General features: G+C 37.9%; 53 protein-coding genes (1 of these 53 cut by a window edge). 27 read left to right on the top strand and 26 right to left on the bottom strand.

The genetic code is table 11. The features are described from left to right. Positions 1-30: 30 nt before the first annotated feature. The 10 genes from BLR60_RS18910 to BLR60_RS18865 all read right to left on the bottom strand — a co-directional run bounded on the left by BLR60_RS18910 (position 31) and on the right by BLR60_RS18865 (position 9,458). Positions 31-1,053 (bottom strand): IS110 family RNA-guided transposase, encoded by a 1,023-nt coding sequence (locus BLR60_RS18910; protein ID WP_090502675.1) that lies wholly within the window; start codon positions 1,051-1,053, stop codon positions 31-33. 407 nt (positions 1,054-1,460) lie between these two features. After that, positions 1,461-2,330 carry a pirin family protein gene (locus BLR60_RS18905; RefSeq protein ID WP_090502673.1) on the bottom strand — a complete coding sequence of 290 codons (870 nt, stop codon included), beginning with the start codon at positions 2,328-2,330 and terminating at the stop codon, positions 1,461-1,463. Positions 2,331-2,404: 74 nt separating this feature from the next. After that, the gene (locus BLR60_RS18900) at positions 2,405-2,935 is read right to left on the bottom strand and encodes a YceI family protein (RefSeq protein WP_090502671.1); all 531 of its coding nucleotides are present in this window, start codon (positions 2,933-2,935) and stop codon (positions 2,405-2,407) included. 197 nt (positions 2,936-3,132) lie between these two features. After that, on the bottom strand, positions 3,133-3,720 hold the full coding sequence (locus BLR60_RS18895; RefSeq protein ID WP_090502669.1) for a Crp/Fnr family transcriptional regulator: 588 nt from the start codon (positions 3,718-3,720) through the stop codon (positions 3,133-3,135). A gap of 13 nt (positions 3,721-3,733) precedes the next feature. Then, positions 3,734-3,892: a FeoB-associated Cys-rich membrane protein gene (locus BLR60_RS18890; RefSeq protein WP_084153161.1), complete on the bottom strand. Its 159-nt coding sequence runs from the start codon at positions 3,890-3,892 to the stop codon at positions 3,734-3,736. Positions 3,893-4,127: 235 nt separating this feature from the next. Next, entirely contained in the window at positions 4,128-5,315 is a 1,188-nt protein-coding gene (locus BLR60_RS18885; RefSeq protein ID WP_090502667.1) for an ATP-grasp domain-containing protein, read from the bottom strand. 196 nt (positions 5,316-5,511) lie between these two features. Further along, positions 5,512-6,354, bottom strand: coding sequence for a type 1 glutamine amidotransferase (locus BLR60_RS18880; RefSeq protein WP_090502665.1), 843 nt, complete (start codon positions 6,352-6,354; stop codon positions 5,512-5,514). Positions 6,355-6,362: 8 nt separating this feature from the next. After that, positions 6,363-7,463 carry a carboxylate-amine ligase gene (locus tag BLR60_RS18875; protein ID WP_090502663.1) on the bottom strand — a complete coding sequence of 367 codons (1,101 nt, stop codon included), beginning with the start codon at positions 7,461-7,463 and terminating at the stop codon, positions 6,363-6,365. 29 nt (positions 7,464-7,492) lie between these two features. After that, positions 7,493-8,572, bottom strand: coding sequence for an ATP-grasp domain-containing protein (locus BLR60_RS18870; RefSeq protein ID WP_090502661.1), 1,080 nt, complete (start codon positions 8,570-8,572; stop codon positions 7,493-7,495). Between the two features lie 178 nt (positions 8,573-8,750). Then, positions 8,751-9,458, bottom strand: a complete 708-nt coding sequence (locus BLR60_RS18865; protein ID WP_090502659.1) for an esterase family protein — start codon at positions 9,456-9,458, stop codon at positions 8,751-8,753. 181 nt (positions 9,459-9,639) lie between these two features. Between BLR60_RS18865 and BLR60_RS18860 the strand changes: the two genes are divergently transcribed. Beyond that, positions 9,640-10,452, top strand: coding sequence for an alpha/beta hydrolase (locus tag BLR60_RS18860; RefSeq protein ID WP_090502657.1), 813 nt, complete (start codon positions 9,640-9,642; stop codon positions 10,450-10,452). Between the two features lie 101 nt (positions 10,453-10,553). Here BLR60_RS18860 and BLR60_RS18855 read toward each other — a convergent pair whose 3' ends face one another. Then, complete coding sequence (locus BLR60_RS18855) at positions 10,554-11,231, bottom strand: TIGR02117 family protein (protein WP_090502655.1); 678 nt, start codon at positions 11,229-11,231, stop codon at positions 10,554-10,556. A 114-nt stretch (positions 11,232-11,345) separates the two neighbouring features. On the opposite strand from BLR60_RS18855, the gene BLR60_RS18850 reads away from it, so the two are divergent. Then, a complete protein-coding gene (locus BLR60_RS18850; RefSeq protein WP_244155702.1) occupies positions 11,346-11,525 on the top strand; it encodes a hypothetical protein in 180 nt (59 codons plus the stop codon). A gap of 83 nt (positions 11,526-11,608) precedes the next feature. Here BLR60_RS18850 and BLR60_RS18845 read toward each other — a convergent pair whose 3' ends face one another. Beyond that, entirely contained in the window at positions 11,609-11,956 is a 348-nt protein-coding gene (locus BLR60_RS18845) for a hypothetical protein (RefSeq protein ID WP_090502653.1), read from the bottom strand. 279 nt (positions 11,957-12,235) lie between these two features. Here BLR60_RS18845 and typA point away from each other — a divergent pair, with 279 nt between their 5' ends. The 5 genes from typA (at position 12,236) to BLR60_RS18820 (ending at position 18,657) form a co-directional block, all read left to right on the top strand. Next, complete coding sequence (gene typA / locus BLR60_RS18840) at positions 12,236-14,041, top strand: translational GTPase TypA (RefSeq protein WP_090502651.1); 1,806 nt, start codon at positions 12,236-12,238, stop codon at positions 14,039-14,041. Positions 14,042-14,307: 266 nt separating this feature from the next. Then, positions 14,308-15,234, top strand: coding sequence for a lysophospholipid acyltransferase family protein (locus BLR60_RS18835; RefSeq protein ID WP_090502649.1), 927 nt, complete (start codon positions 14,308-14,310; stop codon positions 15,232-15,234). A 90-nt stretch (positions 15,235-15,324) separates the two neighbouring features. Beyond that, the gene (locus BLR60_RS18830) at positions 15,325-16,200 is read left to right on the top strand and encodes a lysophospholipid acyltransferase family protein (RefSeq protein ID WP_090502647.1); all 876 of its coding nucleotides are present in this window, start codon (positions 15,325-15,327) and stop codon (positions 16,198-16,200) included. 77 nt (positions 16,201-16,277) lie between these two features. After that, positions 16,278-17,468 (top strand): serine hydrolase domain-containing protein, encoded by a 1,191-nt coding sequence (locus BLR60_RS18825; RefSeq protein ID WP_090502645.1) that lies wholly within the window; start codon positions 16,278-16,280, stop codon positions 17,466-17,468. Positions 17,469-17,613: 145 nt separating this feature from the next. Beyond that, on the top strand, positions 17,614-18,657 hold the full coding sequence (locus tag BLR60_RS18820; RefSeq protein ID WP_090502643.1) for a hypothetical protein: 1,044 nt from the start codon (positions 17,614-17,616) through the stop codon (positions 18,655-18,657). A 151-nt stretch (positions 18,658-18,808) separates the two neighbouring features. Here BLR60_RS18820 and BLR60_RS18815 read toward each other — a convergent pair whose 3' ends face one another. The 4 genes from BLR60_RS18815 to BLR60_RS18800 form a co-directional block, all read right to left on the bottom strand. Then, positions 18,809-19,369 carry a type 1 glutamine amidotransferase domain-containing protein gene (locus BLR60_RS18815; RefSeq protein ID WP_090502641.1) on the bottom strand — a complete coding sequence of 187 codons (561 nt, stop codon included), beginning with the start codon at positions 19,367-19,369 and terminating at the stop codon, positions 18,809-18,811. Positions 19,370-19,594: 225 nt separating this feature from the next. Next, on the bottom strand, positions 19,595-20,341 hold the full coding sequence (locus BLR60_RS18810; protein ID WP_090502640.1) for a glycosyltransferase family 2 protein: 747 nt from the start codon (positions 20,339-20,341) through the stop codon (positions 19,595-19,597). A 2-nt stretch (positions 20,342-20,343) separates the two neighbouring features. After that, positions 20,344-21,489 carry a PDDEXK nuclease domain-containing protein gene (locus BLR60_RS18805; RefSeq protein ID WP_090502638.1) on the bottom strand — a complete coding sequence of 382 codons (1,146 nt, stop codon included), beginning with the start codon at positions 21,487-21,489 and terminating at the stop codon, positions 20,344-20,346. A gap of 62 nt (positions 21,490-21,551) precedes the next feature. Beyond that, entirely contained in the window at positions 21,552-22,832 is a 1,281-nt protein-coding gene (locus BLR60_RS18800) for a glycosyltransferase (protein ID WP_090502636.1), read from the bottom strand. A 126-nt stretch (positions 22,833-22,958) separates the two neighbouring features. Here BLR60_RS18800 and BLR60_RS18795 point away from each other — a divergent pair, with 126 nt between their 5' ends. The 3 genes from BLR60_RS18795 to BLR60_RS18785 all read left to right on the top strand — a co-directional run bounded on the left by BLR60_RS18795 (position 22,959) and on the right by BLR60_RS18785 (position 28,616). Next, positions 22,959-26,153: a S41 family peptidase gene (locus BLR60_RS18795; RefSeq protein ID WP_090502634.1), complete on the top strand. Its 3,195-nt coding sequence runs from the start codon at positions 22,959-22,961 to the stop codon at positions 26,151-26,153. A gap of 180 nt (positions 26,154-26,333) precedes the next feature. Then, the gene (locus BLR60_RS18790; protein WP_090502632.1) at positions 26,334-27,083 is read left to right on the top strand and encodes a class I SAM-dependent methyltransferase; all 750 of its coding nucleotides are present in this window, start codon (positions 26,334-26,336) and stop codon (positions 27,081-27,083) included. Between the two features lie 6 nt (positions 27,084-27,089). Continuing rightward, the gene (locus BLR60_RS18785; RefSeq protein ID WP_090502630.1) at positions 27,090-28,616 is read left to right on the top strand and encodes a rhomboid family intramembrane serine protease; all 1,527 of its coding nucleotides are present in this window, start codon (positions 27,090-27,092) and stop codon (positions 28,614-28,616) included. Between the two features lie 6 nt (positions 28,617-28,622). Here the strand turns inward: BLR60_RS18785 and BLR60_RS18780 are convergent, their stop codons facing one another. After that, complete coding sequence (locus BLR60_RS18780; protein ID WP_090502628.1) at positions 28,623-30,074, bottom strand: alpha-L-fucosidase; 1,452 nt, start codon at positions 30,072-30,074, stop codon at positions 28,623-28,625. Between the two features lie 165 nt (positions 30,075-30,239). Between BLR60_RS18780 and BLR60_RS18775 the strand changes: the two genes are divergently transcribed. Next, positions 30,240-30,914, top strand: a complete 675-nt coding sequence (locus BLR60_RS18775; protein ID WP_090502626.1) for a hypothetical protein — start codon at positions 30,240-30,242, stop codon at positions 30,912-30,914. A gap of 67 nt (positions 30,915-30,981) precedes the next feature. Here the strand turns inward: BLR60_RS18775 and BLR60_RS18770 are convergent, their stop codons facing one another. The 5 genes from BLR60_RS18770 to BLR60_RS18750 form a co-directional block, all read right to left on the bottom strand. Then, entirely contained in the window at positions 30,982-31,749 is a 768-nt protein-coding gene (locus BLR60_RS18770) for a ThuA domain-containing protein (protein ID WP_090502688.1), read from the bottom strand. A 44-nt stretch (positions 31,750-31,793) separates the two neighbouring features. Then, the gene (locus tag BLR60_RS18765) at positions 31,794-32,228 is read right to left on the bottom strand and encodes a low molecular weight protein-tyrosine-phosphatase (RefSeq protein ID WP_090502624.1); all 435 of its coding nucleotides are present in this window, start codon (positions 32,226-32,228) and stop codon (positions 31,794-31,796) included. Between the two features lie 2 nt (positions 32,229-32,230). Beyond that, positions 32,231-32,653: a hypothetical protein gene (locus BLR60_RS18760; protein WP_090502622.1), complete on the bottom strand. Its 423-nt coding sequence runs from the start codon at positions 32,651-32,653 to the stop codon at positions 32,231-32,233. 120 nt (positions 32,654-32,773) lie between these two features. Next, positions 32,774-33,580, bottom strand: coding sequence for a S1/P1 nuclease (locus tag BLR60_RS18755; protein ID WP_090502620.1), 807 nt, complete (start codon positions 33,578-33,580; stop codon positions 32,774-32,776). A gap of 2 nt (positions 33,581-33,582) precedes the next feature. Next, positions 33,583-34,098 carry a fumarate hydratase gene (locus tag BLR60_RS18750; RefSeq protein WP_090502618.1) on the bottom strand — a complete coding sequence of 172 codons (516 nt, stop codon included), beginning with the start codon at positions 34,096-34,098 and terminating at the stop codon, positions 33,583-33,585. A 242-nt stretch (positions 34,099-34,340) separates the two neighbouring features. On the opposite strand from BLR60_RS18750, the gene BLR60_RS18740 reads away from it, so the two are divergent. Further along, entirely contained in the window at positions 34,341-34,538 is a 198-nt protein-coding gene (locus BLR60_RS18740; protein WP_090502614.1) for a hypothetical protein, read from the top strand. Positions 34,539-34,574: 36 nt separating this feature from the next. Here the strand turns inward: BLR60_RS18740 and fumC are convergent, their stop codons facing one another. Continuing rightward, complete coding sequence (gene fumC, locus BLR60_RS18735) at positions 34,575-35,972, bottom strand: class II fumarate hydratase (RefSeq protein WP_057931668.1); 1,398 nt, start codon at positions 35,970-35,972, stop codon at positions 34,575-34,577. A 198-nt stretch (positions 35,973-36,170) separates the two neighbouring features. Between fumC and rsgA the strand changes: the two genes are divergently transcribed. The 13 genes from rsgA to BLR60_RS18670 all read left to right on the top strand — a co-directional run bounded on the left by rsgA (position 36,171) and on the right by BLR60_RS18670 (position 50,907). After that, positions 36,171-37,091, top strand: a complete 921-nt coding sequence (rsgA, locus tag BLR60_RS18730; RefSeq protein ID WP_090502612.1) for a ribosome small subunit-dependent GTPase A — start codon at positions 36,171-36,173, stop codon at positions 37,089-37,091. Positions 37,092-37,192: 101 nt separating this feature from the next. Next, a complete protein-coding gene (locus tag BLR60_RS18725; protein WP_090502687.1) occupies positions 37,193-38,146 on the top strand; it encodes a Smr/MutS family protein in 954 nt (317 codons plus the stop codon). A gap of 189 nt (positions 38,147-38,335) precedes the next feature. Further along, positions 38,336-38,635 (top strand): hypothetical protein, encoded by a 300-nt coding sequence (locus BLR60_RS18720; RefSeq protein ID WP_090502610.1) that lies wholly within the window; start codon positions 38,336-38,338, stop codon positions 38,633-38,635. Positions 38,636-38,770: 135 nt separating this feature from the next. Then, positions 38,771-42,247 carry a preprotein translocase subunit SecA gene (locus BLR60_RS18715; protein WP_090502608.1) on the top strand — a complete coding sequence of 1,159 codons (3,477 nt, stop codon included), beginning with the start codon at positions 38,771-38,773 and terminating at the stop codon, positions 42,245-42,247. Positions 42,248-42,473: 226 nt separating this feature from the next. Continuing rightward, complete coding sequence (locus tag BLR60_RS18710) at positions 42,474-42,851, top strand: PEGA domain-containing protein (protein ID WP_143009109.1); 378 nt, start codon at positions 42,474-42,476, stop codon at positions 42,849-42,851. A gap of 112 nt (positions 42,852-42,963) precedes the next feature. Further along, complete coding sequence (locus BLR60_RS18705; RefSeq protein ID WP_090502604.1) at positions 42,964-43,176, top strand: hypothetical protein; 213 nt, start codon at positions 42,964-42,966, stop codon at positions 43,174-43,176. 370 nt (positions 43,177-43,546) lie between these two features. Next, positions 43,547-43,990, top strand: coding sequence for an SPOR domain-containing protein (locus BLR60_RS18700; protein WP_090502602.1), 444 nt, complete (start codon positions 43,547-43,549; stop codon positions 43,988-43,990). Continuing rightward, positions 43,977-45,161 carry a M20 metallopeptidase family protein gene (locus BLR60_RS18695; RefSeq protein ID WP_090502600.1) on the top strand — a complete coding sequence of 395 codons (1,185 nt, stop codon included), beginning with the start codon at positions 43,977-43,979 and terminating at the stop codon, positions 45,159-45,161. The genes BLR60_RS18700 and BLR60_RS18695 overlap by 14 nt, the downstream gene beginning before the upstream one ends. Positions 45,162-45,279: 118 nt before the next feature. Then, positions 45,280-46,221 carry a hypothetical protein gene (locus tag BLR60_RS18690; protein ID WP_090502598.1) on the top strand — a complete coding sequence of 314 codons (942 nt, stop codon included), beginning with the start codon at positions 45,280-45,282 and terminating at the stop codon, positions 46,219-46,221. A 221-nt stretch (positions 46,222-46,442) separates the two neighbouring features. Further along, positions 46,443-47,105, top strand: coding sequence for an SGNH/GDSL hydrolase family protein (locus BLR60_RS18685; protein ID WP_244155700.1), 663 nt, complete (start codon positions 46,443-46,445; stop codon positions 47,103-47,105). Positions 47,106-47,264: 159 nt separating this feature from the next. Next, complete coding sequence (gene dnaG / locus BLR60_RS18680) at positions 47,265-49,244, top strand: DNA primase (protein WP_090502593.1); 1,980 nt, start codon at positions 47,265-47,267, stop codon at positions 49,242-49,244. A 237-nt stretch (positions 49,245-49,481) separates the two neighbouring features. Further along, a complete protein-coding gene (locus BLR60_RS18675; protein WP_090502591.1) occupies positions 49,482-49,847 on the top strand; it encodes a YraN family protein in 366 nt (121 codons plus the stop codon). After that, positions 49,825-50,907 carry a glutaminyl-peptide cyclotransferase gene (locus BLR60_RS18670; RefSeq protein ID WP_090502589.1) on the top strand — a complete coding sequence of 361 codons (1,083 nt, stop codon included), beginning with the start codon at positions 49,825-49,827 and terminating at the stop codon, positions 50,905-50,907. Before BLR60_RS18675 ends, BLR60_RS18670 begins: the two co-directional genes overlap by 23 nt. 216 nt (positions 50,908-51,123) lie before the next feature. Here BLR60_RS18670 and BLR60_RS18665 read toward each other — a convergent pair whose 3' ends face one another. The 3 genes from BLR60_RS18665 to BLR60_RS18655 all read right to left on the bottom strand — a co-directional run bounded on the left by BLR60_RS18665 (position 51,124) and on the right by BLR60_RS18655 (position 52,802). Next, positions 51,124-51,654, bottom strand: a complete 531-nt coding sequence (locus BLR60_RS18665) for a DUF4251 domain-containing protein (RefSeq protein WP_090502587.1) — start codon at positions 51,652-51,654, stop codon at positions 51,124-51,126. Positions 51,655-51,761: 107 nt separating this feature from the next. After that, complete coding sequence (locus BLR60_RS18660) at positions 51,762-52,382, bottom strand: carboxypeptidase regulatory-like domain-containing protein (protein ID WP_090502586.1); 621 nt, start codon at positions 52,380-52,382, stop codon at positions 51,762-51,764. Between the two features lie 78 nt (positions 52,383-52,460). Beyond that, positions 52,461-52,802 carry a TfoX/Sxy family protein gene (locus tag BLR60_RS18655; RefSeq protein WP_090502584.1) on the bottom strand — a complete coding sequence of 114 codons (342 nt, stop codon included), beginning with the start codon at positions 52,800-52,802 and terminating at the stop codon, positions 52,461-52,463. Between the two features lie 86 nt (positions 52,803-52,888). Here BLR60_RS18655 and BLR60_RS18650 point away from each other — a divergent pair, with 86 nt between their 5' ends. After that, positions 52,889-53,497 (top strand): ribonuclease HII, encoded by a 609-nt coding sequence (locus tag BLR60_RS18650; RefSeq protein ID WP_090502583.1) that lies wholly within the window; start codon positions 52,889-52,891, stop codon positions 53,495-53,497. A 22-nt stretch (positions 53,498-53,519) separates the two neighbouring features. Continuing rightward, a protein-coding gene (locus tag BLR60_RS18645) for a glycosyltransferase family 4 protein (protein WP_090502581.1) crosses the window boundary here: on the top strand, positions 53,520-53,775 show its 5' portion. The gene runs 947 nt beyond the window's last position; only the first 256 of its 1,203 coding nucleotides appear in the window; the start codon lies at positions 53,520-53,522; the stop codon falls past the right edge of the window.

The following is a 53,775-nucleotide window of genomic DNA, read 5'->3' as shown; positions in this document are numbered from 1 at the left end:
TCGAAATGATTGTTATGATAAAAACAAATTTTAAGCAGCTATTTTATAGTTATTTTTATAGCTGGCTTGATTTTTTATAACTGCAGCAACCCTTAACGCTATCTTGTTTCTGACTGCATTAATTATGCTCATGCTGTGCTTCCCTTCATCCTTTTTTCTGTTATAATATGCTTTGAATTCCTGATTATGTTGAATTAGAGATAATGCACACATATGCAACAATCTTTTAAGTTCTTTATTCGCCATCCGGTGTACCCTGGTTTTACCTTTGATACTTATACCGCTGCTGTGTTCAAATGGCGCTACCCCTGCATAACAGGCCAGTTCTTTCCCGCTGGGCTGTCCTGCAAAATTTGCCGTGCAGCCAATCAGGTACACTGCGGTAACATGCCCTATCCCGGGGATACTGATCAATAGTTTATAGTTACGCTTGAAATCCTGGTTTTCTGAAATAATCTTTTTGATCTGATCCTCAATATTCTTAATGGATTTCGAGATCCCATCAAGTGCATTTTTCATTGCCTTTTCAATCAGTTTCTGATGTGATTTATCATTGACATTCTCAAGTTCTTTAATCGATACACCAAGGCTGGATTTCTGTTTAAGCAATTTAGTTCTGGCTGATACAAAATCTTTCAGATGCAACAACTGTGCATTTAATACTGGGGTGGCCTTTAGATCATCCGCTTCTTTAAATGCATAGTTACATAAACGTATACTATCTACCTTATCATTTTTACCCCTTGCTATCCCAAAACTCCATTTAATATGTGCTGCATTGCCAATATGGATGGGCAGATTTCTGTTGCTGCAGAAAGTCCATATTAAACGGTGATAGATCCCGGTATTTTCCATAACAACCAAGGAGTCCTCATTGAATGTGGTTTTCTGTGATTTCAACCACTTCTCTAAAAGCTTTATCCCTGGAGCGGTGTTGTCAAACCGTGCGGTTATGATCTCCTGTTTTACATGGTTCACAACGGCCATCAATGCAATATCGAAGTGTGGTTTGGAAACATCGATCCCGATAAAAAATTTTGTTGTGGCAATCATCCTGTTATTTTTTATGTTTGTAGTGGTTACCTAAGTTTTACCCCATCGATCCTAGTCCTTAATAATGGGTATTGCCCTAATTGTTATCTGGTCACTAAGGGAAAAAACGGTAGCGGATTGCATCATTTCATAGGCATAAAAACCTTGACGAACTCTTAATGTGCCGCTACCGTTTTAGGTAATCTGATTTATAATTTAAGATAAAGTAAATGGTTTATTAACCTTAAATAAAATATCAAAACAAATCTAAATGACGACCGACTATTTAAATCTGTCATTGGTAACTTGCTTCAGTATTTATTTAGTTCTGTTTAGCAACTGAATGTCCTGAAATATAAAGCCACAAAAAAAACCGGCAATTTTATAAAAAAAAGTACCGGTTTTAACTCGTTTTAAAACAATAGGGTTTATTCTTCTAAATAACCAAATCTACCTTGATTGTAATCTTCAATGGCCTGATGAATCTCGGCTTCAGTATTCATTAAAAATGGACCATATTGTGCAATCGGTTCATCGATTGGTTCTCCGCTCAACACTAAAATCACACTATTTTCTAAGGCTTCAATTTTAATCGCTGTGCCTTTGTTGCTGAAATAGATAAAATGATCTGCAACTGCGGTTTCTGATTCATTTATATTAATTGAACCTTCAATCACCATCAATCCGGTGTTAAAATGTTCAGGAAAGTTAAAAGTGGCCTGGCCCCCCTTATTAAGCCGGGCATTATAGAGCTCTATCGGGCTAAACGTCTTGGCATTACCTTTTATGCCTTCATAATTGCCTGCTATAATTTCGATTTTTCCTCCGTTTTCAGGGATATCAAAACGGGCCATATCCGCTTGTTGCATAGCTTGATAGGCTGGTTTACCCATTTTATATTTGGCAGGTAAATTAACCCATAACTGTACCATTTGAAAAGGGCCTCCAGCTAAACTGTAGTTCGCTTCATGATACTCTTTATGCAGTATCCCACTTGCTGCCGTCATCCATTGTACATCACCCGGGTAAATCACTCCACTGTTTCCAGAGCTATCGTGATGTGCAACCGCACCATGATAGGCAATTGTTACCGTTTCAAAACCACGATGTGGATGGATGCCAACACCCCGTGGTTCTTTCCTTGCAGAAAATTCAATCTTTGAGCCATAATCCATCAGGAAAAAAGGACTCATATTAATTGGATAACCGCTTGGAAAAAAATTATGTACCCTAAACCCGTCGCCAACCATATGTGGCGCCGGAGCTTTAAGTACTTTTTCTATTTGTTTTGTTTCCATTACCTTCAAAATTTAAGGCATGGTGCATAGCGCAAGGAGCATTAACTGCCCCATGCACTTTGCTCTATGCTAGATTATGCTTGTTTCACAAACTGTAATTCGCCTAAAATGCGGACTTCTTCACTTACCATTACACCGCCAGTTTCTAGTGCCGCATTCCAGTTTAAACCGAAATCAGAACGGTTAATTTTTCCACTTAAGGTAAAACCAGCTTTAGTATTGCCCCATGGATCAGTAGCAATGCCACCAAATTCTGCGGTTAATTTTACTGGTTTAGTTTCGCCCTTAATAGTTAAATCACCTTTAACGATATAATCGCTACCATCTTTTTCTACTGAATTAGATTTAAATTCGATGTGAGCAAATTTTTCAGCATCGAAAAAATCGCCACTTTTTAAATGGTTGTCGCGGTCAGTATTTCCGGTATCGAGAGAAGCGATATCACCTTTGAAAGAAATCTCTGCATTTTCGAACTCATCACCTTCAGACAATAATTCTGCTGAAAAAGATTTTAAACTACCGGTTACAGTAGTAATCATTAAGTGTTTTACTTTAAATTGTAATTCGCTGTGGGTTGGATCTAATGTCCATTTCTGTTGTGCCATATCTTTTGTTTTTTGAGCTTTTTTAAATTAACAACACAAAAGTACAGCGCAGGTTTTTACTACCTATTGATGTATGGTAAGTAATTGGAAATGATTGAATGATAGATGGATTGGATGAGAGAATATTAAAATATTAGCGGTTGAAAAGTTGAAATGTTAGATTGAAGCATTCACTCATTCAAGATTCACTTATTCAATTAAGGTCTGAAGTGTTTGTTCGCCAGTTCTTTCCTTACGCGGCTTAACGATTCGGGCGTAATGCCAAGATAAGAAGCAATCATCCACTGTGGCACGCGAAGGGTGAGGTTAGGGTAAAGTTTAATAAAATCAAGATATCTTTCTTCCGCAGTTGCACTTAATAACATGTTAATTCTTTTCTGCATGAAGCGAATCGAATTGTTGAGCAGTTTAATTTGCATGGGCTGTAAACATGGTACTTTCCTGGCTGCTTCTTCCATAAAATTGTTAGGCATTAATACAGCTTCAGTTGCTTCTATCGCATCGATAAAGAATATTGAAGGCTCATTATTCATGTTATTACGGTCAGAAACCAACCAGTTTTCGGGGGCGAACTGAAGGATGTGTTCTTTGCCTTTTGCATCAATTGAATAGGCACGTAATAAACCTTTGCCTACAAAATACCCATGTTTAAAATTATCACCTGTATATTGAACAATTTCGTTTTTATCGAATTTTTTAATTTTTAAAACAGACGATATACTTTCGAACTGTTCATCAGTTATCTCTATTTTTTCCTGTAAGTATTTTTGAAACTGATGAATCATAAAAGGTGGAGTATTATTTTTTTATGGGCTTAATATCGGAAAAATCTACGCCACATTTACAATTGCCACCACATCCATCTTTTTTTACCTGTAAAGATTTAAAAACCAAACGGCCAACATATACCAGTGCTACCGCAAAAAGTAAAAAGACTAAAATCGTTTGAATATCCATAATACAAATATAAGTGGTTTTAAGAGGAAGGTGTTCAGTTTAATGTAAATATGTTGAGCACAAATCTTGTTTTACCACAGTGAAAAACGGAGCTTTACACAGAGGGCATAGCGCATGTGTTATTGGATCAGTTCATATATAAAAGGACTTTTAGTTTATTATAGAACTACGGAGTGTATGTCCTTGTCCCGCTGTGTCTTATCCTTAATGATCTCTGTAGTTAAGGAAACATAGTTTATTTCTCCATAAAACCTACTGTACCTCCAACCCAATCGAAATCGGCATTGTACCGTACGCCGATCATTTTACCACGGCTTAGCCGGGCAAGATTAATGCACAGTTGGGGTTCACCTCCGTCTGGCCATAAATACATCATCCTGATTTCGGCTTTTACACCACCATCGGGCGACTGTACTGCAGCTTCATAATTTACTTTCCGTTGTAAAATCCAGTTTTCAGGATCCTTTATATCGGTAATATCTTCTTCACTCACATCAATAATAACCCCCATTCCGGCGAAAGAAAATAAGGGTTTAAGCACATAGTTTTCTAAATCGGCGGGAAGTTTTTCTATCTCGTTTAAAAAACGTGTTTCAGGTACAAATTCACTTTTCAGAAAAGGCATGGTAAACTTACTGATCCGATAAAACCAGTTGGGATGTGTGACCCATTCCACGTCCAGTTCTTCACGCGGATCGAAACTGTTTTTAAAGATTTCGGTGTTATTAGCCACCTCATCAAAGATCAGGCGGTTATAAATTCTTTTAAGTTGAACCTTTCTACCATTTTCTTCGTAAAACAATTGGTTGCCTGCTTTTTTAATCTCTTCCAATGCCAAAATTTTAATACCCAGCATTTTTTTGGTTACAAAAAAATCAATGGCCGTTTTCTGATTTGGGGCATCCACATCCATCAAGGCCACTTCTTCAGGTTCATGTTGGCCGATAATAACTTCTTTAAGCAGCTTAATGTACGTTTCTTCGGTAAAGCTGTTCAAGAAATAATTCACCGAATCATCTATATCAAAACTGCTTTTAAAAGTTTTACCCAGATGATGTTGAAAGCCATATAAGGAAGGAAATCCCTGCATTTCGATTAACATCGGGCTAAGTTCTCCGGCTTGATTTCTACATATACCGAAATCGAAAGTTAAAAAGTGTGGCTGCCCGTTCTCATTAGGCACGTTCCAATCTGAAGGAATTGCTTTTTGGGTGAGTGCCTTAAAATTAGGTTGCTTAATCAGGTTTATAATTTCTTCTCCTGCTGCAACTAATTTTTCTTTTAAAGATTTGGGAACAAAAATAGGTGTTTCTGCAACACGAAAAGGGATCTCTGAATAACCGCTTTGCAGTTGATTAAGGAAGTTTTGGTACTTCTCTTCCGTAAATTGTTGGTTATATTTTTGGCGTTGAGCAGGTATCATAGGTTTTTGTATCTTATTTCTGTTGCCGAATACTTCATTACAAAAGAGTAATCGTCATTTCGACCGTAGTACCTGCCCTTACAGGTGGGGAGAAATCTATAGAAGGTATTTATACTTCTCCATTCCGCTGCGCTCCTGTCGAAATGACGGATATATGCGAGAAAGATTGCTTCACGCGTTCGCTCAATCCACTTCTTCAGTTCGCAATGACGACTGTTTTTTGCAAATTCCTAATTGCTTTTTGTAAGAAATTAGGTAAAATAACACTTTGTGTTAATACAATCCTTGCCGGATCATCTAAACTGTTAAGCATATCAAGGTACTTTTGTTCGCCATGCATGTCAACGATTGCTTTTTTCTTTTCTTCTTGAAGCAGGTACATTTTCATGCCAACCGGATCAGCTTCTGGGTGGAATTGCGTACCGATGATTTCGTCAGAAAAGCGGATCGACATCATGCAGCGTTCTAAATCTACATGTTTACGTTCTTTTTCAATGGCTAATAATTTTGCACCTTTTTTTTCAAAAGCAGCAAAATCTGGTTCTATAACCTGCCAGTCTCTGCTATCGACTGAAAAGAAGGGGTTCGTAATGCCATTAAAAATTTCGTCATTTTCTCCATCTTCAGTTAAGGTTATTGGGAAAATGCCAAAGGCATTCGAACGTCTTTCAGTTATATTACCCAGATCATATTTTCTACAAGCCAGTTGAAAGGAATGGCAGATCAGAAAAGCATACTTTTTTCTTTCTTTGTTTTGATGGTTAAAATCTTCTATCTGATCTAAAAGGTTAAAGAAATCATTTTCCCATTGTTCGCCTTTACTTTCAATTGGGCTGCCCGGGCCGCCGCTTGAAATATAAGCATCGTAATCAATGCCTGGTATTTCGCCTTTTTGCCTTAAATCAAAAATATCAAAACTTAAATCGATATGGTTTTCGTTTTTAAAACGGGATAAAATTTCCTGAATTCCCCGCATGCCCTGGTTAGGTGCGCCATTATTCATGTCAATAACAGCTACCTTTAAACTTCTTTTATCCATTTCTAAAATTACTTTGCGCCTATAAGTGTTTGATTAGTAATGTAATCTACCACCGCCTCAAAGTTACCAGTTTGTTGGTAAACGGCCAACTGCCGGTCTGCACCGGTACCATGTTCCAATATTTTATGCACGTAATTGATATCGTCGCGGCAACCCAAATCATCCACTACATCATCAACAAAATCCAATAACTCTAAAACCAGGTTACGGCAGTTTACTTCCATTTCTTTCCCAAAATCAATCAGGTTTCCATCAATTCCGTAACGTGCGGCGCGCCATTTGTTCTCGTTAATCAATGCTCTGGAATAACTGATAAACTCCATGTTCTGTAAACGCAATTTGTACAGTTTGGCACACAAAGATTGGAATAAGGCTGTCAGCGCCATGGTTTCATCAATCAGCATCGGACAATCACAAATGCGGAATTCTACGGTATCAAAAAATGGATGCACGCGGATATCCCACCAGATTTTTTTGGCGTTATCCATGCAATTGGTTTTGATGAGCAGTTTTACATAATTGTCATAATCTTCAATGCTGTTAAAAATATCTGGAATTCCCGTACGAGGAAATTTGTCGAAAATTTTGGTGCGGAAAGATTTGTAACCGGTATTGCGCGATTCCCAGAATGGAGAATTGGTTGATAAGGCAAAAACATGTGGTAAAAAATACCTTACCTGATTGGCGATGTGGATGGCCAGTTCGCGCGATTGAAAACCTACATGTACGTGCAGGCCAAAAATAAGATTAGAACGTGCGGCCTCCTGTAGCTCGTTTACAATTTCGTTATAACGCGGATGTTCGGTAATCAGCTGCTTCTCCCAGTGAGAAAACGGGTGTGTACCTGCAGCACCAATTCTTAAGCCCTGTTCTCCGGCCAGTTGAGAGACCGTATAACGCAATTGAGCAATTTCCTGACGGGCTTCGGTAGTCGTGCGGCAGATACCTGTACCCACCTCTACTACGGCCTGGTGCATTTCTGCCTTAACCTGGTCTTTGTGTATTTTTTGTGCGGCCTCTACAATTTTTTGATCGTGAGAAGTAAGTTCTCTGGTAACGGGATCAATTACCATGTATTCTTCTTCTATGCCCAGCGTAAACTCGTTCATCCTTTTATTGATTTAAAATTAAATCCCCATTATTTTTTTGCTGCAGCTTTTTTAGGTTTTGCAGGTGTTTTTTCTGTTGTTGCCGCTTTAGGTTTGTCGGTCGCATTAATTTTCTTCGGCGCGGCTGTTTTAGTAACTGTTGATCCAGCCTTAACGATTAAAGGTTTGCCCCCAACTGACGATTTAATGTATTCACCCCAGGTTAAATTATCTTGTCCGTCTTTTTGCGCGCGAGCTCTTTCTATGGCATAATTTGCAGTGGTTTCTACTACCCATTCAAAATTCTCCTGACCAACACTTTTAATGTCGGCATCAGGGGCAGGGTTACAGAAATCGATAGCAATAGGAACTCCATTACGCACAGCAAATTCAACCGTATTAAAATCGTATCCTAAATAATTGCATAGTCTTAAAGTGTACTCTTCTACTGTTTTAAGTAATTTTGGATCTGGAGCTTTACCTTCTGTTGCATAGCGTAAATGGTGTGGATTGCGTGGGTCGTACTGCATAATACGTACATGTTTGCCACCTATACAATAACACCTGAAATATTCTTCGAAAATAATTTCTTCCTGCAAAAGCATTACGAGCTGTTGGGTGCCGCTGTGTTTATCAAAAAAATCTTCTTTATCATGAAGTTTATAAACATCTCTCCAGCCCCCACCATCGTAAGGTTTCATATAGGCCGGAAAACCCACATACTCAAAAATAGCATCCCAATTTAATGGCATTTCGAGATTAGAAAATGATTCTGATGTTGTTCCTTTTGGGTGTTCTCTGGAAGGAATCAAGGCTGTTTTGGGAACGGGAACACCAATTTGCTCGGCCAGGGCATTGTTAAAAAACTTCTCGTCGGCACTCCACCAAAATGGATTATTGATTACGGCAGTTCCGGTAATGGCAGCGTTTTTTAAGGAGGCGCGGTAGAAGGGTACATCTTGCGAAATCCGGTCGATGATTACGGAATAACCTAATGGCACATTCTGAAATATTTTATCAATTTTCACAGCTTCGGCAGTAATGCCTTTTTCTGCTTTTTGGTTAATTCTTTCAATTACGGCTTCAGGAAAAGAGCGTTCCTGTCCAAATAAAATCCCTATTTTTTTCATAGTTTAATTGTCTTTCAAAGGTGATGAAGCGATCATGAGCCTTTTTGTTGGTTATGCTTGTTTGCTCATGATGGTTATATTGGTAATTTTGTTTAATTGTTAACTGGTTAATCGGCTAATTGTTTGATGCTTGTAACTAAATCAGCTAAAGACTTTGGACTCGAGACTAAGGACTAATCTATAACTGTGCAATATAATCCGGGAACATTTCTCTCCAGATTGGCCAATCATGATCTGCGTTTTGTCTGATATCCAGCCAGTGGTTGATGCCCTTCTTGTTTAAAATGTTTGATAAATTCTCGTTATCTGTCCTGCACATATCCCGGTCTGTGGTGCCTAGTACAATTTTCATATGATGCAGCTCAGGATTGCTGTTGTTCAACACGAAATCGACCGGGTTATTGAAGTAAACATCGTCGTTGTAAAAACCCTCTAGCTGACCTGAGATATCGAAAGCGCCACTCATACTGAACATATGGCTAACTAACCAGGGATGCCTGAAAGCGAAATTTGCAGCATGATAACCACCAAAACTGCAGCCGGCAGTAATAATTTTACTGTGTCCGGTTTCTTGTCTGGCCAGCGGGACCACCTCTTCTAATAAATACTTATCGTACCAGATGTGGTTTTTAACCCTGTCGGCTGGATGAATGCTTTTGTTGTACCAGCTTTGTTTGTCAACGCTATCTGGGCAATAAATTTTTATTTTTCCTTCATTGATAAATCCCTCAACAGAATCAATCAATTTGAAATCCTTATTCTCAAAATATCGACCCATACTTGTTGGGAACAGTAGGATAGGGATACCACCGTGACCAAAGATGAGCATGTCGATTTCGCCGCTTAAATTCGGGCTGTACCATTTCTTATGTTCTTCTTTAACCATAATACAAATTGAATGATTAAGGTATAAATTAAAATTTATAATAAGAATAGTATAAATGGTAAAAATGAATCAAATGAGGAGGATTTTGTAAAAATTAACCTATGATAATTAATAGTTTATGGAGATTTGTAACTTTGCACCCTAATTCTGAGGCGATAGCCATGTGATAGGGATCTTGATTATGAAGTACACCACAATTTTATCGGTAAAAGTTAATACCAGCAGCTTTACAATATCTTCAAATTATTTAAAGCGTGAGGTAGAGATAGATATTTATACACCTGAAGGCATTTTAGGAAATGAGAAAATAGAACTTCTTTTATTAAATGATGGGCAAGATGTGGCTAAAATGGATTTTAGCCGGATTTTGGAAGATGCCCACCATGCCAAAAGAAACCATAGGTTAATTGTTGTAGCCATTAAGGCTTCGGCAGACCGTTTAATGGAATACGGTGTTGCAGGTGCGCCCGATTTTAAAGGACGTGGGGCAAAAGCTAACCTATACACCGATTTTGTGATCAAAGAGCTTTTGCCTTTTGTTAAAAAGAAAATTGCAATGCCGATTACCGGCAAGGTGGGTTTTGCCGGATTTTCTCTCGGAGGTCTATCTGCTTTTGATATTGCCTGGAATAATCCTGCTACTTTTGATGTAGTTGGTGTTTTTTCAGGTGCATTTTGGTGGAGAAAAACAGATTTGAATGATGGCTATACCGATGCCGACCGCATTATGCATCAGCAATTGGAAAATACTTCTGGCAAGCCGGATATGAAATTCTGGTTGATGACCGGAACGGAAGATGAAAAGGCTGATCGCAATAAAAATTTGATTATCGATTCTATAGATGATACCATTGATGTGGTTAAGATCCTTCTGAATAAAGGTTATAAACGGCCTGATCATGTTTTTTACTATGAAAAAGTTGGTGGCAAACATGACGTGCCAACCTGGGAAGGTGTAATGCCTGCTTTTTTAAATTGGGCATTTGAGGTTTAGTTAGAGCTTCGTCAAATCCCAAGAGGTCGTCATTTCGAGCGGAGTGAAACGGGCATTCCACGCGTTTCAGTCAAGATGACGCGCGTTATAAAAAAAGTTATTTACTTATACTTCAAAAAAATACCGGTATCAAATATTGTCCACAAACAACTACGTTGTCCACAGCTTTTTAAAGCGGCATTAGCCCAGGTATTGCAGGTTTTCAAAATACTATAACTGCCCCTGGCTTCGTAAAAAGCATCGCCAATATCATAATGAATGTTTGATTTAACAGGGATTACATGTCCGCTCTCATCTCTTTGAAAACTGTTTAAAATATAATGCAACAGCTGCTGGTATTGTGTTTTGCTGACCATGACTTTTATACAGTTTGCATCTTCCCTTATATTTTTATAATACGTAGTGTGCATAGCCGATGTGCTCAGACCAGAGATTGCCCGAAGTCCGTTACTCAGTTTAAGGTCTGAAAATTCCGGGGTTTCCAGATAGAATTTTTTATCTCCCCAGCCCACCGCCAGGTATTGATAACTAGTGTCTGCTTCTAAAGTGTTCTGATAACGGATTTCTTTTGTCCAGTTTATTTCTTCGCTAAATGCTGGGACCACAATATCAGTGTGCACGCCATTCGTCATAATATATATGGCAACTTCTTTAGCATTTGTTGGGTTGGCATTGATTGTAATTCGCGAGCAGCAAAATGCAGTAAGGAAGTAAATTCCGATTAATGCAATAAAAACAATTAAAAATCTGCCTGTATACTTTAGAATTTTTTTGTTCATTCCATCTGTATTGTTTCCCTTAATACATCAACTGCAATTATGGTAACCCAATTTACAGAATAATGATGTTAATCGATTTTATTGATATTGATATCAAAAAACATGATTTTTTGCGTGTACAAGTTATCTCTACCTTGTCGTGAACCCATGGTTTTTGCCTGGATGCCTGCTGTGGCTATTTATTTTAATGATCCTGATGGACATGCACTGGAATTTATTGCCATTTTGGAAGGAGAGGCGAGACCAGAATTCGGCGTGATTTCTTATCAGTATTGGTTAAAGGTAAACTTATAATCGGCACTTATGAATGCTATATTAATGCCTTAATGGTTCTAATTAACTGGTGTAATTTTTGTAAAGTTTTAATAATTAATATTTTAAGTAATTTCTTTATCTTCAATCATAATGCTGCCACCTTCACAATGAATCAACACGGTACAATCATCCCGTCTATCTTTTACCAAAACTTTGGTATTGATTTTACAGAGGTTTTCTGCCAGTTCATCCTGAATTTCAGCCCACTCCTGGCTAAGGGTTTCCAGTTCCTGTTCTTTGCGTTCCCTTTCTATACAGGCAATAAGGTGTTCGTCGGCCTGTGGGGCGGTAATGTACTCTTCCTTTGATAAATCTGGTACTTCAGCCGCATCCATAGCCCTTTTTGCTGCTTCTACTTCAAGCGACTTTTCTTCATACTGATCAAATAATTCTTGTATTGATTTTTCCATTTACATAATACCCTCAAACTAATCATTTGTTTTGTTCATTTGAACTTGAAAGATTTTTTTAAACAGGCTTTGGTTTGTAAACCTGATGGAAACGGCAGCCCCGATTTTTTTATGAGGGCTAATTGTACAGCAGGGCCGATTAAACCGAAACGCTACTGCAATTGCTTTTCTAACTAAAAATGAGACCATTGCAACGTTATTAAAGCATTAAATAGTGAGCGATATAGTAGAAAATCCATTTCTAAACACTATCTTTGCGCCAAATTTGAGGCGCATTTTATGCAAAAGATTAGAAATATAGCTATTATAGCACACGTTGACCACGGTAAAACCACGTTGGTTGATAAGATTTTACACTCTTGTTCTATTTTTCGTGACAACGAACAAACAGGAGAGTTGATATTGGATAATAACGATTTAGAGCGTGAGCGTGGTATCACAATCGTATCTAAAAACGTATCAGTTCAATACAAAGATGTAAAAATTAACATTATCGATACACCTGGTCACGCGGATTTTGGCGGTGAAGTAGAGCGTGTTTTGAAAATGGCCGATGGGGTACTTTTACTTTGTGATGCTTTTGAAGGTGCAATGCCTCAAACGCGTTTCGTAACACAAAAAGCTTTGGCACTTGGTTTAAAACCAATTGTGGTAGTGAACAAAGTAGATAAAGAAAACTGTCGCCCTGAAGAGGTTTATGAGCAAATTTTCGAATTGTTCTTTAACCTTGAAGCTACTGAAGAGCAATTGGATTTTCCGGTTATTTACGGTTCATCTAAACAAGGATGGATGAGTACTGACTGGCAGAAACCAACTACTGATATTTTTGCTTTATTGGATGCTGTTGTGGCTAACATTCCACCAGCACCAATTAACGATGGTACTTTGCAGATGCAGATTACCTCTTTAGATTATTCATCTTTCGTAGGTCGTATCGCAATTGGCCGTGTTCACCGTGGTACCATTAAAGAAAACCAACCCGTTACTTTAATTAAACGCGATGGCAAAATTGTTAAAACAAGAGTTAAAGAACTTTATACTTTCGAAGGTTTAGGAAAAATCCGTACTCAAGAAGTAGGTTCTGGTGATATTTGTGCGGTTGTAGGTATTGATGGTTTTGATATTGGTGATACCATCGCTGATTTCGAGGCACCAGAGCAATTACCGGTAATTAGCATTGATGAGCCAACAATGAACATGTTGTTCACCATCAATAACTCGCCATTCTTCGGTAAAGAAGGTAAATTGGTTACTTCTCAACGGATCAAAGACCGTTTGATGAAGGAAATGGAGAAAAACTTAGCATTAAAAGTTGTTGAAACTCAGGGTGCAGATTCATGGTTGGTTTATGGCCGTGGTATTCTTCACTTATCTGTTTTGATCGAAACAATGCGTCGTGAAGGTTATGAATTGCAAGTTGGTCAGCCACAGGTAATTGTTAAGGAAATTGACGGTAAAAAACATGAGCCAATTGAAACTTTAATTGTAGATGTACCTGCTGAAGTTTCTGGTAAAGTAATCGAATTGGTAACCCAGCGTAAAGGTGAGTTATTGATTATGGAACCAAAAGGTGATTTACAACACTTAGAATTCGAAATCCCATCTCGTGGTATTATCGGTTTACGTAATAACGTTTTAACAGCTACTGCTGGTGAGGCAATTATGGCACACCGTTTCAAAGCTTATGAGCCTTGGAAAGGCACTATCCCTGGTCGTTTAAATGGCGTATTAATTTCGATGGATAAAGGTACTACTACTGCATATTCGATCGATAAATTACAGGATAGAGGCCGTTTCTTTGTAGATCCGGGAGTTGATATTTACGAAGGACAAATTTTAGGAGAGCATATCCGTGATAATGATTTAGTAATCAATATCGTAAAAGGTAAAGCTTTAACTAACATGCGTGCATCAGGTACTGATGATAATGCACGTATTGCACCGGCAATTAAATTTTCATTGGAAGAGGCTATGGAATACATCCAGGCTGATGAGTACATCGAAGTTACCCCGGTAAGCATGCGTTTACGTAAAATCTTCTTAACGGAGCAAGAACGTAAAGTTAAAGGAAAGCAATTCGCTTAAACCTTAAATCCCTGAAAAGGGAATAAAATATAGATCAAAAGCCTCGATATAAATCGGGGCTTTTTTGTGTAAAAACGGTTTTGGTGTTAAGCAGTTGGATAGTAAATGGAATTGCAATTAATTATTGCTTTCAATCAATAAGGCTATTTTCTGTCAGCTATTTTTCATAAAACCTGGGGGAATAAAAAGTTAACAATCGGATGGCAATCAGATTTCGGAGTACTTTTAATTTTGTGCTTTATCAAATAAACTAATTGTCCCTAATCGTGATTAATAAAGGATTATCTAAGGGGGGTATATTTTTATTGAATATGCTCTCTCAATTGCCACTATTTGTATTGTACAGGTTGGCAGATGCTTTTTATGTCATAATCTTTTATGTTTTCGGTTACCGAAGAAAAGTGGTTAAAGAAAACTTGCTCAACGCTTTTCCGGAAAAAGCCTCCGGTGAAATTGATACCATAGAAAAACGGTTCTACAAATTTTTGGCTTCACTTTTTATCGAAGTGATCAAAATGAAAAGCATTTCTCAAAAAGAATTAAACAAGCGGGTAAAATTTAAAAATACTGATCTTGTAGAAGCCTATCTAAAAAATAATGAAAGCGTGCTTTTCTGCTCATCACATTATGGTAATTATGAATGGGTGTGTATGGCTATTGGTTTAAACTTTTCGGGCGCACATTTTCCAATTTATAAACCTTTAAGCAGCGAAACTTTCGATAACTGGTTTCTAACGATGAGAAGCAAATTCGGCAATCATATGGTATCGATGCGTCAAACTTTAAGGGCCATACAGGCCAATAAACATCAGCCAACCATGTTTACCTTTGGCAGCGATCAGGCACCTTCAAAAGATGAATCGAATTATTGGACAACTTTTTTAAATCAGGAATCTTCTATACAGTTAGGGGTGGAAAAAATTGCGAGGAAAACCAACCGTCCGGTTTTTTATCTTAAAATCAATTATTTGAAAAGAGGATATTATGAAGTTGACTGTGTTCCGATCTGTTTAAATCCATCCGAAACAGCCGAGTTTGAAATTACCGAAATGCATACCCGTTTTTTAGAGGATATGATTAAAGAAGCACCTGCTTACTGGTTATGGAGCCATAGGAGGTGGAAATATAAACCAGAACCAAAGGTTTCAGCTATTGTTGAAAAAGATTATAATTTGATAGATGAACCGGCTTAACCAGATCATTACAGAATTATTAAATCTAACATTTTCGTGGCATAATTTTATAACCTGCTGTTTAAATTAGCATTTCAACTAATTCCGAATGTGATTATAACGTGGATTTCCCGTTTGGGAATATTTCTTTTAAGCGTATTATCCCTGCTTCCACTATCTATATTGTACATATTGGCTGATGGAACATATCTGTTACTGTATTTTGTATTTCGGTACCGTAGGAAAGTGGTGAGGGAGAATCTGTTAAATGCGCTTCCCGATAGGGCATTACAAGAGATTTTAGTTATCGAAAAGCGATTTTACCGTTATCTGGCCTCGCTGATTTTTGAAGTTGTTAAAATGAGTAGTATTTCCAAACAGGAAATCGAAAGACGTTTTGTTTTTAAAAACAAAGCGCGTGTGCAGGAATACTTAGACCAGGGTCAAAGTATATTATTCTGTTCAGCACATTATGGCAACTGGGAGTGGGGTACTTTGGGTTTAGGACTTAACTTCTCTGCAGATCATTACCCCATTTACAAACCCTTAAGCAATCCAACATTTGATCATTGGTTTAAAAAAGTACGAAGTAAATTTGGTAATAAATTAGTTGCCATGCGGCAAACTATGCGTGCGTTGCAGGTTAGTAAAGGTAAGCCAAGCATGTTTAGTTTCGGTAATGACCAGGCACCCGCTAAAGACGAATCGCATTATTGGACTAATTTTATGCACCAGCCCAGTTCTATACAGTTAGGGATTGAAAAAATAGCCAAGCGTACCAATCGGCCTATATTTTATCTCAAAGTGAAAGTGCTAAGACGCGGTTTTTATGAAGTGGATTGTGTGCCGCTTTGTTTAAAACCGGCTGAAACCGTTACGTATGAAATTACTGAAATGCATACCCGCTTCTTGGAAGAAATTATCAATGCACAGCCTGAATATTGGCTTTGGAGCCATAAACGATGGAAGTATAAACCTCAACATTAACTACTTGTTTGAAAGGGATAAGCGAAAGCAGGTATAATTTCTTAAATATTTTATATTTGCTATTACAACGCCTACCCATGAGAACCTTCAAAAAGATACTATTAATCCTGATTTATTCGTTTTTTTTATCGTTGCTGGCCTTATTCCTTTGGAAACCATATTTGTTGAATGTGTTAAAATACAGAACACCGAATGCCGAAACCTATAAAATTTTTCCACAGGAAGTTTCGAATAAGAGTGATTCGGTTTTTCATTTTATAAGATCAGTAAAACAACGAAACGACTTAGATACCTTACATGTATTAGATGAAAATAACCGATCCATTCCCTTAAAAGACTATTTAAAAAATGGACAAATAAATGTTTTTATCGTGATCAGGAATGATAGTGTTTTATATGAGCGATATAATAAGGGTTATAGTGATAGTACCTTGACCAGTATATTTTCGGGTGCTAAAACCATGATTTCTATTGTAGTTGGTCAGGCGTTGGCAGACCGTAGCATTAAAAGCTTAGATGATAAATTGACAAAGTATATTCCTGAATTAAAATCGAACCCTGCCTTTGCCCAAATTACTTTAAAAAACCTCCTGGATATGAAATCGGGACTTGAGTTTCAGGATGCGTTCGGCGGAGTAATAAAAGCATTTTTTTCTGATGAGGCTAAATATTATTATACCAATGATATGAAAGCGCAACTGATGAAAGTTAAACTGGTAAATAAGCCAGGAACGGTTTGGGTATACAAAAGCATTGATCCGATTTTATTGGGCTGGGTTTTAAAAAAAGCCGCCGGAAAATCTGTAGCTCAGTATTTCGAAGCGAATGTGTGGAAGCAGATAGGTACGGAATATCACGCCACCTGGGGCCTGGACCAAGTTAATGGCCTTACAAACACCGCAAGCCGTTTTCAGGTGACAGCCATTGATTTTGCAAAAATCGGCCGGTTATATTTAAATCAAGGTAAGTACAATGGAAAGCAAGTCGTTCCGGAAAGCTGGGTAAATCAATCCACCCATATCGGCACGGAAAAGCCTGCATCCGCAAAAGGCTGGCAAAAATCGGCACATCATTATCTCTGGTGGATCCCGCAAGAAGGAGATCATGGCGATTATGCGGCAGAAGGTATGCTTGGCCAAAGGTTATATGTTGATCCAAAAACAAATACCATCATTGTGCAGTTTGCCGATCACGGCGCAGGGAATTATCCTTACCGGAAAATCAGCAGGTATCTCGCTGGATTGCCGTTTAGTTATCCGAAGTCTTAACCGCAAAGAACGCTATGTTTACGCCAAGTGCGCTAAGAAATTTCACTTTGCATTCCTTTGCGTAAAACTTTGTGGCCTTTGCGGTAAAAAAAGATAGGAGCATGTTCTTTGTGGTTAAGTTTTTAAAACTGTACATTGCCTCTGCATGGAAAACAACGACGTAAAAATTTCGAAAAAGAAGCCGATTTTTCCGGTTACGCCTGCTTTGCAGAAATATTTGCGTACTTACCAGCGTGAAGCGAAATTGCCCATTGGTTATAACGATCTGATGCAGTTTAACGAGGCTTTTCCTTTAATGGATAAGTTTGGTAAAGATTCGCTTTGGGAGGGGCCAATATATGCCCAGGATTTAATAGAAAGATTGCATGATGGTTTAAAGGAAATTTATGCCAATCTTAAAGCCTCAGGTAACCTGCGTATCGTTGAGCATAAGTATATCGATAAAATAGAGTATTGTACCTTCGGCAATACCCATCCTTTCCGTATCCGAATTGTGAACCGTTTAAATGATGTATATGATTACTTCTATATTAAAAAGGCTGATGCTTCGCGTATTTATGGCCTCGAAATGGAGGAAATACTTTCTCCAAATCAGGTAAATTACCTGGTAGATGGCAATACCTTGGTAGAAGAACACATTGCCGGGATTCCGGGTGATGTTTTTACAAAAGGACAGTTGTATACACCCGAATTTAATCCTACCCGTATAGCAAAAGAGTTTGTAAAGTTTAATGAGCGTTGTTTGATTATGCTTTTGGGCGATATGCGTGCGTACAATTTTGTGGTTCAGATTACACCCGATTTTGATGATATTCAGTTTCGCATCCGGGCGATAGATTTTGATCAACAGTTTTATGAAGGCAATTTAAAGGTCTACCTACCTCAGTTTTTTAAAGAGAATTTGCCTTATGTAAAAATGAGTATGGAGCAATTGACAGAGAAAACTGTATTGCAATATCAGCAGGAAGAGCGCTCGTCTATTGTACACCGGGTGAGGAGTGAGCGTCATCGATTAACTGATCTCCGCGACGTTTCGAACAAAGAAGAACTCACCACGCCAGAAAATATCGCTTTGCTTAAACAGGGCATGAGTGATTATTTTAAAGATTCAAATTATCTGCGGTGCAAAACCATGACCGATATTATTGAACTGAATATTAAAAATATTATCAGGCAGGTTAAGCTTTAAGGGGTGTTGGATGTTATCATCCTACAATGAGAATAAATAAATTATCTGTCAGATGGTAACATCTGACGGCTTAAAAGAACAGGTTAAAATAAAAACGGCCGACAATTTGCCGACCGTTTTTGAGTGAATCTAGAAAGAGCGTCCAAAGTTTTTAGGCGTGTTGCCCTTCATGCACCCCTTCAGCAAATTCCTCTACAATTTTATCGTTAAAAGCTGGTAAATCTTCAGGAGTACGGCTCGTAACCAAACCTTGGTCTACTACCACTTCTTCATCAGACCAGATGGCTCCAGCATTAATTAAATCTTTTGAAATATTTTTTACTGAAGTTAATTTTCTGCCTTGTACTACATCTGCATTAATCAAAGTTTGCGGACCATGGCAAATGGCTGCAACTGGTTTCCCATCGGCAAAGAAAGATTTTACAAAAGCTAATGCATCCTCATTCACACGTAACTGATCCGGATTAATTACACCGCCTGGTAAAAGTAATCCGTTGTAATCCTCAGCATTTGCTTCTGAAATGGTTTTATCTACATCAACTTCTATCGACCAATGGTCTTGGTTCCAAGCTTTTATTTTTCCGCCTTTTGAGGAGATGATGTGAACGGTTGCGCCCTCTTCTTTTAACCTTTTAACTGGTTCGGTTAATTCTACTTCTTCAAATCCGCTTTCTGAAAGTACAGCAATGGTGCGGTTACTTAATTGTCCCATAATCTTTTAATTTTTAATAGGTGATATATTAAAAGACAGTTGGGAAAAATTATTGTTTTTAGAAATTTAAGATTAGGGAATGCCGTAACCTAGTCCACTCGTTATGCTGAACTTGTTTCAGCATCTTTTTTTAGTAATAATTATTGATTTTTAAAATGTATATATAATTAGTAATCAATTAGATGTGTTCAAAATAAGTTCAGCATGACGATCTCAAAAGAAGGGTTAGTCATTGGTTCTGCGGTGTTTAATAAAGTATAAGGCTAAATTGCCAGCGATAACAATATGATTGAAAATATTGGGGATCAAACCATAATATTTGGTGAAGATTTCAAATCTTTCTTTTAAGCTTTCGCGGTGTTTTTTCTTGCTCATGCCACCAACGAGGTATTTGGCTACATAACGGTGTACGTTTACGATATTTGAGGCTTTTTTTGCGGCTTTGATAATCCAGTCGATATCGGCACTGTACTTATATGTTAAATCGTAAGGGGTGATGATGCTACGGCGGATATAAATGGCCTGATGGCTAATGTTCATGCCATATTTAAAACTTGTCCAGTCGAACTCATCTGGCGCTTCGTGCCTTCTGCGGCCTAAATTTTCCCAGTTATCATTATACATTTCGGTTTCGCCGTAATAAATATCGGCACCTGGAGCAGTTGCAAATACATCTTCTACCGTATGGTTGTCATAAATCTCATCCCCAGAGTTCATAAATAAAATATAATCGCCTGTTGCCAATGCCAAACCTTTATTCATAGCATCATAAATACCTTTGTCGGGTTCTGATACAATTTTCGAAATTTGATTTTTATATTGTTCCACTATTTGCAGCGTCCCATCAGATGAGGCGCCATCAATTACGATATATTCAACGTTTTGATGAGTCTGATTTAAAACAGATTTTATCGTACGTTCAATATCGCGAACGTTATTGTACACAATGGTGATAACAGTTAATTTGGGCATGGTTAGTCCATTAATTTTTTAAAGGTTTCGGCATCGGGGATTAAACCTTTAAATGCTTTTGGTAATGTTGTGCTGGTTTTGTAGGTAGAAACACCCATCGCTTTATTGAAATCACGAAATGAAAACTCTACAATTTTGTTTTTCTTTTCTTTGCAAAGTATTATTCCTATTGAAGGTTGTTCGTGTGGCTGTTTAACATATTCATCAAGAGCGGATAGATAGAAATTCATTTTGCCCAGATACTCGGGTTTGAATTTTCCTGTTTTTAGTTCGAAAACCACCAAACATTGTAAACGGCGGTTAAAAAATAAAAGATCTATAAAGTATTCTTCATCTTCAACAATCAATCGGTACTGGTTACTAATAAAGGCAAAATCAGTCCCTAATGACATTAAAAACTTCTTAATGTTGTTTACGATTCCACTTTCTAAAACCCGTTCATCTTGCTCATCAGCGTCTTCCAGATTAATAAAATCCAGCAGGTATTCATCTTTAAAAGACTGCAACGCTTTGTCCCTTAATTCTTCATTAGAAATTGTTTTCGAAAAATTATTTTGTAAACTGCCAGAGTTGCTATACAACTTATTTTTGAGGTGATGTTTTAAAGTTGTTAAACTCCAAAATTCTGTAGCTGTTTTCTGAATATAATATATCTTTTCAGCTAGCGTTTCCGTAGCGAGAATGAGTTCAATATGATGCGAAAAACTTAACTTGAAAAAATAACGTCCTATTTGGTCCAACACTGTTGGACTAAATTCAATGTCCTCTACGTCAATAAGTTGTATTTGGTCCAACACTGTTGGACTAATTGTGATTTCGTCAGTATAGATGACAGATAGCTGCTCTGTTACTGACGGTTTAATATAAATATGTTCTTCCCAGGATTCAAAAAAAAATCTCATCCTTTTAATTCCTGTTGCTGAAAAGCCTCTTAAACCAGGTAATTCTGCCTGCAAATCCGAAGAAAGATTATCAATAACTTTTGCACCCCATTTTTCCTTTTTTATCTTTTCGGAAATGAATTTACCTACCGTAAAATATAGCAACAAAAGCTCTTTGTTTACAAAAGTAGCTGCTTTATACCTGCTTGATAAAATAGCCGATTTTAATGCTTTAATACTTTCGGTATAGTTTGCAATGTTTTCCATTTAACAGTTTCAGTCGGTATAAATTTAATAAAGATTGACCAAATTTTAATTAAAATATAGCATTATTTCGGCTGTAAATCAATTAAGGTTTCGTAAAGATGGATGTGTTCTGCAGCAATAACTTCTTCCGAAAAATCGGTTAAAATACTTAATCTTGCTGCTTTTTGGATTTCTTCTTTATTAGGGCGGTGATATAACCATTCAATACCGTTTGCTAAATCTTTCGCATTTTGATATTCGGCCAGGTAGCCGTTTTGCATATGCTTAACCATATCCGGGATCCCGCCAGTGGTAAAAGCAATAACAGGTGTGGCACATGATAAACTTTCCATCACCGTATTGGGCAGGTTGTCCTCTAACGAAGGCGTAATAAATGCATCAGCGGCAGAATAACACTTTGCTAAATGATCATCTTTATTAATGGTGCCCAGGAATGTGGTTTTGAAAGGAAATTCTGGCATTTCTGCATTCTCTTTATTGCCAAAAATAACCAATTCAATGTTATCATTTTGAATTCCACTCCTGCGCGAAAGGATTTCCAAAGCTTCAATTAAATAGGGGGTTCCTTTATGTTTGTCGTTTTTTGAGGGCATAAACCCGCTCATCAATACAAATTTATCTGGATGAATTTTCAGGACTTTCTTAGCTTCCGATTTAACATAAGGCTTAAAAATCTTTGTTTCGATCGTATTCGGAATAATGGTAGTTTTCCTTGTGCCCAACAAACTGCTAAATTTTATCGAAGCAGCCATCCATCGGCTTGGTGCTACAATATGGAAATTCAATTCCGTATAAGCTTTTTGTTTGCGCACCCAGGTTTTGTGCGAAATATCGTTTTTATCACTAATTTTCAGGATGGGGCAATTGCCACATTGCTGGTGAAAATGTTCACAGCCATAACGTACATGGCAGCCACCGGTAAAAGCATTGCTATCATGAAAAGTCCATACAATTGGTTTTTCCAGCTCATCTAGCTGCGCCAGGAACTTAGGATTGAGAAAACCATGGTTTACCCAATGTAAATGAATAATATCTGCATTTTTAACGTCAGGATGGTTGATAACCGACCGGCCGAACCATTGCAAACTGAAAGGTGTTTTTACTGATTTGCTTAACCACTTGGCGAAATATCTCTCTGACAAGATGTTATAGATGGCTTTAGCCTTCTGTAAAGGTGACTTGCTGAAAGTGTCTATTTCAGGGTTTTGACCAAATTTATAATAAACCAATACTTTTGAATCGATTCCACTAGCCTTTAAAGCATCGCTTAAGCGCAAACAGGCTCTCCCTGCTCCGCCATTCCCGTCATAGGTATTTAGATGTACTACTTTCAAATCAATCAAAAATACATTTTATTGTTTACGAATATAAAATCTGTTGCGTAATTTCATCCATAAATTTTATCGTTCTTAAGGTTAAGCTGTTTTTGTGAGAAAAAACTGCCTTTCCGGAGCCAAACTAACTTAATTATGATCAAGTCTTTAATAAAATCACTTGTGGCACTGGCTTTTTTATGGCCGGTACATTCATTTGCCCAAAATCAAACTTATTTTGCTGCATATCCAGCTTTAACGCCTGATGCACAAACAATAGTATTTAGCTACGATGGCGATATTTGGAAAGTTCCGGTAAAAGGTGGCGTAGCATCGCGCATTACGGCTATGCAAGGTGAAGAAATTAACCCTAAAATATCGCCTGACGGGAAGTGGATGGCTTTTTCATCTAACCAGTTTGGTAATTATGATATTTATGTAATGCCTTTAGCTGGTGGTGATATTAAACAGTTAACATTTAACGATGCCAGTGATGAAGTAGATAACTGGAGCTGGGATTCTAAAACTATTTATTTTACCTCGGGCCGTTATAATTCTTTTTCGAGTTATAAAGTAAATGTAAACGGAGGTACAGCGGTGCGTTTATTTAATAATTATTTTAATACCACGCACCATATTGCAGAATCGCCAACCGGAGAATTGTTTTTTAACGATACCTGGGAAAGTATGCGCTTTGCCAACCGTAAACATTATAAAGGGGCCTATAACCCTGATATCCAATCATACAATCCAAAAACAAAAAGCTATAAACGTTATACCGATTATATCGGGAAAGATTTCTGGACGAGTGTTGATCAAAAAGGCAATATCTTTTTTGTATCTGATGAAAGCAACGATGAATACAACCTTTATACTTTTATCAATGGTAAAAAAACTGGTTTAACCAATTTCGATACTTCTATTAAACGTCCGTTCGTTTCGGCCGATGGAACTACGGTTGTATTTGAGAAAGATTATCAATTGTACACTTATGACGTAGCTTCGAAGAAAACGGAGAAAATCAATATTAGTACCTCGCGCAATCAGGTATTAAGCAAAGAACAGGAGTATGATGTGCGTGGAAATATTTCTGCATTTGATGTTTCAACAGATGGGAAAAAAATGGCCTTTAGTTCGCGTGGTGAGGTGTTTGTGAGCGATGCAGATGGAAAGTTTATCCGGCAAATTACGAACAGTGGCGATCGTGCCCTGGAATGTAAATGGCTGGCTGATAATAAAACTATTCTGTTCAGTCAAACCACTAACGGTTACCAAAACTGGTTTACGATTACAGGTGATGGAAAGGGTACCGTAAAACAGCTTACAAAAGATAAAGCAAACGTCCGCGATATCACTTTGAACAAAAGTAAAACCATGGCCGTGTATTTAAGCGGCAGAAATGAGCTTAAACTGATGGACCTAAAAACTTTTGATGCCAAAACTTTGGTAACTGACGAATTTTGGGCGATACAGAACGCAACACCAAGTTTTTCGCCAAATGACGAATATGTACTGTTTACCGTTTATCGGAATTTTGAACAAGATATTATGGTGCATCACATCAAAAACAATAAAACCATTAACTTAACCAACACGGGCGTTAGCGAAACCAGTCCGGCGTGGTCTCCAGATGGCAAGTATATTTTTTTCACCAGTGCCCGTACCAAGCCGTCTTATCCGACAGGGATGCAAAATGCACACATTTACCGCATGGCTTTAAATAACTACGATGAGCCTTATCGTGCTGATAAATTCGATGATCTGTTTAAAGAAAGCAAGCCGGCACCAACGGATGTTAGGCCTGTACCCGAAAATAAAAATGATAAAAAGGCCAAAACCGATACAGCTAAGAAGAAAACTGAAGTTAAACCTACACCTAAGCCTGCCAGTGTCATTACTATTAATACTGAAGACCTACTGGATAGAATAGAATTGGTTGGTCCTTCGTTTGGCGGCCAGTACGGAACAGATGTTTATGCCAAGGGCGATAAAACTTATGTTTTTTATTCATCTAATCACGAAGGCGGTGCTCCGAGCCTGTATCGTACTACTATCGAACCCTTTGAAGCCAATAAAACGGAAAAAGTTGCCGATGGTGGCGATTACTCCATTATTTCGGCAGGGGATAAATTTTTCGTTTTATCGAAAGGTGCAATCAATAAGTATAGCTTAGAAGGTAATAAACTCGATCGGGTAGATCATGGTTATAAATTTACCAGAAACCTAAATGCCGAGTTTAACCAGATGTTTTATGAAACCTGGGTAGGTTTAGATGAAAATTTTTACGATGAAAAATTTCATGGCGTAGATTGGGATAAAATGAGAACACGTTATGCCGCATATTTGCCTTATGTAAATAACCGTAGTGACCTAAGGATTTTATTAAATGATATGTTGGGCGAATTGAATTCCTCTCATATGGGCTTTAATAGTGCAGGGGCAGAGGAACGCAAAAATCTGAATTACATTACCAATGAAACAGGAATCATCTTCGATAATGAAAATCCTTTAAAGGTAGAACGTATTGCCGCTAAAAGTAATGCTGCCCGTACTGGAAACAATATTTTAGCCGGCGATATCTTAACAGAAGTAAACGGGGTTAAAGTAGATGAGAAAATAGACCGCGATTATTATTTCAGTAAGCCATCATTAGATCGGGAAATGACATTAACCTTTAAACGCAATGGCAAGGATGTTTATGTTAATATACATCCCGAAAGTTCAGGTACATTGCGCGGGAATCTTTATGATGAATGGATTAGCCAAAACCACAAAAATGTAGACAAGTGGAGCAACAACCGCATTGCCTATTCTTACATGAAAAATATGGGTGGCAGCGAGTTGGAAACTTTTCTTTTGGACATGGTTGCACAAGAAGAAAACAAGGAGGCCATTATTCTGGATCTACGTTATAATACCGGTGGGAACGTACATGATGATGTGCTGAAATTCCTTTCACAGCGTCCTTACCTGAAATGGAAATACCGCGGAGGTAAAATGGCTCCACAAAGTAATTTTGGTCCGGCGGCGAAGCCTATCGTATTGCTCATTAACGAGCAATCTTTAAGTGATGCTGAAATGACAGCTGCAGGTTTTAAGCAATTAAAACTGGGTAAGATTATAGGCACAGAAACCTACCGTTGGATTATTTTTACGTCGGCTAAAAGTTTGGTAGATGGTTCTTCTTACCGTTTACCATCGTGGGGTTGTTATACTATGGATGGTAAGAACATTGAAAAGGAAGGTGTTAAACCAGATATCTTCGTTAAAAATACTTTTGAAGACCGCCTGGCAAATAAAGATCCTCAACTCGAAAAAGCAGTAGCGGAGATTTTGAAAGACCTAAAATAGGGTTAGTCTTAAAAGATTGTTTTATTGTCGGATTGTTATATTGCTGGCAACCGACAATAAAATATTTAAGCTGGGTTGAATTAGCAATAAAGCAATCTAACAATCCAGCAATATAAGCCATTCAATTTTTAAACAATTACCCATTTTTTCCGTTTCTTTGAACCTGGAATTATTTAAAACATGGCAAATTTATTAACCGACAGGGCTTTTTGGGTAAATTATTGGGAAAGTAAAAAAGGACTGGCCGTTCAGTTACCTGCTAACTATTTATTTCACAAACAACTAGCCGATGTTATTCATAAAGATAAAGTCAAAACCGCTATCGAATTAGGTGGTTTCCCCGGTTACTATGCAGTATTCCTCAAAAAATATTTTCAGCTTGATGTTACACTTTTAGACTATTTTGTACACCCACCTGTTGTGCATGAACTTTTGGCGAAAAACAGTTTAACCGAAAAGGATATCCACATCATCGAAACCGATCTTTTCAATTATACGCCCGAAAAGCAATACGATCTTGTATTAAGCTGCGGTTTAATTGAACATTTTAACGATACAGCCGATATTATCAACCGACACATTGCTTTTGTAAAACCAGGTGGTACTTTATTTATTACGCTGCCAAATTTTAAGGCAGTTAATGGTTGGTTCCAAAAGAATTTCGATAGAGAAAATTACGATAAACACAATATTGATAGCATGGATCCAGCCATGTTAAAATTAATTTGCGAACAAGCTGGACTTAAAGAAGTAAAATCAGGTTATTTTGGTCGGTTTAGCGTTTGGCTCGAGAACGAAGATCAAAAATCAGCAGGCGTTCGTCTGTTTAAAAAAGCGGTTTGGCTGACTGGAAAAGTATTTACAAAGATTATCCCATTCGAAAGCAAAAATCTATCACCTTATATTATCTTAGTAGCGAAAAAAATCTAACGCGCTATGTTAATCAGTTGGGGTTACTCGCCTAAAATAGAAAAGTATATTCCTTTGGCCGAATTTCCGGCAGATAAATATTTAATTGTTGCCAAACAGGCCATCGAAAATCTTGGTTGGGCCTTAAGTCACGTTTCCGAAACCGGGTTGATCGCTTATACCCCAATATCCTTCCAGTCGTATAGTGAAGAGATATCAATCCGTATCCACGGAAATTTTGCGGTGGTAAAAAGTGAATGTGTTGGGATCCAGATGCTCTTTAACGATTATGGTAAGAATGAGCTCAATCTGGAGAAGTTTTTTCACGAATTTGAATATGTAGAATTCCACCTGAAAGATGTTTGGGAAGAGAATCTGTTTAAATTCCGTCGGCTTATCGAAACACAGGACGATCATTATTTTGAAAAAGCACCTTTGGCTACAAAGAATAAAATCAAAAACGTATTATTCTTGTTTTTTCCGCAAAAGGGATATACGGCAACGCCAATTCTTGTCCTACTTAATACGCTATATTTCATCGCAATTATCATTTTATCGATTGTGTTCATTGCCTATCTTTCGTCAAAAACCGGGAATGCTTCTCAAGAAGATTACCTTTCAGAAATAAAATTATTTTCGTTAAACTTTGGGGTTAATCAACGCAATCTGGTTCTCGGAGGGCAATATTGGCGCTTAATTACCTATCAATTTATACATGGATCGGTTTCACACCTGTTTTTTAATATGTATGCACTAGTTTACCTCGGCTTGATGATCGAAAATAAACTGGGCTGGAAAAAATTCCTTTTTATTTATTTAATGAGCGGTATTTGTGGTGGTCTGGTAAGTTTGATTTTTCATCAGGAAGGCGTAATGATGGGCGCCTCGGGTGCAATTATGGGCTTATATGGTGCTTTTATTGCTTTACTGATTAATAAATCTTTCGAGCGCAAAGCAACACGGGCTTTGCTGGTGAGTACGCTTATCGTATCATTATTGGTGCTTATAAACGGGGCATTTGGCAAAAGGGTAGATAACGCGGCGCATGTTGGTGGTTTTGTTTCAGGATTTATCTTTGCCTATTTGCTTAACTATAGATGGGATAAAACTTTCGAAATTAAAAACTGGGCGAGATATGCAGTATCAGTACTTTTATTTTTAATTTTTTTTAGTGGAGTACTTCATTTTAGTCCGAAATACGCGACAGAGGAATATCGAAAACTAAGATATACTTTTAATACTAATCTGGAGTCACTCAACAGCATTATGAATTTAAAAATTTCTTTGCCTAAAGATGTTAAACTCGCTTCCATTAAAGAAGATGGTATTAGGCCTATGGAAAGAAACCTGGGAATCATCAAGCAAATGCAGGCCCTAACTTTGAGGCCTGAAGATGCTAAAGAACGCGCTGAAAAAGTGAAACTGAGTAAAGCATCCCATAGGGCTGTAATGCTGATGTATAGGGATATTAACGCCGATAGCACTTATCGCTACAGCAAACAGACTTCTAATGCATTGGCACAGGTTTTCGAAATTCTTTACAAACCAGATTAAGTTTGCTTATCCAGCTTTTTTGTACAGCCCAATTTCACTAAGTGTAATACAAACAGGTGATCTGGTGATGTTTATTTTTATTTTGTTGGTTGTTACAGGGGTATCTAATTTAATCAAACGTTTTGCGCCAATGCTTGTGCCATCATAAACCTTTTTCCAGGCATTATTTTCAAATATTTCAATGGTGTAGGCTTCTATTCGCTGACCTAAAGGAATGTACTCCTGTAAGCTGATAATGTCGAAGGTTTTAGCAGTTTTCAAGTCAAGTTCTAAACTTGCCTGGTGCATATCGTCTTGTGTAGCCCAATAACTCTCTCTCTTGCCATCAAGAAGCATAGCAACGTCATACTTCTTACCTCTGCTATTGCTTGCTTTAACCGATGCATTTTTGGCCAGGTTATGCTCGAAAGTATGTTTAACCATGTCGCCAAAAGTTTTCAGTGCGGTAACATCGTCATCATGAAGTTGACCACGGGTATCGGGTGCTAAACCCAGGTCTAAACCTGCACCACGGCCAACGCTTTTTAAATACAGATCAAACAATTCTTCCGGACCTTTTGGCTTGTCGTTAGGGTGATAGAACCATCCTTTTCTAAGCGGAACATCGCATTCTGCCGGCATCCAGAATTTCCCATTTCTAATGCCTTCTGGGCTTTGCGGGTAGTTTGCCTGTCCCGGTACTGCTACACTTTTGCCATCAGGAGCCATCGGGGTAAAAGTTGCCCAAGAGGTTTGTGCAGCATGTCCGTCTTCATTACCTACCCAGCGGATATCTAAACCAATGTCGCTAAAAATATTTGCCATTGGTTGCATTTTGCGCGTGATGGCCCAGGTATTCTTCCAATCGTAATAAGTGGTGTTATCTATAGAGCGTTTTTCTTTTGCGCCACCATAATAACCATCGCCACCGTTAGCGCCGTCATGCCAGCTCATAAAAAGTTCACCAAAATTACTGTAAAGTTCTTTTAATTGTGCCTGATAAATGGCCAGATATTTATCGGTACCATAAAGTGGATTATTTCTGTCCCATGGCGAGCAATAAACCCCAAACTTTAATCCGTTTTTACGCACGGCCTGTTCTACTTCTTTAACTAAATTTCCTTTTCCTCCTCTAAACGGGCTTTTACTGATATTATATGTTGTAGTGTTAGTTGGCCACAAAGCAAAACCATCATGGTGTTTGGCAACCAAAACAATCCCTTTCAAGCCACCTGCTTTAGCCGCTTTAATAATCTGGTCGGCATTAAAGTCCGTTGGGTTAAATATCTTTGGATCAGCATCACCAAAGCCCCACTCTTTATTTTCAAAGGTAGTTGGTGTAAAGTGCATGATGCCATAAACTTCAACATCATGCCAGGCCAGCTGCCGTTTTGATGGTAATGCACCATAAGGTTGAGGAGGGGTTTGGGCAAAAATAGCTGTAGAAAGAAGTAAAAAAAGGATCAATACGGATTTCATATACTTATAGCTTAGATTCAACTAAAGTACAAATAATTAACATTGCTGATGGTAAGTGTTAACCAATATTTAACCTGTTAAAACATGTGAAAGCGAAATTATTTTACATCTTGAGTGTTACATCAATCAGTCAAAACATTTAATTACAGTAGACGTTAATTAAACATGAGTGCTTTTAACCAAAATCCTCCTGACGGCGGTACCGTATATGCAGAAACTAATCTAAACCAGTTATTTCCGGAGCCTTTTAACACCCTAACAAGTTGTTTCTTTCTGGCTATAGCGGTATACTGGACATTTAAACTGTGGGGTAACTTTAAACAGCATACCTTCTTAAGTATTGCATTGGTTCTGCTTTATATTGGTGGGATAGGTGGCACTACTTACCACGGGCTTAGGCGCTGGCCAATCTTTATTATGATGGATTGGATGCCAATTATGCTTTTGTGCCTTTCGGCTGGTGTCTACTTTCTTTCCAAGCTCACCAGATGGTACTTTGCCGTTTTAATTGTAGCGGTATACGCCTTTTTTCAGTTTTACGTAAGAAGGCTTTTCAGCAATGGCGATTTTCAGATTTTTATCAATATCAATTATGCTTTTATGGCTGCGCTGGTTTTATTTCCGGTATTCGGCTATTTGATCAAAACAGACTGGAAAAATGGCAAATGGGTTGGCTTTGCCCTGATTGCCTTCGTATTTGCCTTAACTTTCCGTATCGCAGATAAGTGGGATATATTGAGTATCGGAACACACTTCTTGTGGCATACCTTCGGTGCTATAGCCTCATTTTGTATGCTGAATTATATTTATTTGGTTAACCTGAAAAAAAATAACACTTAAATATTGTGCTATTCAGCTAATGGATAAGTTGAGCTTGCCGGTTAATTTCAACAAGCCCAACTATTATTTAGAACTTTGAATGGGCTTTACTGTAGTCCAGTTTCTTTTGCCCACCTATGGCGTATTCAATACCTCCCCATAAATGTTTTTGAAATTTATCGTCAGCCCAGCCTTCTTTGGTATGTCCCATACAGGTATAAAAAGCTCTTCCGCCATCAAAATCGTGGTACCAGGCAAAAGGATGGAAATCGCCATTTTTACCACCAGTATATGATTTCTCGTCTAAATTAATCAGCACTTTAATGTCTGGGTTAATATTCTTAAAGTTATACAGTTCATCTTTTCTCATCCATACTGAATCGGTAAGGAATTTTGTAGCAGGGTGTTTTTTATCTTTAACGATAAACCTAGCCTCCTGAACAGCTGGATGACTTATAAAATAAGCACCGGCCAATTTGCCATACCAAGGCCAGTCGTACTCTGTATCTGTTGCTGCATGGATACCCACGTAACCTCCGCCAGCCTGGATGTATCTCTCGAAAGCCACCTGTTGTTTATCGTCCAATACATCGCCTGTAGTATTCAGGAAAATAACAGTAGCATATTTTTTTAGGTTGTCTTCAGTAAAAACATCAGCATTTTCTGTTGTATCCACTTCAAAATGATGTTCAGTGCCTAATTTCTGGATCACTTCTTTTCCAGTTTCGATGGAGTTGTGCCTAAAACCCTTTGTTTTGGAGAAGACTAAAATTTTTGCCGGTTTCTTTGCCGTGGTATAGCTTTGCAATAAAATTACTGCGGCAACTAATAAACATAAGGACAGGTATTTTTTCATTTTTTCTTTGACTTGGTTAGTATGATAGGTTATAAGCTTTAAATTTAAGAAAGTTGTTTGATAATTTCCATACATCTTTCCTCAACCTGCTTACAAACTGGGCTAAACAGGCTATTATCCCAATATGGGTCTGTAACTTCGCCGTTATCAAGAAAAAGTTTAACCTTTTTACGATCCTCAGCTGTTTTGGCCAGGTTTTTAACGTCAGCCCAATTGTTCTTGTCCATAACCAAAATCAGGTCATAATAGTCAAACATCGAAGCGTTAAACTGCTGCGCCCGTTGTTTGCTGATATCGTAACCCAATGCTTTGGCTGCAGCAACACTCCTGTGGTCCGGTGCCTGACCAATATGCCAGTTGCCCGTTCCCGCCGAAGCAATTTCCCAGTTTAAGTTTTGTTCATCTGCCAGATGGCGCATAATGCCTTCAGCCAGAGGTGACCGGCAGATATTACCCAGGCAGACCATTAAAATTTTCAATATTATTTGGATTTATATACAAAAACAAAGGTATAAATAATTCCTCCTTGTGGTGGGGTAGAAGTGGTCTGGGTAAGTTTATCTCCACTTAATATTAATGGCGATTGTGGCGCATAAGATAAAAAAATCTGATCACCATCTCTTCTCCAGGTTTTAATACTTGTATCAGGTTTCAAATCGCAAAGCGCTCCGTTGGATCCTGAAGTGTATGTGCCATCTTTAGAAAAAGAGATCATGGAATTACTTACACAACTGCTTGGTCCCATCAGTTCTATATAGTCGGTACTTGTTTTTTTGCCAATAGTCATTGCTGGGCTAACCGTAACCGATTCGATGCGCCAGTCTTTTTTTGTTAATGTTTTGTCGAGGTCTTTTTTGCAGCCTAAAGCTAAACAAACAGTTAAAATAAGAATTAACTTTTTCATGGTTTATAATTGGTTTTGGTTTATATCTATTAAACGAGTTTTATAGTTGATGTGCTAGACTGACCAAAAAAATACCCCAAGCTTGAAAGCATTGGGGCATCTGATATTTAACAAAAAGGCTTATCCGTAGATATCGTTTAACATTTTAGCTAAACGCACACCACCTTTTAATAACTGCTCGTTAAGGGTGTCAACCCAGTCAAAATTATAGCGGTAGCTCAATTTGGTATCTGGTTTAGTAGTTTCGTAAATTTTATTGCAGATGCCGTACGATTCATAAACGCAATCTCTTAGGCTCGTATTTTGCCAATTATATAACTGCATAGCGGAAGGGTGGTTAATGGCCTTCGCGTATTCTGTATAACTCAACTGTTGATACTCGATCAACTGTTCATCCCAAACCCTGTGGATATTCGATTTCTCATTGAACCATAATACCGAAACGCGGTTACCACCCAGGTCTTCCTTACGCGCAACATGCATAGGCTGGCATAAATCTCCGGCCAGGTGGACCAACATGCGTAAAGCCAGTTTCTTTTCTGAAGCCGTGCTGCTTGTTTTCTTTAAAATAGCAATCAGCTCAGGAATTTTGTTGTAAAGATTTGGTTTTTTATCAGTTTCCAAAAATTGATATACACCATTTTTATCTAATCCTGCCGGAAGATTAACAAAATGCCAGTTGTACATATAGTTGTAAGTGGAATCCGATTTAATAAAATCGCCCCAATTGGCCGACATGGCCAAAGTTTCGTAGCCTAAAATACTTTGAATGGCCTTGCGTGTCTTCGCTTTTAAATAACTATCGGCAATTTCGCCAACAACACGATGGCCGATGGTACCCCATGCGTTTGCATGAATAGGGAAATAGGCTAAAAAAGCCACTGTTAAAGCGATGGTTAATCTCTGTTTAATTGATGTTAAAATCATTTTTATAATTCTTTTGGTACGCAGGTTATTTTTTCTTTAAGTGTTAGTTTAATTTCGCGCTGATCGTTTAAACTTTCTAAAATCAAGGTGTCTGCAGATTTTTTATTGATCAGGAAGTTTTTTTCATATCGGCCGATGCGGTAACAACCCGATATTTTTTGTTTATAATTGGCGTGTGTAAAGGTTGCACCTATAAATAACGTATCACCTTTTACTGCATATACGCCCTTGGCATATTCTTTCCAAATACCATTGTTATAACAAGAGTCCTCGTAAAAATTTACTTTGCTATGGGTAACCATATCGATATAAACCGAATCGCAGGTAAACTTAAAATGGTGTTGTGTATAATTGCTCAATTTATGACTAAAAGCAACAGAATCTTCATTCCAAACCCCTTGCATAAAATCTTCACCTTTACCCTGTACATTAGGCCTCGGACTACAGGCCAGCTGTAATATGGATAATGTTAAAAGGAAAATAGGAAAAAGCTTTAATCCTAACTGCGGTTTATTCATGGTTGTAATCTGTGCTTTTTGGGAACTGATCGGAGATGACCTTATTCTTTTTAACGGTATTAATAACCAAAATTAAAAATCCTGCAGCGAAACAAATCCCAGCTACAAAGCCAATAATGCTACTGAAAGAATAGTACTTTGAAACTTCTATAGCAGTTAAATGTTGCGCGGACATTAATAATGGCAGAAACCTAAAAAATAGGTTAACAAGCAGGCTAATGCCCGAGCCAATAGTCATTAAAATGGCTTCAACAGAAGATTTTTTTATTAAAAAAAAGCAGCAGGTTCCAAATATAACACAAGGTGGAATGATGGATATCAAGCTTAAAAGATTAGAAAGTATTGAATTCATATTACCTGTGTTTTTAATTAGCCGTATTGTAAAGTCGGAGCGTCATGCTGAACTTGTTTCAGCAGCTTATGTACTGAAAAGATCCTGAAACAAGTTCAGGATGACGATCGAATATGTAATTAACTTATTTCAAGCTGCCCACCATGTCTTCAGGGCGTACCCACTCATCAAACTGCTCATTAGTTAATAAGCCCAACTCTACAGCAGCAGCTTTTAAGGTTTTATTTTCTTTATGGGCTTTCTTTGCAATTTTAGCTGCATTTTCATAACCTACATGTGGATTCAAGGCCGTAACCAACATTAAAGAATTTTGAAGGTGTTTTTCAATTTCAGGTAGGTTAGCCGTGATTCCTTCGGCACATTTATCTGTAAAAGAAACACAGGCATCGCCAATTAAACGTGCTGATTGTAATACATTGGCGGCAATTAATGGTTTAAATACGTTAAGCTCGAAATGGCCGCTCATACCACCTACTGAAACGGCAACATCGTTACCGATTACCTGTGCACAAACCATGGTTAAAGCCTCTGGTTGCGTAGGATTAACTTTTCCTGGCATAATAGACGATCCTGGTTCATTATCTGGAATAACAATTTCGCCGATACCGCAACGAGGTCCGGAACTTAACATTCGCACATCGTTGGCTACCTTCATCAAAGCAACTGCAGTACGTTTTAAAGCACCGGAAAGTTCTACCATGGCATCGTGTGCAGCAAGTGCCTCAAATTTATTTGGAGCGGTAACAAAAGGCAAACCAGTTAAATCTGCAATTTTTTTAGCCACTAATACATCGTATCCCTTTGGCGTATTTAAGCCTGTGCCCACAGCAGTACCACCTAAAGCCAGTTCTGCAACCATAACCAAAGCATTTTTAATTGCCCGGATGCTGTTATCAATCTGTTGTACGTAACCAGAAAATTCCTGCCCTAAAGTTAATGGGGTTGCATCCATAAAGTGCGTACGGCCTGTTTTAACAATCGTACTAAATTCTTCTACTTTTTGTGCTAAGGTATTCCTTAGCTTTTCTAAACCAGGAATGGTATTTTCTACGGTAAGTTTATAGGCTGCAATGTGCATTGCAGTTGGATAGGTATCGTTTGATGATTGTGATTTATTTACATCATCATTTGGGTGAAGTACTTTTTTATCGTCAGCTAATGAACCACCATTAATAACATGAGCACGGTTTGCAATTACCTCGTTACCATTCATGTTACTTTGTGTTCCAGAACCTGTTTGCCAGATTACCAAAGGAAATTGATCATCCAGTTGTCCTGCAATAATTTCATCGCAAGCTTTAGCAATTAAATCTGCTTTTTCTGCCGATAATACACCAAGTTCGGTATTGGCAAGCGCAGCCGCTTTTTTCAGGTATCCAAAAGCGTGGATAATTTCTTTTGGCATCGAACCCTCCGGGCCGATTTTAAAGTTATTGCGTGAGCGTTCGGTTTGTGCACCCCAGTATTTGTCGGCTGGTACCTGCACCTCGCCCATGGTATCGTGTTCTATTCTGAAACTCATTATATTTTTGATTTTTGTTGTCGCAAATTTAGGTTTTTTGCCTTTTAAAGCGTTGTATTTATGTAAGATATTTAATGGATAAGAAAATATATAGCGGAAATGTCTGTATTCCTTTTTGTTCTCCATCATTAATGTACAAACTTTATCCAGGCCAACCACTTCTGCCAATGAAATCATATTCATACCTTTACCGCAAATATGCAGGGATTAGTTATTAAATCTACAGGGAGCTGGTATAGTGTTTTGGCCGATAATGGTGAACGCTATGATTGCCGGATTGTGGGCAAATTCAGGATTAAAGGACTTAAAACCACCAACCCGATTGCAGTTGGCGACAAGGTGAAATTTGACCTGGAAAAGGATAGTAATCAGGGTTTGATCAACGAAATGTTACCCCGTAAAAATTACATAATCCGCAAATCGATCAACCTGAGTAAACAGGCGCAAATTTTGGCTGCTAATTTAGATATGGCCATGCTGGTGGTTACACTCGCTTCCCCTCGTACCTCTTTAGGTTTTATAGATCGCTTTTTGGTTACTGCAGAAGCCTATGATGTACCAGCTGTGTTGGCGTTTAATAAACTCGATCTATTTAGCAAAGAAGGTTTGGAAATTCTGCAGGAATTTAAAGATATCTATGAAAATATCGGCTACCCCTGTTATGAAGTTTCCGCTTTAAAAGGCATTAATATTCCGGTAATTCAGGAATTGATTACTGATAAAATTACCTTGATATCGGGTCACTCAGGAGTAGGGAAATCTAGTTTGATCAATGCATTAATGCCTGACCGGGATTTGAGGACAGGCGAGGTTTCTGACTGGAGCGATAAAGGACAACATACCACTACGTTTGCCGAAATGTTCGAACTGCCGCAGGGAGGTTTTATTGTAGATTCTCCGGGAATCAGGGAACTTGGTGTAATCGACATTGAAAAAGAAGAATTGGGACATTTTTTTAGAGAAATCTTTAAAACTTCTCACAATTGCCGCTTTAACAATTGCAGGCATATTAATGAACCAGGCTGTGCGGTTATTGAAGCCGTAAATGAAGGTGAAATTGCAGTTTCGAGATATGAAAGTTACCTGAGCATTTACCACGGGAATGATACGCGACATTAGCCCCCAGCCCTTGAAGGGGAGTTGAATGAGAGGCTAAAATTGGAAATAAGATAATTTTAATAAATAATATGGAGATGTCCCCTTTAGGGGATTTAGGGGTTATGAAATTTAAACTGGGAGATTTTGTGCGTTTTGTTGATGAAAAACGTGAAGGTTATGTAACTAAAATTATTGATGCGCAAACTTTAGGTGTTACCGATGAAGATGGTTTCGAGATACCTGTTTCGGTGAGTAATTTAACCTCTGTGCATGGTCATGGTGTAGTTGCTGAAGAATTGGATGCGCCTAAACCCATTCAGGTGAATATTCCAAGCGTTAACAAAATCGAAAATGGTATTTATATAGCCGTTGCTACCGATGATAAGGCAGGTAATGTGGTGCATTTCCATCTCCAAAACCATTCTCCAAATATTTTATTGGTAAGCCTAACCACTGCGCGTAAAGGAAAATATGCGGGTGCTTTTCATGGAATAATTGAATCTTACGGTTCTATTTTGGTTTATTCAGCTTCCTTGGCTGATCTTGACCTTTGGCCGGAATTTAATTTTCAGGTTTTGGTATTTAGCAAAGCTGATGTAAAACCTATTGATCCATTGGTGATCCATAAAAAGTTCAGGGCAAAAGATTTTAGTATCGAACAAAAAGAATTGCCTCAATTGAGAAATAAAGGTTGGTTGATCCGATTAGATGATCTTGTGCCGGTAACCATTGATGCGCAGAAATTAAAGGAAAGTTTCTTTAAGTCGTCAGAGGAAAAGAGAACAGTTGAAGCCCCCCAAAAAGAAATTGATCTGCACATCGAAAAACTAAGAGATGATCATCATTTTTTAGAAGCCGATGAAATGCTGCAGATACAGATTAATCATTTTCAAACGGCTATGGATGCTGCGGTTGTACATCATTTTGATAAAATTGTCTTCATTCACGGTTCGGGAAATGGTACTTTAAGAGATAAAATCCATAAACTGATCAGCAAAAACCCCCACGTAAAAACATATATGGATGCCAGAAAAGAAAAGTTTGGTTATGGGGCTACGGAAGTCGTTTTTAAATGATGGAAGAGGGAAGATATAGGATGGAGGAGAATCTTTTGCATGCGATCCCTCATACTGAACTTGTTTCAGAATCTAACCCGGTGAATTAAAGATTCTCCCTGCATTCAGAAGACAGAAAGATTGAGGTACGCTTTTTGCAGCTATGTAATTTCTTTTTATAAAAGATTAAAACTAGCTTTGCCGCAATTAATGAAACACCTCGTTACCATATCACTTGTCTTTTTTAGCTTAACACATTTGGCAAAAGCCGAACGTGTTGAGGGACTAAAGATATTAAACGAGTACTGTAGCGAGCATAACATTTGTGTAAATGCGTGCGGCAAGACCTCTGTTCAGCTAAACGAAGACCGTAATCCTTATTTATTATCATACACCAAATTAGCCCTAATTGGAACGCAAGCTCCAATAAAAGTTGCTAAATACGTAAATGCAGACCAGGTAATTGCTGATTTAACCATCAGAAAAAAACCAAAGAACAATAGTCCCTAGTTCTCTTTCTCTTTAAAAATCTTTTAAGATTTAAGCCCCAATACACCAACAACTGTCAAACTGACTTAGCGCTGACAATGGCTTGGTTGTTGTAACACACCCATTTTTTAATAATAAAATACAATTTAAAATATAATGTTAGGATTTTTAGCGAAGATTTTCGGAAGTAAATCAGAAAGAGATATAAAGGCTATTCAGCCATTGGTTGTCAAAATTAACGAGCAATACAGTAAGCTGTCTGTATTAAGCAACGACGAATTACGTGGTAAAACCATAGAATTTAAAAGCAGGATTTCTGATTTCTTAACAGAGATTGATGGAAAAATTGCAGCTTTAAAAGCTGAAGCAGAGAGCGAAGAATTAGATCTTCACGAAAAAACAGCCATTTACGATCAGGTTGATATCTTAGGTAAAGATCGTGATACCGAACTGGAAAAAGTACTTTTGGAAATCCTTCCAGAAGCTTTTGCTGTAATTAAAGAAACTTCACGCCGTTTAAGCGAAAACGATTATCTAGAAGTTACCGCAACCCAGTTTGATAGAGATTATGCTGCAAGAAAAAACAATGTTAAAATTGTTGGTGATAAAGCACAATGGGCTAATAAATGGGATGCTGCCGGAACAGAGGTGGCCTGGAACATGGTACATTATGATGTACAGTTGATTGGTGGTATTGTATTGCATAGCGGTAAAATTGCCGAAATGGCTACTGGTGAAGGTAAAACCCTGGTAAGTACCTTGCCGGCTTATTTGAATGCACTTGCTGGTCAAGGTGTACACATTGTAACGGTGAATGATTACCTGGCTCGTCGTGATAGTGAGTGGAACGGCCCCTTATTCGAATTCCATGGTTTAAGCGTTGATTGTATTGATAAACATGAGCCAAATTCTGAAGAAAGAAGAAAAGCTTATGCCGCAGATATTACTTACGGAACCAATAATGAGTTCGGTTTCGATTACCTGCGTGACAATATGTCGCAAACACCAGATCAATTGGTACAGCGCAAACTGCATTTTGCAATGGTGGATGAGGTCGATTCGGTTTTAATTGATGATGCCCGTACCCCTTTAATTATTTCTGGTCCGATTCCACGTGGCGATGAGCATGAGTTTTATGAGTTAAAACCACGTATTGAGCGCTTGGTTAATGAACAAAAAGCTTATGTAACACAAGCATTAAACGAGGCTAAAAAATTAATTAATGCAGGCAACAGCGGAACCGAAGAAGGAGAAGGTGGTTTAGCCTTATTGCGTGCATACCGTGGTTTGCCAAAAAACAAAGCTTTAATTAAATTTTTAAGTGAAACCGGTATTCGTGGTTTGTTGTTAAAAACTGAAAACCACTACATGGCAGATCAATCTAAGAATATGCCAAAGGTAGATTCTGAATTGTATTTCTATATCGATGAGAAGAATAATCAGGTTGAATTAACTGAAAAAGGTATTGAACTGATTACCCAATCGGGTGAAGATCCTCATTTCTTCGTACTGCCAGATGTAGGTACTGAGATTGCAGAGCTTGAAAAATCTGATCTTCCTTTAGAAGAAAAGGTTGTGCAGAAAGATGCTTTAATGCGCGATTACTCTGTTAAAGCAGAACGCATTCACTCGGTTAACCAATTATTAAAAGCATATACCTTATTTGAAATTGATGTGGAATACATCATCGATGAAGGAAAAATCAAAATTGTTGATGAGCAAACAGGTCGTATTATGGATGGCCGCCGTTACTCTGATGGTTTACACCAGGCAATTGAGGCTAAGGAAAATGTAAAGGTTGAAGATGCGACCCAAACTTATGCAACCGTAACCTTACAGAACTATTTCCGTATGTACCACAAACTTTGCGGTATGACGGGTACTGCAACTACAGAAGCTGGCGAGTTTTGGTCGATCTATAAATTGGATGTCGTAGAAATTCCAACCAATAGAAATATTTCGAGGATTGATGAGCAGGATTACGTTTACCGTACCGTTCGTGAGAAATATAATGCTGTCGCTGCAGAAATACAATACCTGGTTTTCCCTTATTCTCATTACGAGACAGAATATGAAACAGATAAAGAAGGTAATGTAAAACAGAAAGACGGTAAACCGGTTGTTAAATACGATCAAACAGGTAGAGCTGTACCTAAATTGGATGCTAAAGGGGCGTTAATTCCTGCAGTTAATCCAGAAACAGGACAGTTGGAGCCAAAAGCTGGCCGTCCGGTACTGGTGGGTACCACATCTGTAGAGATTTCTGAGTTATTAAGCCGTATGCTTAAACTCCGCGGTATCAAACATAATGTATTGAACGCTAAAATGCACCAGAGAGAGGCCGATATCGTTGCCGAAGCTGGTCAGGCAGGAACAGTAACCATTGCAACCAATATGGCCGGTCGTGGTACCGATATTAAACTGGGTGCAGGTGTTAAAGAAGCTGGTGGTTTAGCTATTGTAGGTACCGAGCGTCACGAATCACGTCGTGTAGATAGACAGTTACGTGGTCGTGCAGGTCGCCAGGGTGATCCGGGCTCTTCACAGTTCTTCGTTTCATTGGAAGATAATTTAATGCGTTTATTTGGTTCAGAGCGTATTTCTAGTATCATGGTGCGTATGGGTATCGAAGACGGTGAGGTGATCCAGCACTCTATGATCACCAAATCTATCGAGCGTGCACAGAAAAAAGTAGAAGAAAACAACTTTGGTATCCGTAAACGTTTATTGGAGTACGATGATGTGATGAACTCGCAACGTACCGTAATTTATGCTAAACGTAAAAATGCTTTATTTGGCGAACGTTTAGATGTGGATATGAACAATATGGTTTTCGATGTTGCTGAAGATATCGTGAGCGAATATAAACAAGAAGCAAATTACGACGGATTTAAACTGGAAGTAATTAAAAACTTCTCTTTAGATACGGAGATCACCGAAAAAGAATTCTCTTCAACCAGTATTCCTCAGTTAACAGAAAAGTTATTTGAAGAAGCAGAGGCATTTTATGCACGTAAATCAGAAGCCATTATTCAGCAATCACTGCCCGTATTAACCCAGGTGTACGAAGAGCGCGGAGAGCATATCGAACAGATTGTGGTTCCGTTTACTGATGGCATCCGCGGTATTCAGGTAGCTGTTGATTTAAAGAAAGCTATTGATAATAAAGGAAAAGAGGTGGTTCGTTCATTCGAAAAAACCATCGTTCTAGCTTTAATTGATGATAGCTGGAAAGAGCATTTACGCGAAATGGACGATTTGAAGCAATCGGTACAAAATGCGGTTTACGAGCAAAAAGATCCGTTGGTAATTTATAAAATGGAAGCTTTCAACTTATTTAAAAACATGCTTAACGCAGTGAATAAAGAAGTAGTGAGTTTCTTATATAAAGGTGGTATCCCGGTACAACAAGAACCAGATCAGGTAAGAGAAGCACCGGCTCCGGTTAAACAGCCAAAGCTGCAAACTACTAAACAAGAGTTTGGTAGGGAAGAGCCAGGAATTGAGTTTGGCGATACACGTGAAGCTGTTCCGCTACAACCTATCCGCAAGGAAGCAACGGTTGGTAGAAACGAACCTTGCCCATGCGGTAGCGGTAAAAAATACAAAAACTGTCACGGAGCTAATTTATAATCAAGATCTACAGTGTTTTACTAAGCCTCAACAAATGTTGAGGCTTTTTTTGTAACTAAATTTTTAATTCTCAAATTAACAGTTATATTTATGGACGGTCAATTTGAAATTGGTAGGCAATTTTTTACTGATCAATAAACTTAAAAATGGAGTCCGGCAACCATTAAAAACGGGGCGTAACCGAAAGGCCATAAGAGTAGGAAACACACACACACAAAACACACAAATGAAAAGAGTTTTAAACATTGCCGCTGTTTCAGCGACACTGCTGCTATCTAGCTGCGCCACTATTTTTACGGGTACAAAACAAACCGTTCAAATCAATTCCAATCCTCCAGCCGCTACCATCGAAGTAGACGGCATTAAAGCAGGCGTTACACCAATGGCTGTATCCTTAAAAAAAGGATTTACCGGACAAACCATCAGTTTAAAATTGGATGGTTACGAAACCAAAACATTCCAACCGGAAACCACATTTAATGCAGTATCTGTGGTAAATTTTCTATTTCTACCAGGTTTTATTATTGATGCTGCTACAGGTGCAATGATGAAATACGACCCAAAAGTTTACGAATTTACGTTAGAACCTAAGAAAGCGAATTAATCAATTGCCTAATGGTCATAATTCTTAAGGCCAGATTTCCGTAAGGAATCTGGCTTTTTACATGCTGACGTCTTTACGTCTTGACATCAATATATATATAGTATTTTTGAGTATGAGAACTATAACATTGGATATTTTAAATGACAAAGCATTAGATCTTTTAAGAGATTTGGAGTTACTTAAAGTCATTCGTTTGAGAAAAGATTCTAGTGCTCAGGATATCTCCATTAACGATCTGATTTCAAAATATAAGGGCTCAATGCAAAAACAACCAATCTCGGATGTAGATGATCAGTTAAATAGTATTAGAAACGAATGGGAATAAATACCTCCAATTTTTTATAAACCGGTCGTCATCTCGACTGAAGTGTAACGAAATGGAGAGATCTATTTCGAGACAGATTTCTCGGCTAAATTGCACTCCGCTCGAAATGACGTTACGAGGAGACTCTAGCTAAAAATGAATAATTGTAGCCTGTCACCCCAAATTCTTTTTACAGAACTGAACCCCTGTAATAACTATTTTATTAAAAAAGCATAAATTTTTGAGTTTCGGAATTTTTAAGATTTTCTCCCAAATCATAACCATTTGCTTAACCCATAAAGAATGCCGATTTTTGCAACGATTTCGGCATTCTTGTTGTTAAGAAGATGGAGAAGATACATCCGCTTATCAAATGCCAATTATTTTGCCCATGAAAACAACATTAACTTTTATATCCTGCCTGCTTCTTACTATAACTGCTTTTGCACAGAAAGGCGAAGTAACTGTTATAAAAGACCCTTTAATAGATAGTTTAATTGCCAAGCGGCTGGAGGTTTACAAATCTTCAGGTGAGGTAAAACCAGGCAAGCCGATTGTTTCATCCTACGGTTACCGCGTACAGATTTTTTATGGCTCAGACCGGCGCGAGGTTTTTAACCAACAGGCACGTTTTAAAGGAATGTATCCTCAGTTAAATACTTACCTTACTTATAAAGAGCCCAACTATTATGTTCGTGTGGGCGATTTTAGGAGCCGATTAGAGGCTCAGCGCCTGATTAACGAACTCCGACCAACCTTCCCTACACTTTTTATTTTTAGGGAAAAAATAAATGCACCAACTTTAGATACCACAACAACCAATGATCAAAAATAAAGTACAGGAACTGGCCGCTCACATTTTTAAAGATGTAGTAGGTTATCGTCAACATATTCATGCCAATCCCGAATTGTCTTTCAAAGAATTCGAAACTTCACTGTTTATCAAGGATAAATTAAAAAAATGGGGGATTGAATATACCGACTGTGCCAATACGGGTGTGGTGGGTTTAATTAAGGGCAACAAGCCGTCCGATAAAGTTATTGCTCTACGTGCTGATATGGATGCATTACCCATTCATGAAGCTAACGACAAGCCCTATCGTTCCAAAAATCATGGTGTAATGCATGCCTGCGGACATGATGTGCATACCTCTTCACTTTTAGGAACAGCTTATATCCTAAATCAAATGAAAGATGATTTCGGTGGAACCATTAAACTGATTTTTCAGCCTGCTGAAGAACTTTTACCAGGTGGAGCAAGTATTATGATTAAAGAAGGTGTACTTGAAAATCCAAAACCGCATCATATTGTTGGCCAGCATGTAATGCCCTTAATTGATGCCGGTAAAGTAGGTTTCCGTTCGGGTATTTACATGGCCTCTACAGACGAACTTTATGTTACCGTAACCGGAAAAGGCGGTCATGGTGCACAACCTCATCAAAATATTGATCCTGTTGTAATTGCTTCACATATCATTATTGCATTGCAGCAGATTGTAAGTCGCAATGCAGATCCGCGTATTCCATCGGTTCTGTCTTTTGGTAAAGTAACGGCCAACGGTGCAACCAATATTATCCCTAACGAGGTAAAAATTGAAGGTACATTTAGAACCTTAGATGAAAACTGGCGAGACGAAGCACACAAACGCATGAAAAAAATGGCAGAAGGTATTGCCGAAAGTATGGGCGGAAGCTGCGATTTTGATATCCACCGAGGATATCCATTTTTAATCAACGAAGAAAAACTAACCGCAAATGCAAGAGGCTTTGCAGAAGATTTTTTAGGTAAAGAAAACGTGGTTGATTTAGATATTTGGATGGCTGCCGAAGATTTTTCTTTCTACTCGCAGGTAACAGATGCCTGTTTTTATCGTTTAGGTACTGGTAACGTAGCAAAAGATACGCAATACTCGGTGCATACGCCAAGATTTGATGTCGATGAAGATGCTTTGAAAATATCAACCGGATTAATGGCTTATATTGCTTTAAAACAATTAGGTAATTAAGAGGGAAGATGTAAATAGGTAAGATGGGTGACGGAGACGTTACAATTTCATCATCTATCTTCTATCATCCGTTTTACGTTCTCCAACTTAAATCATCCATTACACATATCCATCTTAAATGAAAAAAATATTTCTGCTTTTATTATTAATTCCATTCTTTCGTCAAGGTTTTACGCAAGAAATCAACCGCTTTAATCCGGATACCATTAAAACGATTGTACTCGATTCTGCTGTAAATATTAAGGCCGAAAAGTTGAATGTAGAAACGTTTATCAGAAAGGTGATGTATGATACTTCCTTTTATCAGTCGTTTAGAGATATGAAACGTTATACTTTCATTGCCGAAAACAGGATTTACAGCTACGATAAAAAGAATAAGGTGGATGGAAAAATTTATCGCAAAATTCGCCATAACAATAGTGGTCCATATAAAATGGAGTATCTGGTAAAACAAGATACCGGAAAAATTTATAAAAGAAACGGAAAATACCAGTTGTATACTGTAGAAATGTTCGATTATATTTTTATGAACGCTTATAATACTGATTTTGTACCTAATGCACCCAAACCTGATGGGAAAGGCGGAACAAATGAAAGTTATAAGGATAAGCTTAAAACGTTAATCTTTAATCCTGGCCGTCCGGTAAAAGTGCCTTTTATTGGAAATAAAACTGAAATATTCTCGGCCAATATGCGCCAGTATTATGATTATGGCTTTACCAGCGGTACTTATCTTGATTCTATCCCCGTGTACCGTTTTAAGGTTTCCGTTAAGCCTGATTTAAGCAGCTGGACAAAAGATGGTATCATGATCAAAGAACTGGTTACGATTTTTGACAAGCGGAATTTCAATATCCTTGGCCGTTATGTCGACATGAAATACAGCAATATGTTGTTTGATTTTGATGTGCAGATGAATATAGAAATGGGTTATTTCGGAGACGATAAATTACCGACCAAAATTACTTATCAGGGTAACTGGGATTATCCTTTCAAGAAGGAGGAAAGAGCAAGTTTTCTAATCGTACATAAAGATTATAAATTGGAAAAAGCTAAGTAATCACTTAAGATAAGCTATTTAAGATATCGAACTCAGGATCTTTCCAATTGTAGGATTTAGGAAACAGGTTCCACCACTTGTTTAAAATCGAGCGTTACTCCGACGGGAGCGCAGTCCCGAATATTCCAGAGAGAAATCTTTGAACTATGTTTATAAAAAATCCTTAGATTTATTTTCTTTGATCAAAATAACACAGCTTAAAATAACCTAACCAATTATACATGATGAAAACAGTTATAAAAACGAGTATTTTACTAAGCTTTTGCTTAATTGCATTAACCTCAATGACATTTAAACCCAAACGGATTATCTTTTTTGGTGATTCCATTACCCAACAGGGTGTTTCAAAAAACGGATATGTAACCCTGATCAAAAAATCGCTCGATTCTACTAAATACGATATCATTGGCGCAGGTATTGGTGGTAATAAGGTTTATGATCTTTACCTGCGTTTAGAAGATGATGTATTAAACAAGAAGCCAGATTTAGTGGTGATTTATGTGGGCATTAATGATGTGTGGCATAAACAATCATCTCATACCGGAACCGATTATGATAAATATTTAAAGTTTTATCAGGCTTTAATTAATAAAATTCAGGGTGTGGGCAGTAAAGTAGTATTGGTTACCCCATCGGTTGTTGGCGAGAAAAAAGATGGTACCAATGAGTTAGATGCCGATCTGAATAAATATGCAGAGGGAATTAGAGCGCTGGCGGCAAAAAACAATCTTCCTGTATGCGATTTAAGGAAGATTTTTTCGGAATATGAAGCAAAAAATAATCCGGAGGATAAGGAAAAAGGTATTTTAACCGTTGATCGGGTACACTTAAACGAAACGGGAAATAAATTGGTGGCTGATCAGCTATTGCCTTTGGTTAAATAATAGGTTTTAAACCGCAAAGTTCGCTAAGTATTCCGCAAAGCACACAAAGAAATTTTCTCTGTTATCTTTGTGGTTAAACAAGCCGATTCTTCATTGCGAACCGAATAAATATATTTTACATTAAAAGAAAGGTAAAAGCCCCTTAAGGGGTTTGGGGTTATGATAAACCGCGAAACGATAGATAAGATAATGGATACCGCCCGTATTGAGGAGGTAGTTGGGGATTTTGTGCACTTAAAAAAACGCGGAACCAGTTTAATTGGTAATTGCCCTTTCCATGGCGAAAAAACGCCTTCCTTCCACGTATCCGTAACCAAAGGGATTTACAAATGTTTTGGCTGCGGTAAAGGAGGCGATTCAGTGCGCTTTATTATGGATCATGAAAAATATTCATATCCGGAAGCACTTAAGTTTTTAGCCAATAAATACAACATAGAAGTAGAGGAGGCCGAACTTTCGCCCGAGGCTGCCGAAGCACAGAGTGCCAAAGAAAGCCTTTACATCGTATCGCAATATGCTGCTACCTTCTTCGTTAAACAGCTTTGGGAAACAGACGAGGGTAGGGGTATAGGTCTGAGTTATTTTAAAGAACGCGGTTTTAGAGAAGATATTCTAAAAAAATTCGAGGTTGGTTATTCTCCCGATGTTTGGGATGCGATGACACAAAGCGCAACTAATGCGGGGCATAAATTAGAATTTTTAGAAGCCACCGGCTTATCAATCAAAAATGATAATGGGAAAATTTACGACCGTTTTCGCGGACGTGTGATGTTTCCCATTCACAATTTTACCGGTCGGATTATTGGTTTTGGAGGCAGGACCTTAAAAACAGATAAAAATGTACCTAAATATGTAAATTCTCCTGAAAGCGAAATTTACCACAAGTCGAACGTGCTTTATGGCTTGTTTCATGCCAAAAAAGCCATCCGCGATTTAGATAACTGCTATCTGGCCGAAGGTTATGCTGATGTACTTTCCGTCCATCAGGCTGGCATAGAAAACGTAGTGGCTTCTTCAGGTACTTCGTTAACGGTAGAGCAAATTAAACTAATCGGACGGTTTACCCAGAATATTACCATTCTTTTTGATGGCGATGCTGCTGGTATTAAAGCTTCTCTCCGTGGTTTGGATATGATTTTGGAAGAAGGTCTGAACGTGAAAATTGTTTCCTTCCCCGATGGTCACGACCCTGATTCTTATATGCATCATGTGGGAGCTGGCGCATTTAAAACCTACCTGGAGCAGAATAGAAAAGATTTTATTCTTTACAAAGCAAATGTACTGCTTAAGGATGCCGGTAATGATCCGATCAAACGTGCAGGTATTATCCGGGATATTGTAGAGAGTATTGCTAAAATTCCTGATCCGATTAAAGCTTCGGTTTTTATCCGGGAGTGTAGCAGCCTGCTCGAAATTGAAGAGCATATTCTACTGAGCGAACTCAATAAAATGCGTTCGGCAAAGCTCAAAAAGAGTTTTGATAATAACCAGCGGGCAACCCCTTCCTCAAATCCGAAACCATACAATTCAGGCCCGCCAGAACCGCTTGGTCCACCAGATGATTTATGGGATGATAGTGCCGGCCCAATGGGTTACGAACAGCCTGTAGAGGAAAATGAGCATCAGGAAAAGGAAATTGTACGTTTATTATTGGCCTATGGACACGAATTTGTTAACTGGGATAAAATTGATGATATGTACATTGGCCCATTTATCATGCAGAATCTGAGTGATGTAGAATTTGATGACCCGCTTTGTAAGAGAATTATTGATTATTATAAATCTGAAATTGACAACGGCAGATTACCAACTTCGAACCACTTTGTTAAACATGAAGACCGGGACATTGCCGATCTTGCCATTACGCTTTCTACCTCTGAATACGCGCTAAGTGAAAACTGGTTGAATAAACATCTTATCTATGTTAAAGATGAATCAATGAATTTAAAGGCAACCATTTTAGGCGGCATTTTTCACCTTAAAAAACGTAAAGTTGAAAAAATATTGATGAACCTGTTAAAAGAGATAAAGGAAGAAAAGAACGAAGATAACCAAATGATCTTAATGCAACGTTATGGCGTGATTAAAGGTGTAGAAAGGGAAATTTCGAAATTTTTGGGTTCTGTTATTGTTAAATAAATTAAACTTCACTCGAAGAAATTAACAATATTCGTCGCCCTGATCCGATAGCTATCGGATTTATTTCAGGGTCTTTATAGCGGGAAAGATGCTGACCACGTAGTAGCTACAAGACAATTGAAATCACTAGCTACTTGTAAAATAAATCCGATAGCTATCGGATCAGCATGACGATTTGCTTAAAAAGGACTATAAATTCAATAATTAAAACACTCACTCATTCAATAATCACAAAGGATGGCGTTTCACAACGATTTAGGCAGAGCAGGTGAACGGATTGCGAAGCAATACCTGGAGGATAAGGGATATGAGGTTTTAGATGAAAACTGGACTCACGGTAAGGCTGAGGTAGATTTAATTGTATATAAAAATGGTATTATGGTTTTTGTTGAAGTTAAGTCCCGCAGTTCGGTTGCTTTTGGCGAGCCAGAAGAATTTGTGCAAAAATCAAAACAAATTCAGATGGAATTGGCAGCTAATGCCTATATTGAAATCATGAATCATCAAAATGATATCCGTTTTGATATTATTGCGATTACCTTTACCAAAAATAAAACTTATAATTTAAACCATATAGAAGATGCGTTTTGGCCTGAAGATTAAACATATTAAAAAATTCATATTTATCGGAACAGCACTTACATTTGTAACTGCATGTAAAGAAATTACTACCACAACCTATCGTAACTTTGTTTCTCCCTTAACTGGTCTTAATGTACCATCAGGAAATGAATTTGATGTGAAAGTGCAGTTCGGCGACGATCAAAAGGTAGATTCAGTAGTATATTTAATCGACACGATCAAAGTTGCTTCAAAAACCGATACTTTGGCGCTTAAACTTAAAACCGAAGGTCTAAAGCTTGGTAATCACCTGTTAACTGCAAAAGTATTTGGTGAAGGAAAATCAGAAGATATCACTTCAAATATTAATGTATTGGCAGCTCAGGCGCCTACAGAATATACCTATAAGGTAATTAAGAGCTTGCCTCATGATACTGCTTCGTATGTAGAGGGTTTAGAATATCATGACGGCTTCTTTTACGAAAGTGCCGGTGATTATGGTCATTCGAGCCTACGAAAGGTAGACCCGGCAACAGGAAAAATTCTTCAAAAAGCAGATTTAGATAAGCAATATTTTGGCGAAGGCATGACCGTAATCGGAAATAAAATTATTCAATTAACGTATCGCGAAAAAGTAGGTTTTGTTTACGATAAAGCTACTTTCAAAAAAATATCAGAATTTTCTTATACCACTGGAAGAGAAGGCTGGGGTTTGGCTTTTGATGGAGAAAAAGTGTTGAATACCGATGGTTCAAACACGATCTTTTTTCTGAATAAGGATACTTATCAAAAAATTGGTTCGATCGATGTTTTTGATAATAAGGGGCCGATCCAAAATCTGAATGAACTTGAAGTGATTGATGGTAAAATTTATGCAAACGTCTATACTACGAATGAGATCATGATCATTAATCCACAAACGGGAGCTGTTGAAAGTAAGATCGATTTGTCAGGACTGTTGCCAGCAGATTATTTCAAAACTGAAGATGAAAAAGCCAATAATGTATTAAACGGAATTGCGTACGATAAGGCTGGTAAAAGGCTTTTTGTAGCCGGCAAGAAATGGCCGCATATATTTCAGATCGAGTTGGTGAAGAAATAACTATTTCAATCATATCTCACTTGAGCTTATCGAAATACCTTAAATAAGTCGTTCGACAGGCTACAATTGACAGAATCCAGTAGTGCGGTCTTCATCCGATAGCTATCGGATCTCGCGCATGCGGGAATCTTAATGCAAGCGCTTTAAGATTCCCAATCAAGTGGGGAATGACGATTCTCAAGGAATATTACCTAATAGAATTTATCCGATAGACTCTTAATCCTTTTTCTTAGGCTCTTCTAAATATCCATTAAAAATAATGGGCTGTTTATTTATACTGCTGGCCGTTAACGAAGCATAACCGTTGGTTGAAATGTTTATCGTGAACCGATAATTTTCTCTTATCACATCTTTTGTTTCAATTTGGATGGTGTACATTCCTTTTTTATTCTTCGATTCCTTGTAGGCGAACTTTTTCGAAGTAAATTTAATTCCCCCTTGTGTCGGATCCATCGGAGCAGAAAAAGATCTTCCAAAATAAGGTAGATAAGCCACAATACTGTCTTTGGTAACCTTTACATCATATTGCGAGCCGGTTAGGTTTATCGAAGAGCCTGCCTGACTGCCTGGCATCGCTGCCAGTATTCTGTTAATATCATTGTTGGCCATTGGAGTAGCTGTATTGGCCACAAAAGTATAGTTTTTGTCCGCTACAATTTTTATGGTGGTTTCCTTATCGGTTTGGGCAGAAGATTGAAATCCGATTGAAAGGAATGTAAGGCTCAATATTAAATTTAAGTATTTCATAATGTGTGTTTTAAATGTGTAACAATTTAAAGATGCACAGATTTGAAAGATTCCATAATAGTGCCAAAAATGAAACGTAACGTAAATAAAACGTTTTTTGTTTTTAATTAAGGGTTTATCTTTTCCGAATAACCCGATTTGTATAATGGATTATTTTTCTCCGTTTCGGAAGCGCCCATGGCTGTGAATTTATACTTGCCTGCAGATAGGTTATTCAGTTCTATTTCACCATTTTCATTTGTAATTAAGGTGATTAAATTTCCGCCAGGATTTTTACCACCTTTAATAACTATTCCTCCAATTGGTGATCCTGCTACCCGTGATTTGGGATTGGTGGAAGGGACCAAAATGATAAATTTATAATTCCCGGAGCCGGCATTGTTAAATTCTATCTCGCCATTTTGGTTGGTTACCAGCGTAACCATATTGCCTCCAGGATTCTTGTCCGCTTTTACTACAATTCCGCCAATAGGTTGTCCGGACACAAAACTCACCTCTCCAGTAGTTACATCTAGTTTGCCTTTGATGGATTTCATGATACAGGGGAAATGTGATTCCGGATAATTTAGTTTGCAATAATCACAGTAATGCCCTTCAGGTGCCTGCTTCCTTAATTGTTGCGTATTTGTTTCTTTGGTTGCCGGTTGTATAGCAGTTCCTTTAACTTGAGCCAGAATAGTTAATGAAATAAATAGTGGAAAGATTGCTAAAGCAGCTCCTTTTTTCATAAAATTTGGTTAGAAAAGTAAAATTAATCAAAAAATATGGTTCTGACCAGTATTGGCCTGTTTTGACATTGGTGTCAGTTATTTCTTTTTTGATGCTTTTGCAAAGGGGTTAAAGTCGAGGGCAAGTTTAACCCAGAAATCAAGTTCATCATTTCTGACTAAAACATCTTCTGATACCGAAATATAACCCTTCATCGGTCTGCCACCCATGATCATTTGGTGCCATCCATCTTTATGAGATAAGTTTTCTAAAGTATTTGGATCAAGTCTTACCATCATACTTTCTCTGGAAATACCAATACACATTTTACCGTTCACCATAAACACCAATCCTGAGAACATTAATTTTTCATCCACGTCAGGTAAATGCATTAATCGTTCGGCCACACGGAGGGCCAGGGTTTCGTTATATGTTCTCATAGGTTATACTACGGCATTGGATAAACAGAAACAATTTAATCTTTAACTTTCCATTCGCAAAAAAATAAATTAATTAAATTTGCAACATGTTGTTAAACTGCTATCAGGAAGAATTATTAGAAGCCGGGTGTGATGAAGCGGGAAGAGGTTGTCTTGCCGGGCCTGTTTTTGCAGCGGCAGTAATATTGCCCAAAGGTTTTGTACTCGAGGGCTTAAACGATTCCAAACAACTCTCTCATGAGCAAAGAGCGTTGTTAAGACCAATTATTGAACAAGAGGCTCTTGCCTGGGCGGTAGCCTCTTGCGATCACGAAGAAATCGATCGCATTAATATTTTAAATGCCTCATTTTTGGCTATGCACAGAGCCATTGAAAAATTACAAACACAGCCGCAATACCTGGTTATTGATGGAAACCGTTTTAAAACCTATCCTCAGATTCCACATAGTTGTATTGTAAAAGGCGACGGTAAATACCTCAACATTGCAGCAGCTTCCATATTAGCGAAAACGCATCGTGATGAATATATGACCAACCTACATATAGGTTATCCTCATTACAATTGGCAGCAGAATAAAGGATACCCAACCATTGCACACCGTAAAGCTGTACTCGAAATAGGCTTATCGCCTTTTCACCGCAAAACTTTTAATGTGAGCGCACCTCAATTAGAACTGTTTTCAAAAAACGCCTAAAATTTCGTATTTTCACCACGTTGTGAAAATTTTGTTGATTACTAAGCGGGTTCCCTTTCCGCCAAATAGTGGTTATCCGATTGTGGTATATAACACCATAAAAGGTTTGCTGCAACTTGGTGCAGATATTACATTGTTTAGCCTTAACCCAACAAAAGGCCGTATCGATATAGAAGATATTTATGACCCTATTTTTGAACAGATTAAATACCATACCTATGATTTAGATACTGATGTAAATGTGTGGTCGGCTTTTTTTAATATTTTCACTAATGAAT

Source organism: Pedobacter terrae, assembly GCF_900100705.1.
Classification (GTDB): Bacteria; Bacteroidota; Bacteroidia; order Sphingobacteriales; family Sphingobacteriaceae; genus Pedobacter; species Pedobacter terrae.
The sequence above is the reverse complement of the archived record's forward strand: the minus strand, read 5'-3'. Positions and strand labels throughout refer to the sequence as shown.

Excerpts from the sequence above, each read along its gene's own strand:
- BLR60_RS18910 (WP_090502675.1), bottom strand. The coding sequence starts at position 1,053 with ATGATTGCCACAACAAAATTTTTTATCGGGATCGATGTTTCCAAACCA.
- BLR60_RS18905 (WP_090502673.1), bottom strand. The coding sequence starts at position 2,330 with ATGGAAACAAAACAAATAGAAAAAGTACTTAAAGCTCCGGCGCCACAT.
- BLR60_RS18900 (WP_090502671.1), bottom strand. The coding sequence starts at position 2,935 with ATGGCACAACAGAAATGGACATTAGATCCAACCCACAGCGAATTACAA.
- BLR60_RS18895 (WP_090502669.1), bottom strand. The coding sequence starts at position 3,720 with ATGATTCATCAGTTTCAAAAATACTTACAGGAAAAAATAGAGATAACT.
- BLR60_RS18890 (WP_084153161.1), bottom strand. The coding sequence starts at position 3,892 with ATGGATATTCAAACGATTTTAGTCTTTTTACTTTTTGCGGTAGCACTG.
- BLR60_RS18885 (WP_090502667.1), bottom strand. The coding sequence starts at position 5,315 with ATGATACCTGCTCAACGCCAAAAATATAACCAACAATTTACGGAAGAG.
- BLR60_RS18880 (WP_090502665.1), bottom strand. The coding sequence starts at position 6,354 with ATGGATAAAAGAAGTTTAAAGGTAGCTGTTATTGACATGAATAATGGC.
- BLR60_RS18875 (WP_090502663.1), bottom strand. The coding sequence starts at position 7,463 with ATGAACGAGTTTACGCTGGGCATAGAAGAAGAATACATGGTAATTGAT.
- BLR60_RS18870 (WP_090502661.1), bottom strand. The coding sequence starts at position 8,572 with ATGAAAAAAATAGGGATTTTATTTGGACAGGAACGCTCTTTTCCTGAA.
- BLR60_RS18865 (WP_090502659.1), bottom strand. The coding sequence starts at position 9,458 with ATGGTTAAAGAAGAACATAAGAAATGGTACAGCCCGAATTTAAGCGGC.
- BLR60_RS18860 (WP_090502657.1), top strand. The coding sequence starts at position 9,640 with ATGAAGTACACCACAATTTTATCGGTAAAAGTTAATACCAGCAGCTTT.
- BLR60_RS18855 (WP_090502655.1), bottom strand. The coding sequence starts at position 11,231 with ATGAACAAAAAAATTCTAAAGTATACAGGCAGATTTTTAATTGTTTTT.
- BLR60_RS18845 (WP_090502653.1), bottom strand. The coding sequence starts at position 11,956 with ATGGAAAAATCAATACAAGAATTATTTGATCAGTATGAAGAAAAGTCG.
- typA (WP_090502651.1), top strand. The coding sequence starts at position 12,236 with ATGCAAAAGATTAGAAATATAGCTATTATAGCACACGTTGACCACGGT.
- BLR60_RS18825 (WP_090502645.1), top strand. The coding sequence starts at position 16,278 with ATGAGAACCTTCAAAAAGATACTATTAATCCTGATTTATTCGTTTTTT.
- BLR60_RS18820 (WP_090502643.1), top strand. The coding sequence starts at position 17,614 with ATGGAAAACAACGACGTAAAAATTTCGAAAAAGAAGCCGATTTTTCCG.
- BLR60_RS18815 (WP_090502641.1), bottom strand. The coding sequence starts at position 19,369 with ATGGGACAATTAAGTAACCGCACCATTGCTGTACTTTCAGAAAGCGGA.
- BLR60_RS18810 (WP_090502640.1), bottom strand. The coding sequence starts at position 20,341 with ATGCCCAAATTAACTGTTATCACCATTGTGTACAATAACGTTCGCGAT.
- BLR60_RS18805 (WP_090502638.1), bottom strand. The coding sequence starts at position 21,489 with ATGGAAAACATTGCAAACTATACCGAAAGTATTAAAGCATTAAAATCG.
- BLR60_RS18795 (WP_090502634.1), top strand. The coding sequence starts at position 22,959 with ATGATCAAGTCTTTAATAAAATCACTTGTGGCACTGGCTTTTTTATGG.
- BLR60_RS18790 (WP_090502632.1), top strand. The coding sequence starts at position 26,334 with ATGGCAAATTTATTAACCGACAGGGCTTTTTGGGTAAATTATTGGGAA.
- BLR60_RS18785 (WP_090502630.1), top strand. The coding sequence starts at position 27,090 with ATGTTAATCAGTTGGGGTTACTCGCCTAAAATAGAAAAGTATATTCCT.
- BLR60_RS18780 (WP_090502628.1), bottom strand. The coding sequence starts at position 30,074 with ATGAAATCCGTATTGATCCTTTTTTTACTTCTTTCTACAGCTATTTTT.
- BLR60_RS18775 (WP_090502626.1), top strand. The coding sequence starts at position 30,240 with ATGAGTGCTTTTAACCAAAATCCTCCTGACGGCGGTACCGTATATGCA.
- BLR60_RS18770 (WP_090502688.1), bottom strand. The coding sequence starts at position 31,749 with ATGAAAAAATACCTGTCCTTATGTTTATTAGTTGCCGCAGTAATTTTA.
- BLR60_RS18760 (WP_090502622.1), bottom strand. The coding sequence starts at position 32,653 with ATGAAAAAGTTAATTCTTATTTTAACTGTTTGTTTAGCTTTAGGCTGC.
- BLR60_RS18755 (WP_090502620.1), bottom strand. The coding sequence starts at position 33,580 with ATGATTTTAACATCAATTAAACAGAGATTAACCATCGCTTTAACAGTG.
- BLR60_RS18750 (WP_090502618.1), bottom strand. The coding sequence starts at position 34,098 with ATGAATAAACCGCAGTTAGGATTAAAGCTTTTTCCTATTTTCCTTTTA.
- BLR60_RS18740 (WP_090502614.1), top strand. The coding sequence starts at position 34,341 with ATGGCTTCAACAGAAGATTTTTTTATTAAAAAAAAGCAGCAGGTTCCA.
- fumC (WP_057931668.1), bottom strand. The coding sequence starts at position 35,972 with ATGAGTTTCAGAATAGAACACGATACCATGGGCGAGGTGCAGGTACCA.
- rsgA (WP_090502612.1), top strand. The coding sequence starts at position 36,171 with ATGCAGGGATTAGTTATTAAATCTACAGGGAGCTGGTATAGTGTTTTG.
- BLR60_RS18725 (WP_090502687.1), top strand. The coding sequence starts at position 37,193 with ATGAAATTTAAACTGGGAGATTTTGTGCGTTTTGTTGATGAAAAACGT.
- BLR60_RS18720 (WP_090502610.1), top strand. The coding sequence starts at position 38,336 with ATGAAACACCTCGTTACCATATCACTTGTCTTTTTTAGCTTAACACAT.
- BLR60_RS18715 (WP_090502608.1), top strand. The coding sequence starts at position 38,771 with ATGTTAGGATTTTTAGCGAAGATTTTCGGAAGTAAATCAGAAAGAGAT.
- BLR60_RS18710 (WP_143009109.1), top strand. The coding sequence starts at position 42,474 with ATGAAAAGAGTTTTAAACATTGCCGCTGTTTCAGCGACACTGCTGCTA.
- BLR60_RS18705 (WP_090502604.1), top strand. The coding sequence starts at position 42,964 with ATGAGAACTATAACATTGGATATTTTAAATGACAAAGCATTAGATCTT.
- BLR60_RS18700 (WP_090502602.1), top strand. The coding sequence starts at position 43,547 with ATGAAAACAACATTAACTTTTATATCCTGCCTGCTTCTTACTATAACT.
- BLR60_RS18695 (WP_090502600.1), top strand. The coding sequence starts at position 43,977 with ATGATCAAAAATAAAGTACAGGAACTGGCCGCTCACATTTTTAAAGAT.
- BLR60_RS18690 (WP_090502598.1), top strand. The coding sequence starts at position 45,280 with ATGAAAAAAATATTTCTGCTTTTATTATTAATTCCATTCTTTCGTCAA.
- BLR60_RS18685 (WP_244155700.1), top strand. The coding sequence starts at position 46,443 with ATGATGAAAACAGTTATAAAAACGAGTATTTTACTAAGCTTTTGCTTA.
- dnaG (WP_090502593.1), top strand. The coding sequence starts at position 47,265 with ATGATAAACCGCGAAACGATAGATAAGATAATGGATACCGCCCGTATT.
- BLR60_RS18675 (WP_090502591.1), top strand. The coding sequence starts at position 49,482 with ATGGCGTTTCACAACGATTTAGGCAGAGCAGGTGAACGGATTGCGAAG.
- BLR60_RS18670 (WP_090502589.1), top strand. The coding sequence starts at position 49,825 with ATGCGTTTTGGCCTGAAGATTAAACATATTAAAAAATTCATATTTATC.
- BLR60_RS18665 (WP_090502587.1), bottom strand. The coding sequence starts at position 51,654 with ATGAAATACTTAAATTTAATATTGAGCCTTACATTCCTTTCAATCGGA.
- BLR60_RS18660 (WP_090502586.1), bottom strand. The coding sequence starts at position 52,382 with ATGAAAAAAGGAGCTGCTTTAGCAATCTTTCCACTATTTATTTCATTA.
- BLR60_RS18655 (WP_090502584.1), bottom strand. The coding sequence starts at position 52,802 with ATGAGAACATATAACGAAACCCTGGCCCTCCGTGTGGCCGAACGATTA.
- BLR60_RS18650 (WP_090502583.1), top strand. The coding sequence starts at position 52,889 with ATGTTGTTAAACTGCTATCAGGAAGAATTATTAGAAGCCGGGTGTGAT.